Origin of the sequence: Afipia sp. Root123D2, from assembly GCF_001425835.1 — a bacterium.
Taxonomy (GTDB): domain Bacteria; phylum Pseudomonadota; class Alphaproteobacteria; order Rhizobiales; family Xanthobacteraceae; genus Afipia.
In genome coordinates this window covers 1-55,809 of record NZ_LMDP01000002.1, presented here as the reverse complement: position 1 = coordinate 55,809, position 55,809 = coordinate 1, and the positions used below count along the sequence as shown (strand labels likewise).

The 55,809-nt window shown below is 60.5% G+C and carries 58 protein-coding genes (1 of these 58 only partly in view); 39 read left to right on the top strand and 19 right to left on the bottom strand.

Going from position 1 to position 55,809, the window contains the following annotated elements; all coding sequences use genetic code 11:
* Nucleotides 1-584, top strand: the 3' portion of a protein-coding gene (locus ASC80_RS09460) for an acyl-CoA dehydrogenase family protein (protein WP_056296003.1). Its footprint begins 559 nt before the window's first position; 584 of the gene's 1,143 nt are visible here — the last part of the coding sequence; the start codon falls outside the window, past its left edge; its stop codon occupies nt 582-584.
* Between the two features lie 155 nt (nt 585-739).
* On the top strand, nt 740-1,459 hold the full coding sequence (locus tag ASC80_RS09455; protein ID WP_056296001.1) for a GntR family transcriptional regulator: 720 nt from the start codon (nt 740-742) through the stop codon (nt 1,457-1,459).
* A 13-nt stretch (nt 1,460-1,472) separates the two neighbouring features.
* On the opposite strand, the gene ASC80_RS09450 is transcribed toward ASC80_RS09455, so the two are convergent.
* From ASC80_RS09450 to ASC80_RS09430, 5 genes are read right to left on the bottom strand one after another with little or no spacing between them, the layout of a single operon-like run.
* The gene (locus ASC80_RS09450; RefSeq protein WP_056295998.1) at nt 1,473-2,582 is read right to left on the bottom strand and encodes a Zn-dependent alcohol dehydrogenase; all 1,110 of its coding nucleotides are present in this window, start codon (nt 2,580-2,582) and stop codon (nt 1,473-1,475) included.
* 41 nt (nt 2,583-2,623) lie between these two features.
* On the bottom strand, nt 2,624-2,926 hold the full coding sequence (locus ASC80_RS09445; RefSeq protein WP_056295995.1) for a DUF6166 domain-containing protein: 303 nt from the start codon (nt 2,924-2,926) through the stop codon (nt 2,624-2,626).
* Nucleotides 2,927-2,968: 42 nt separating this feature from the next.
* Nucleotides 2,969-3,166 (bottom strand): hypothetical protein, encoded by a 198-nt coding sequence (locus ASC80_RS09440; protein ID WP_056295993.1) that lies wholly within the window; start codon nt 3,164-3,166, stop codon nt 2,969-2,971.
* Nucleotides 3,167-3,208: 42 nt separating this feature from the next.
* Nucleotides 3,209-3,607 carry a hypothetical protein gene (locus ASC80_RS09435; RefSeq protein ID WP_156464336.1) on the bottom strand — a complete coding sequence of 133 codons (399 nt, stop codon included), beginning with the start codon at nt 3,605-3,607 and terminating at the stop codon, nt 3,209-3,211.
* Between the two features lie 60 nt (nt 3,608-3,667).
* The gene (locus tag ASC80_RS09430) at nt 3,668-4,453 is read right to left on the bottom strand and encodes a sterol desaturase family protein (RefSeq protein ID WP_056295988.1); all 786 of its coding nucleotides are present in this window, start codon (nt 4,451-4,453) and stop codon (nt 3,668-3,670) included.
* A 166-nt stretch (nt 4,454-4,619) separates the two neighbouring features.
* On the opposite strand from ASC80_RS09430, the gene ASC80_RS09425 reads away from it, so the two are divergent.
* From ASC80_RS09425 to ASC80_RS09385, 9 genes are all read left to right on the top strand, one after another.
* Complete coding sequence (locus ASC80_RS09425) at nt 4,620-5,585, top strand: 2-hydroxyacid dehydrogenase (protein ID WP_056295985.1); 966 nt, start codon at nt 4,620-4,622, stop codon at nt 5,583-5,585.
* Between the two features lie 115 nt (nt 5,586-5,700).
* A complete protein-coding gene (locus ASC80_RS09420; protein WP_056295983.1) occupies nt 5,701-6,603 on the top strand; it encodes a helix-turn-helix transcriptional regulator in 903 nt (300 codons plus the stop codon).
* Nucleotides 6,604-7,020: 417 nt separating this feature from the next.
* Nucleotides 7,021-9,159, top strand: a complete 2,139-nt coding sequence (locus tag ASC80_RS09415; protein ID WP_244487235.1) for a TonB-dependent siderophore receptor — start codon at nt 7,021-7,023, stop codon at nt 9,157-9,159.
* A 50-nt stretch (nt 9,160-9,209) separates the two neighbouring features.
* Complete coding sequence (locus ASC80_RS09410; RefSeq protein ID WP_056295978.1) at nt 9,210-10,337, top strand: PepSY-associated TM helix domain-containing protein; 1,128 nt, start codon at nt 9,210-9,212, stop codon at nt 10,335-10,337.
* Between the two features lie 23 nt (nt 10,338-10,360).
* Nucleotides 10,361-10,522, top strand: a complete 162-nt coding sequence (locus ASC80_RS09405) for a hypothetical protein (protein WP_244487234.1) — start codon at nt 10,361-10,363, stop codon at nt 10,520-10,522.
* 369 nt (nt 10,523-10,891) lie between these two features.
* Nucleotides 10,892-12,109: a CaiB/BaiF CoA transferase family protein gene (locus ASC80_RS09400; RefSeq protein ID WP_056298620.1), complete on the top strand. Its 1,218-nt coding sequence runs from the start codon at nt 10,892-10,894 to the stop codon at nt 12,107-12,109.
* A 28-nt stretch (nt 12,110-12,137) separates the two neighbouring features.
* Nucleotides 12,138-13,199 carry an acyl-CoA dehydrogenase family protein gene (locus tag ASC80_RS09395; protein ID WP_056295973.1) on the top strand — a complete coding sequence of 354 codons (1,062 nt, stop codon included), beginning with the start codon at nt 12,138-12,140 and terminating at the stop codon, nt 13,197-13,199.
* 20 nt (nt 13,200-13,219) lie between these two features.
* Nucleotides 13,220-14,380, top strand: a complete 1,161-nt coding sequence (locus tag ASC80_RS09390; RefSeq protein WP_056295969.1) for an acyl-CoA dehydrogenase family protein — start codon at nt 13,220-13,222, stop codon at nt 14,378-14,380.
* 23 nt (nt 14,381-14,403) lie between these two features.
* Complete coding sequence (locus ASC80_RS09385) at nt 14,404-15,183, top strand: enoyl-CoA hydratase/isomerase family protein (RefSeq protein WP_056295962.1); 780 nt, start codon at nt 14,404-14,406, stop codon at nt 15,181-15,183.
* Between the two features lie 27 nt (nt 15,184-15,210).
* On the opposite strand, the gene ASC80_RS09380 is transcribed toward ASC80_RS09385, so the two are convergent.
* Complete coding sequence (locus ASC80_RS09380; protein ID WP_056295960.1) at nt 15,211-16,008, bottom strand: enoyl-CoA hydratase-related protein; 798 nt, start codon at nt 16,006-16,008, stop codon at nt 15,211-15,213.
* Nucleotides 16,009-16,108: 100 nt separating this feature from the next.
* Between ASC80_RS09380 and ASC80_RS09375 the strand changes: the two genes are divergently transcribed.
* The 8 genes from ASC80_RS09375 to ASC80_RS09340 all read left to right on the top strand — a co-directional run bounded on the left by ASC80_RS09375 (nt 16,109) and on the right by ASC80_RS09340 (nt 23,201).
* Entirely contained in the window at nt 16,109-16,864 is a 756-nt protein-coding gene (locus tag ASC80_RS09375) for an IclR family transcriptional regulator (protein WP_056295958.1), read from the top strand.
* Between the two features lie 140 nt (nt 16,865-17,004).
* Nucleotides 17,005-17,754 carry a dienelactone hydrolase family protein gene (locus tag ASC80_RS09370; protein ID WP_056295955.1) on the top strand — a complete coding sequence of 250 codons (750 nt, stop codon included), beginning with the start codon at nt 17,005-17,007 and terminating at the stop codon, nt 17,752-17,754.
* A 33-nt stretch (nt 17,755-17,787) separates the two neighbouring features.
* Entirely contained in the window at nt 17,788-18,927 is a 1,140-nt protein-coding gene (locus ASC80_RS09365; protein WP_056295953.1) for an ABC transporter substrate-binding protein, read from the top strand.
* Nucleotides 18,928-18,945: 18 nt separating this feature from the next.
* Nucleotides 18,946-19,821, top strand: a complete 876-nt coding sequence (locus ASC80_RS09360) for a branched-chain amino acid ABC transporter permease (protein ID WP_056295950.1) — start codon at nt 18,946-18,948, stop codon at nt 19,819-19,821.
* 89 nt (nt 19,822-19,910) lie between these two features.
* Entirely contained in the window at nt 19,911-20,852 is a 942-nt protein-coding gene (locus ASC80_RS09355; protein WP_056295949.1) for a branched-chain amino acid ABC transporter permease, read from the top strand.
* Nucleotides 20,842-21,633: an ABC transporter ATP-binding protein gene (locus tag ASC80_RS09350; protein ID WP_056295946.1), complete on the top strand. Its 792-nt coding sequence runs from the start codon at nt 20,842-20,844 to the stop codon at nt 21,631-21,633. Before ASC80_RS09355 ends, ASC80_RS09350 begins: the two co-directional genes overlap by 11 nt.
* Complete coding sequence (locus tag ASC80_RS09345; protein WP_156464335.1) at nt 21,626-22,330, top strand: ABC transporter ATP-binding protein; 705 nt, start codon at nt 21,626-21,628, stop codon at nt 22,328-22,330. The genes ASC80_RS09350 and ASC80_RS09345 overlap by 8 nt, the downstream gene beginning before the upstream one ends.
* A 13-nt stretch (nt 22,331-22,343) precedes the next feature.
* Nucleotides 22,344-23,201: an amidohydrolase family protein gene (locus ASC80_RS09340; RefSeq protein ID WP_056295945.1), complete on the top strand. Its 858-nt coding sequence runs from the start codon at nt 22,344-22,346 to the stop codon at nt 23,199-23,201.
* Between the two features lie 67 nt (nt 23,202-23,268).
* On the opposite strand, the gene ASC80_RS09335 is transcribed toward ASC80_RS09340, so the two are convergent.
* Nucleotides 23,269-24,438, bottom strand: a complete 1,170-nt coding sequence (locus ASC80_RS09335; RefSeq protein WP_056295943.1) for an NADH:flavin oxidoreductase/NADH oxidase — start codon at nt 24,436-24,438, stop codon at nt 23,269-23,271.
* 211 nt (nt 24,439-24,649) lie between these two features.
* On the opposite strand from ASC80_RS09335, the gene ASC80_RS09330 reads away from it, so the two are divergent.
* Nucleotides 24,650-25,432, top strand: a complete 783-nt coding sequence (locus tag ASC80_RS09330) for an SDR family NAD(P)-dependent oxidoreductase (protein WP_056295940.1) — start codon at nt 24,650-24,652, stop codon at nt 25,430-25,432.
* 3 nt (nt 25,433-25,435) lie between these two features.
* Here ASC80_RS09330 and ASC80_RS09325 read toward each other — a convergent pair whose 3' ends face one another.
* Nucleotides 25,436-26,338, bottom strand: a complete 903-nt coding sequence (locus tag ASC80_RS09325; protein WP_056295936.1) for a LysR family transcriptional regulator — start codon at nt 26,336-26,338, stop codon at nt 25,436-25,438.
* A 172-nt stretch (nt 26,339-26,510) separates the two neighbouring features.
* On the opposite strand from ASC80_RS09325, the gene ASC80_RS09320 reads away from it, so the two are divergent.
* From ASC80_RS09320 to cnbZ, 6 genes are read left to right on the top strand one after another with little or no spacing between them, the layout of a single operon-like run.
* A complete protein-coding gene (locus tag ASC80_RS09320; protein WP_056295934.1) occupies nt 26,511-27,725 on the top strand; it encodes an amino acid ABC transporter substrate-binding protein in 1,215 nt (404 codons plus the stop codon).
* A gap of 32 nt (nt 27,726-27,757) precedes the next feature.
* Nucleotides 27,758-28,624: a branched-chain amino acid ABC transporter permease gene (locus ASC80_RS09315; RefSeq protein WP_056295931.1), complete on the top strand. Its 867-nt coding sequence runs from the start codon at nt 27,758-27,760 to the stop codon at nt 28,622-28,624.
* Nucleotides 28,621-29,556, top strand: a complete 936-nt coding sequence (locus ASC80_RS09310) for a branched-chain amino acid ABC transporter permease (protein ID WP_056295927.1) — start codon at nt 28,621-28,623, stop codon at nt 29,554-29,556. The genes ASC80_RS09315 and ASC80_RS09310 overlap by 4 nt, the downstream gene beginning before the upstream one ends.
* On the top strand, nt 29,549-30,298 hold the full coding sequence (locus ASC80_RS09305) for an ABC transporter ATP-binding protein (RefSeq protein WP_056295924.1): 750 nt from the start codon (nt 29,549-29,551) through the stop codon (nt 30,296-30,298). The genes ASC80_RS09310 and ASC80_RS09305 overlap by 8 nt, the downstream gene beginning before the upstream one ends.
* The gene (locus ASC80_RS09300) at nt 30,291-31,037 is read left to right on the top strand and encodes an ABC transporter ATP-binding protein (protein WP_056295920.1); all 747 of its coding nucleotides are present in this window, start codon (nt 30,291-30,293) and stop codon (nt 31,035-31,037) included. The genes ASC80_RS09305 and ASC80_RS09300 overlap by 8 nt, the downstream gene beginning before the upstream one ends.
* Nucleotides 31,038-31,097: 60 nt before the next feature.
* Entirely contained in the window at nt 31,098-31,853 is a 756-nt protein-coding gene (gene cnbZ / locus ASC80_RS09295) for a 2-amino-5-chloromuconate deaminase CnbZ (protein ID WP_056295917.1), read from the top strand.
* Between the two features lie 69 nt (nt 31,854-31,922).
* On the opposite strand, the gene ASC80_RS09290 is transcribed toward cnbZ, so the two are convergent.
* Complete coding sequence (locus tag ASC80_RS09290) at nt 31,923-32,939, bottom strand: aldo/keto reductase (protein ID WP_056295914.1); 1,017 nt, start codon at nt 32,937-32,939, stop codon at nt 31,923-31,925.
* 119 nt (nt 32,940-33,058) lie between these two features.
* On the opposite strand from ASC80_RS09290, the gene ASC80_RS09285 reads away from it, so the two are divergent.
* The gene (locus ASC80_RS09285) at nt 33,059-34,762 is read left to right on the top strand and encodes an IlvD/Edd family dehydratase (protein ID WP_056295911.1); all 1,704 of its coding nucleotides are present in this window, start codon (nt 33,059-33,061) and stop codon (nt 34,760-34,762) included.
* Nucleotides 34,763-34,798: 36 nt separating this feature from the next.
* Here ASC80_RS09285 and ASC80_RS09280 read toward each other — a convergent pair whose 3' ends face one another.
* The 5 genes from ASC80_RS09280 to ASC80_RS09260 form a co-directional block, all read right to left on the bottom strand.
* The gene (locus tag ASC80_RS09280) at nt 34,799-35,518 is read right to left on the bottom strand and encodes an ABC transporter ATP-binding protein (RefSeq protein ID WP_056295908.1); all 720 of its coding nucleotides are present in this window, start codon (nt 35,516-35,518) and stop codon (nt 34,799-34,801) included.
* Nucleotides 35,515-36,261, bottom strand: a complete 747-nt coding sequence (locus ASC80_RS09275; protein WP_082512595.1) for an ABC transporter ATP-binding protein — start codon at nt 36,259-36,261, stop codon at nt 35,515-35,517. Before ASC80_RS09275 ends, ASC80_RS09280 begins: the two co-directional genes overlap by 4 nt.
* On the bottom strand, nt 36,251-37,246 hold the full coding sequence (locus ASC80_RS09270) for a branched-chain amino acid ABC transporter permease (RefSeq protein WP_056295903.1): 996 nt from the start codon (nt 37,244-37,246) through the stop codon (nt 36,251-36,253). Before ASC80_RS09270 ends, ASC80_RS09275 begins: the two co-directional genes overlap by 11 nt.
* Nucleotides 37,246-38,109 (bottom strand): branched-chain amino acid ABC transporter permease, encoded by an 864-nt coding sequence (locus tag ASC80_RS09265; protein WP_056295900.1) that lies wholly within the window; start codon nt 38,107-38,109, stop codon nt 37,246-37,248. Before ASC80_RS09265 ends, ASC80_RS09270 begins: the two co-directional genes overlap by 1 nt.
* A gap of 71 nt (nt 38,110-38,180) precedes the next feature.
* The gene (locus ASC80_RS09260) at nt 38,181-39,437 is read right to left on the bottom strand and encodes an ABC transporter substrate-binding protein (RefSeq protein ID WP_056298615.1); all 1,257 of its coding nucleotides are present in this window, start codon (nt 39,435-39,437) and stop codon (nt 38,181-38,183) included.
* Between the two features lie 310 nt (nt 39,438-39,747).
* Here ASC80_RS09260 and ASC80_RS09255 point away from each other — a divergent pair, with 310 nt between their 5' ends.
* The 3 genes from ASC80_RS09255 (at nt 39,748) to ASC80_RS09245 (ending at nt 42,114) form a co-directional block, all read left to right on the top strand.
* Nucleotides 39,748-40,284: a thiamine pyrophosphate-binding protein gene (locus ASC80_RS09255; RefSeq protein WP_056295897.1), complete on the top strand. Its 537-nt coding sequence runs from the start codon at nt 39,748-39,750 to the stop codon at nt 40,282-40,284.
* A gap of 3 nt (nt 40,285-40,287) precedes the next feature.
* The gene (locus tag ASC80_RS09250; RefSeq protein WP_056295894.1) at nt 40,288-40,878 is read left to right on the top strand and encodes a thiamine pyrophosphate-dependent enzyme; all 591 of its coding nucleotides are present in this window, start codon (nt 40,288-40,290) and stop codon (nt 40,876-40,878) included.
* 315 nt (nt 40,879-41,193) lie between these two features.
* Nucleotides 41,194-42,114 carry an SMP-30/gluconolactonase/LRE family protein gene (locus tag ASC80_RS09245; RefSeq protein WP_056295892.1) on the top strand — a complete coding sequence of 307 codons (921 nt, stop codon included), beginning with the start codon at nt 41,194-41,196 and terminating at the stop codon, nt 42,112-42,114.
* On the opposite strand, the gene ASC80_RS09240 is transcribed toward ASC80_RS09245, so the two are convergent.
* Nucleotides 42,035-42,997, bottom strand: a complete 963-nt coding sequence (locus tag ASC80_RS09240) for a LysR family transcriptional regulator (RefSeq protein WP_082512489.1) — start codon at nt 42,995-42,997, stop codon at nt 42,035-42,037. The two genes, ASC80_RS09245 and ASC80_RS09240, sit on opposite strands and share 80 nt — an antisense overlap.
* A 174-nt stretch (nt 42,998-43,171) precedes the next feature.
* Here ASC80_RS09240 and ASC80_RS09235 point away from each other — a divergent pair, with 174 nt between their 5' ends.
* The 7 genes from ASC80_RS09235 to ASC80_RS09205 all read left to right on the top strand — a co-directional run bounded on the left by ASC80_RS09235 (nt 43,172) and on the right by ASC80_RS09205 (nt 49,206).
* The gene (locus ASC80_RS09235; RefSeq protein WP_056295890.1) at nt 43,172-43,876 is read left to right on the top strand and encodes a ribonuclease activity regulator RraA; all 705 of its coding nucleotides are present in this window, start codon (nt 43,172-43,174) and stop codon (nt 43,874-43,876) included.
* 131 nt (nt 43,877-44,007) lie between these two features.
* Nucleotides 44,008-44,496, top strand: a complete 489-nt coding sequence (locus tag ASC80_RS09230) for a MaoC family dehydratase (RefSeq protein ID WP_056295888.1) — start codon at nt 44,008-44,010, stop codon at nt 44,494-44,496.
* Nucleotides 44,497-44,514: 18 nt separating this feature from the next.
* Entirely contained in the window at nt 44,515-44,964 is a 450-nt protein-coding gene (locus ASC80_RS09225) for a MaoC family dehydratase (RefSeq protein WP_056295885.1), read from the top strand.
* A gap of 119 nt (nt 44,965-45,083) precedes the next feature.
* Entirely contained in the window at nt 45,084-45,479 is a 396-nt protein-coding gene (locus ASC80_RS09220; RefSeq protein WP_056295883.1) for a carboxymuconolactone decarboxylase family protein, read from the top strand.
* Nucleotides 45,472-46,374: an NAD(P)-dependent oxidoreductase gene (locus tag ASC80_RS09215; protein ID WP_283805043.1), complete on the top strand. Its 903-nt coding sequence runs from the start codon at nt 45,472-45,474 to the stop codon at nt 46,372-46,374. Before ASC80_RS09220 ends, ASC80_RS09215 begins: the two co-directional genes overlap by 8 nt.
* A gap of 117 nt (nt 46,375-46,491) precedes the next feature.
* Nucleotides 46,492-47,661, top strand: coding sequence for an acetyl-CoA acetyltransferase (locus tag ASC80_RS09210; protein WP_056295880.1), 1,170 nt, complete (start codon nt 46,492-46,494; stop codon nt 47,659-47,661).
* 3 nt (nt 47,662-47,664) lie between these two features.
* Entirely contained in the window at nt 47,665-49,206 is a 1,542-nt protein-coding gene (locus tag ASC80_RS09205) for a class I adenylate-forming enzyme family protein (protein ID WP_056295879.1), read from the top strand.
* A gap of 8 nt (nt 49,207-49,214) precedes the next feature.
* Here the strand turns inward: ASC80_RS09205 and ASC80_RS09200 are convergent, their stop codons facing one another.
* Genes ASC80_RS09200 through ASC80_RS09185 form a run of 4 tightly spaced genes read right to left on the bottom strand, consistent with a single transcriptional unit; the run spans nt 49,215 to nt 54,152 of the window.
* A complete protein-coding gene (locus tag ASC80_RS09200; RefSeq protein WP_082512488.1) occupies nt 49,215-50,075 on the bottom strand; it encodes an IclR family transcriptional regulator in 861 nt (286 codons plus the stop codon).
* A 10-nt stretch (nt 50,076-50,085) separates the two neighbouring features.
* Nucleotides 50,086-51,219, bottom strand: coding sequence for an NADH:flavin oxidoreductase/NADH oxidase (locus ASC80_RS09195; protein WP_056295876.1), 1,134 nt, complete (start codon nt 51,217-51,219; stop codon nt 50,086-50,088).
* A gap of 24 nt (nt 51,220-51,243) precedes the next feature.
* Entirely contained in the window at nt 51,244-52,464 is a 1,221-nt protein-coding gene (locus ASC80_RS09190) for an ABC transporter substrate-binding protein (RefSeq protein WP_056295873.1), read from the bottom strand.
* Nucleotides 52,464-54,152: an AMP-binding protein gene (locus tag ASC80_RS09185; protein WP_082512487.1), complete on the bottom strand. Its 1,689-nt coding sequence runs from the start codon at nt 54,150-54,152 to the stop codon at nt 52,464-52,466. The genes ASC80_RS09190 and ASC80_RS09185 overlap by 1 nt, the downstream gene beginning before the upstream one ends.
* Before the next feature lie 250 nt (nt 54,153-54,402).
* Between ASC80_RS09185 and ASC80_RS09180 the strand changes: the two genes are divergently transcribed.
* Together ASC80_RS09180 and ASC80_RS09175 are read left to right on the top strand one after the other, a co-directional pair.
* A complete protein-coding gene (locus tag ASC80_RS09180) occupies nt 54,403-55,164 on the top strand; it encodes an N-acyl homoserine lactonase family protein (RefSeq protein ID WP_056295868.1) in 762 nt (253 codons plus the stop codon).
* A 197-nt stretch (nt 55,165-55,361) separates the two neighbouring features.
* The coding region (locus ASC80_RS09175; RefSeq protein ID WP_156464334.1) for an aldehyde dehydrogenase family protein at nt 55,362-55,809 on the top strand (448 nt) is incomplete at its 3' end.

The window sequence follows — 55,809 nt, the reverse complement described above, 5'->3', positions numbered from 1 at the left end:
TACCGGTCGGGACACCGGGATTCACGGTAGGCAAGGCTGGCCGCAAGATCGGTTGGCGTATTGCCGATTCCGTCGAACTGTTCCTCGACAATTGCCGTGTGCCGAAAGCCAACATGGTTGGAAACCGGGGCGAAGGCCTGAAGCAGATTCTGACAACGCTGAGCATCGGCCGTATCCTTGTCGGCGCGACCGGTCTTGGATTGTCGCGCAAGGCGATCGATCTAGCAAAGATTTACGGGGCAAGTCGGAAAGTCGGTGGCATCCCGATCTTCCAGAATCAGGGTCTCACTTTCCCGCTGGCGGATACGTTGACCAATATCCATGCCGCCGAACTGATGATCCGTAACGCCGCGTGCCTGGCCGATGCCGAGCGTCCGTTCCGGCTCGAAACGTCGATGGCGAAACTGTTCGCCACCGAGATGGCGAGCGAGGCAGCGGACATCGCACTGCAGGTGCATGGCGGCTACGGTGCGTTCGAGGAGTTCGAGGTCTCCGGCCTTATTGGCGAGGCGAGGGTGCTGCGCATTCTCGAGGGGACCAGCGAGATCCAGCGGCTGATTATCGGCCGAGAACTGTCGGCGTAACAGCCCCGAAGTTCAGGGAGATACCACGGGGACGCGCACCGGCTCGCTTGCCCGTCCGCACCGCGTGTGGGATACCTTTGATCAGGTTATCTGGTCAGAGAGCTGCGCTCAGGAGTTGGGGCGCCGCGGGAAAGCGGTCATCGATCTTGCGAGCGATGAAGGACAAGGGCCGAGCGACGGGCAGCGCCAGCAAGGCAAAGCCGGCATCTGCACAACCAGGACGCCCGACGCTGGAAGGCGGAGGGGATGCGACGCTGACCGATCTGGCCTATGCCCAGCTCGAGGAAATGATCGTCACGCTGCAATTGCCGCCCGGCGCGGTCTTGTCCGAGCTGGTTCTTTCCAAACGCCTCAATATCGGCCGAACACCCATTCGCGAAGCGCTGCAACGGCTGTCGCGGGATGGCCTCGTCAATATCCTGCCGCGCCGGGGCATCCTCGTTTCCGAGATCAATCTGCGGGTGCAGCTTCGCTTGCTCGAAGTGCGGCGCGAGCTTGAGCGCCTGATGGCGCGTGGCGCCGCCGAGCGGGTAACAGAAGATGAGCGGCAGAAGTTCTTCAGCATCGCCGAGGGAATGCGGGAAGCGGCCGAGCAGGCTGACGACCTTGCCTTCATGCGGTTCGATCAGCAGCTCAATACCTTGATTTCGTCCGCGGCACGGAACGAATTCGCGAGCCGCTCGATGGGCCTGATGCACGGCCTGTCGCGGCGTTTCTGGTACCAGCACTATCGGGAAACGGCGGATCTGCCGCTGGCTGCTCGCCTGCATGCCGAAGTCGCGGAGGCGATTGCGCGTCGCGATCCGGAGAAGGCAGCCGCGGCGTCCGATCGTCTGATCGAGTACATCGAAAGCTTCGCGCGCTCGACGTTGTGATGGCGTCGTCGTTTTAGAACTCGATCACGGTGCGGATCGTTTTACCCTGGCGCAGCAGGTCGAAGCCGTCATTGATGTCGTCCAGCTTGATGCGGTTCGTGATCAATTCATCGAGCTTGAGGCGGCCATCCAGATAGGCCTGCGCGAGCAGTGGGAAATCACGGCGCGGTCGCGCACCGCCGTAGCTCGACCGGCGAAGGTGCTTTTCTCCCATCAGCGATCCCCAGCGAAAGCTGACGTCCTTGGTGACGTCGATCTTGCCGAGCCAAATGACCTGACCACCGGGGCGTACAGCTTCGGTTGTCTGCCGGAAAGCGACCGGATGACCGGCGGATTCGAGAACGACGTCGGCGCCGCGCCCCTTGGTCGCTTGTTTGGCGGCGTCCACCGGATCCTGTGTGCCCGCGTTCACCCCCTGGGTTGCTCCAAGCCGTGCAGCGAGAGCCAGCTTTTTATCATCGAGATCGACCGCGATGATGTTGGCGGCACCGGACATCGCCGCGCCTTGAATTGCCGCTAGCCCGACGGCACCGCAGCCGATCACCATGACAGTGTCGCCGTGGCGGATATCGGCAATGTTGAGTGCGGCACCGACGCCCGTCATCACGCCACACCCGATCAGGCATGAGCGATCGAAGGGAATGTCCTTCGGTACGACGATCGCCTGTTGTGCCGGCAGCACGCAGTATTCGGCGAAGGCGCCGAGAAACATCAGATGGGTCAGCGGCTGGCCGGGCGAAAGAGCCGCCTTCGACTGTCCATCGAAATGGACGCCTTTCGGCCCTTCGCCGAGATAGGTTTCGCACAGGATCGGTTGATCGCGATCGCAGTGAAAGCAGTGGCCGCAATGTGGATTCCACGACAGCACGACATGATCGCCGACGCGGACATCGGTGACGGCGCTTCCGATCTCCTCGACGATCCCCGAGGCCTCGTGGCCGAGGATCATCGGCAGTGGATAGCGCAATGATCCATCGATGACTTCGAGGTCGGTGTGGCAAAGGCTCGCTGCGCGCATCCGCACGACCACGTCGCCTGGCGAGGGCGCAGGCGATGAAACTTGCTCGATAGAGAGGGGCGTGCCGCTTTTGTGGAGGACGGCCGCGCGATACGGCAACGCCATGAGGTCAGGTGCTTTCCGAAGCCGCGAACTGATCGGCCAATTTACGATGGCTTGCTGAGCGCCTGGATCGCATCATCGATATCGCCCGATGTCAGCTCCCACTCGTTGCCGAAGTTGGCGACGACGCGTTCCATGAAAGCCTTGTGCAGGGCTTTGGCCCTGGCTGCATCCTGCAGGCGATCGTAAAGCAGGGCGAACGCCAATTGTGCCGGCTCGCGACCTTCATAACTCCATTCGAAACCGTGTTCGGTGAGCCGAAGCTGGTCGTAGTATGGCGAGAGTGGTTTGTCATCGGCCTGAACGGAAATTCCGTCGATGGTCCGATCACCGATGTAGTGCGTCATGTTGGTCTCCGAGGGCGTTCGGTCGGAAAGGTATGTAAAAGATCAGGAGTGTTGCTTGCTGGTCTTGATGTCTTTCTTCATGACCTCCGGGAATACCCACATGGCCACCGTCGCGAACACGCCGAGAAAGGCGACGGCATAGCTCGGCCCGGTCTGTCCCAGATGTACCATGAAAAAGTAGCCGGCCGCGGCGGTCGCGAGGCAGCCCAGCGAAAGCATGAACTTGATGTGGTGTGGCATTGCAGTCTCCGAGGGATTCGGTGCGGTCAAGGAAACGTCTGATTACGAAAGCATGGATTTGAGTGGCGCCGAGGCAACCGACGCCAGAAGCCCGAGCGCTGCTGCGAGCATCAGCCCGGTCGCTGCCAGTCCGGTTCCGCCATTTCGCCATCGCAACGGGATGGCCTGGAAAAGTTCCGGCAGAAACAGAAACAGGATTCCGGCGACGATCACGAAACTGGTCCAGCGCAATTCGGCGGCAGCGAACAGACATGTTCCCACAAGCAGGATCAGCCACAACACCGTGCTGCCGAGAACGAACGTCGATGATGCGGCAGGAGCGTCGTCGGACCGGTTGCCTAGCGGGTACATGCCTGCAAGCTGAAGGAAGCTGAGGCAGCAAATGCTCCAAAGCACGGCGAACCAGCAGAGGGCTATGGCGTTGGGCTCGATCTGGCTCATGAGGCGGCTCCGTGGAAAAAAGGTCCGGCTGCCGGGGAGGCGACAACCGGACCGTGACGGTTATTCGGCAGGGACGGATGAGGGCGTGACCCGCGGCGTGCGCGAGGTGCGGCGCATGTCCGTTTTCACAAACCGGGTGCTGTAGCCATTGAAGACGTGGCCTAACAGTCCGCGATTAAGATCCGATGTTCCGAAAACATAGTCCATGACCGGGAACGTCAGGTTCATGTTGCGCTCCATCATGATCGACTGGTCGTGGTGCGCGGTGTGATGTCTGCGGATCGTGTTGACGAACGGCATGTTGCGGACAAACCAGTTTTCGTCGACGTGGCAGCAGAAGTGCATGAACTCATAGATCAGGTACATCGAGGTCGTGGTGGTGATGAGAAGCCATCCCACATTGGCGGAGATCAGGTAGCCCGCCACGATCGCCGCCGGGATCGACATGAATGTAAAGACGACGAGGGCGTAGGGCGGAAAGAACGTCACGCGCCAATCGTGATGATCGGCGAACCGCATTTCTTCTTCGGTGAAGAATTGGTGGTGCATCAGCGTATGCCGGCTATAGACGGCGCGAAGCAGCGGTACGTTGGACGGGCGATGCATCACATAGCGATGGACAGCCCACTCGAAGAAATTGGCGACCATGAAAATCGCGGGAATGGTCAGCCACTCCCTCCAGCGCACGTCATGAACGTTCGCGGTGTAAACATACAGCGCCGTGAATCCGATCGTGTAGATCAGCGCGACATGAAGCCAGCCGTTGTACCAGCCGGCCACGCGCTCACGGTAGTTCGCCCGATATTTACGCTGTCGTTCGGTCATTGGCGTCTGGGACAATTCCATGGTGCCCTCCTGTCTCATGCGTTGCGTCAATCTAACATATTAGTGACATATTAATAGACGGAGCGCTCGAACGCAAGCCTTGGAAGCGGGCGTAAACGGATATAATGGCTGCGATGGTTCCGTTCGCGCGGGCCGGGAACGAACGGGGCGAGCGGGGCGGACTGGAATGATAAAGGGCGCGTTGGCTCTGCTGGTGCAGGGGGGCGGCGAGAACTGGCTGCCGCATTTGTGGAAGGAGCGTTTCCTAGACGTTTGCGCCGGCAGGCCGATCGTATTGTTGCCTGACGAAGCAGTCGATCCGGGCGAGGTTCACTATGCTGCGGTATGGAAGCCGCCGGCCGGCGCCCTCGCGGCATTCCCGCATCTGCGCGCGATTTTCAATCTGGGCGCGGGGGTGGATGCGCTACTTGCCGACCGCACGTTGCCAAAGGTGCCTGTCGTCCGGGTGTCGGTCGATGATCTGACCAAGCGGATGACTGAATATGTCGTCCTTCACGTGCTGATGCATCATCGGCAGCAGCTCTATTTGTGGAACTGCCAGCGTCAGGGCTTATGGGAACCGCGCGCTCAGTGGGCGGCGGGCGCAATCCGGGTCGGAATTCTCGGGCTTGGCACGCTCGGCCTCGATGCGGCATCAGCGTTGCGCCGGCTTGGGTTTCAGGTCGCGGGCTGGAGCAAGAGCCCGAAAGACATCCACGGCGTCGAGAGTTTTCATGGGCCGGATGGTCTGGAGCCATTCCTCAAGCGAACGAACATTCTGGTGTGTCTGCTTCCTCTCACACCGGACACGCGGCATGTCCTGAACCGGCGCGTGTTCGCGTTGCTCGATCATAGCAGCCCGCTCGGCGCGCCGGTGTTGATCAATGCCGGGCGCGGCGGCCTTCAGGTCGAAGCCGATATTCTCGCGTGCCTGAACGACGGGACGCTCGGCACCGTCACGCTCGATGTATTTGAAACCGAACCGCTGCCTGCGGACAGCCCGCTGTGGCACCATCCCGGAGTGATCATAACGCCCCACAATGCGGCGGATACCGATCCGGAGGAAATATCCAGATATGTCGCGCGCCAGATCGCGCGGTTCGAGGCTGGAGAGGCGCTGGATAACGTCATCGATCTTGCGCGCGGCTATTGATGCGCGCGGAAATCTAGATTCGTTCCAGTCTCGAACGTCTCTAGATTGCATCGCATGATCTTGTGAGAACGAAGGTTGATCGCCTAGCTTTGCGGCGAACAGCAACCAGAGTGCGATGCCTCATATCTACGAGCGAATCTTCGAGAACTACCAGATTGTCGACAGCCAGGATCGCCCGATCGAGGACACGCTGTCTCGTTGTGCGCAGTGGCTCGAAACGCCGGGTTGCGTCTTCCAGCGCAATGACTTCCACATGCCAAGCGATCTCAGGAGTACCGGCGTCATGAAGCCGGGCCTTTTCCTGTCGGTTGTGCTCGCGGGAGGAGGCGAGGGCGGACCGTGCGACGGATCGGTCAAGCTCCGCTATTCCGAGAACCAGATGGTGATCATGGCGATCCGCGAGCCGACACCGTGCGGCGGAGATGCCAAACGCGGAACGTACATACGGGCGGCTGGCCTTGCCTTTCCTCGCGCGTCGATCGACCGGCTGGGGTTGGGCACGGCCTTCAATGATCTGTTCGACGTTTCCGGTCGCTCGACGATCTTCGCTGCGCTACGGGCACCGCCACGCATTCAGGCAATTGCAGGCGAGATGTTGTCGCCATCCATCGAGGGCCGGGAAGGTCACCTGCTACTTTGCGCGCAGGCGACGGAAATTCTCGCGCGATCGATCTTCGCGTTGCAGCGTCATGTTAGCATCGATACTCCGGTCGATCAAAGGCGGGCGCTTTTGCAGACCGTGAAGGATGTGATCGACTCCGATCTGCGGTATCCCTGGAGCATTGCCGAACTGGCGCGGCGAGCGGGATCAAGCCGCAGATCGTTCAATATGCGATTCCGCGCCGCCTATGGTATGACCGCGATCGACTATCTTCGGGCAAGCCGGCTCGACTTGGCCCGTGAGGCGCTGGTTCATCAGCAAATGTCGGTGGCGGAAGCGGCGTATCATGTCGGCTATTCCAGCCCGGCCAATTTTGCGACCGCGTTCCGTAAGCGTTTTGGCATCGCGCCGAGCTGATGTCGCGGTTAGGCCACCGCAAAATTTAGAGTCGATCCAGATTTAAAGCCGATGGCGAGCGAGCAGCCGCAGGCTTGCGTCAACTCGCCACAACTAAGGCGTTTCTAGCTCCAGCTTCGAAGCCCTCAACGCAAGATCAAAGATATTTTGCGCAATCGCAAAGGCGGCTCCGACTCAAATCTGCTTTCTCCGCAAACACATGAGTGTGACGACGGGGATTCTATAATGACGAGGCGGGGGCTTTCGAGTTGGACTTTGCGCGGTGCGATGAACGCGGCACTTGGCGCGGCAGCTTTCGTTGGCTGTTCTCAGGCGGCGCCATCCGCCGCCCAAACAATACCATCGGTAGAGCAGGCAGCTCCGCTTCCCGAAGTCCGGGTGACGGCGCGTCGCCGTCCGGCCGCGCGGCCCGCCCGTGTGAGCCTGGCCCCACAGGTTGCGCCGAATCCCGCGTCGCAGGAAACCGAAAGTGCGCTTGGCCCGGTTCGCGGCTACACGGCGAGCCGGAGTGCGACCGCCAGCAAGGCCGACACCCCGATTCTCGAAACGCCCCAGTCAATCTCGGTCGTGACCCAGGACCAGATCGCAGCCCAGGGCGCGCAGAGCGTTCAGGAGGCACTGCAATACACACCTGGCGTGTCGCTGCAGAGCTATGGTGCCAATGCGTTCTTTGATGGGTTCAAGATCCGCGGCTTCAACGCTGTGAGCTATCTTGACGGTCTGCGTCTGCCGGCCGACAGCACGACGTTCGCGATACCGAAGATCGAGACTTATGGTCTTGAGCGGCTCGAGGTTCTGAGGGGGCCTTCCTCCGGTCTTTATGGTCAGACCGAGCCTGGCGGTTTGATCAACATGGTCAGCAAACGTCCGACGGCAACGCCTCACTACGATGTCGAGGGCGTGTTCGGTTCGTTCAATCGTATCCAGGGTGCATTCGACATCGGCGGTCCGATCGACAAGAACGGCGAGTACCTCTATCGCATTGTCGGCCTTGGGCGGCAGAGTGACACGCAAACCGACTTCATGCAGGACAACAAGCTTTTCATCGCGCCGAGTTTCACTTGGCGGCCGACCAACGACACCAGCTTCACGATCCTGTCTCAGTACCAGAAGATCGACAACAAGGGCTATCAGCAGTATGTGCCCGGAAACGTGTCGTTCCTCCCCAATCCGAACGGACGTGTTCCGTACAGTCGCTACATCGGCGAGCCAAATCTGGACGGATACAAGCTGGAGCAGGCCTCGATCGGCTATGCATTCGAGCATCGTTTCGACAACAATCTCCAGTTCCGGCAGAACGTCCGCTACATGGAGGTGACTAACGATCTTCAGAGCGTCCGCTCCGAAGGCATGTTTTCTACGACCTTTCCTCCGACCCCTGCCTCGACCAGCAACTCTCTGGTGGCGCGTACGTATAACTACGTGAAGGCAGAATCGCAGAACCTCGCCATCGATAATCAGCTTCAGGCCGATTTTCGAACCGGTCCGCTGACCCACAAGGTTCTTGTCGGCCTTGATTACCTCGATCAGACCGGACACGTGGACTACCGAAGCGCAGGCATTCTGCCGATCAATGCTTTCAATCCGGTTTATGGCGCTCCGGTCCCGTCCTTTGATTCTTTGTCGTCGTTCATTCTGAATGACTCGAACATCAATCAGGTCGGCCTCTATGTGCAGGACCAGATCAAGCTCGACCGCTGGACACTGTCGCTGACGGGCAGGCAGGATTTCGTTAATACCCGGCTCGTTAGTAAATCCCCAGCGTGGTACCCTCTTCCGGGGACATATCAGCGCAGCGATTCCGCGCAGACCGGACGCGTAGGCCTGAACTATCTGTTTGACAGCGGCCTATCGCCTTATGCGAACTACTCGACCTCGTTCGTGCCGAATACCGGCGCTGGCGTTGACCAGAAACCTTTCAAGCCTACGACGGGTGAAGGCAAGGAGGTCGGCATCAAGTACATGCCGGTTGGCACCAACCTGATGTTCACGGCCGCGCTGTTTGAAATCACTCAGAACGACGTTGTCGTTGCCGATCCGAGCATTCCGCTCCCGTTCACGGGTCTGATCATGACACAGACCGATCAGGCGCGCGTGCGCGGCTTCGAATTCGAGGCCAAGGGCAACGTCGCGCGTGAGCTGGAGATTGCTGCTGGTTACACGCACATGGATCCAAAAGTTACCAAGAGCGTCGCGGGTTATGCCGGCAACAACCTGCAGGCCGTTCCAGAAGATCAAGCCTCGTTGTGGGCGAAGTACACCTGGTACGATGGGCCACTCGCAGGCTTGGGTCTCGGTGCCGCAGTCCGCTACGTCGGTGAGAGTTACGGCGATGCGTTCAACACCTTCGTCATCCCGGCTTACACACTGGTCGATGCGAGCGTCAGCTATGATCTTGCCTATGCGCGCGCCGATCTGAAGGGCTGGAAGGCGCAGGTCAACGTCACCAATCTGACGGATCGCTATTATGTGGCCTCTTGTTTGACGGGGCTGGCCTATTGCGGCCTGGGTACGGGGCGCACGGTGTTGGGAACCTTGAAGTATAGCTGGAAGTAAGGAGAGGCGGTTTGGCGTCGGGAACTGCATCACTGCGGCGATGGGGATGGGTGCATAAATGGTCCAGCATCATTTGCACCGTCTTCATGCTGATGCTTTGCATCACCGGTCTGCCGCTGATCTTTCATCACGAGATCGACCATCTTCTTCATGAGGAGGTCGAGGCCGCGGTCGTTCCTCCGGGAACGCCGCCCGCCAGCCTGGATGACGTGGTTGCGAGTACGCTGAAGCATGAGTCCGGTCAGGTCGCTCATTTTCTGATCTGGGACGACGATGATCCGAACTCGCTGATGGTGAGCATCGGCAAGACCATCAACGCCGATCCGTCCACCAACCGGATCGTGCGGATCGATGCGCACACGGCTGCCTATCTCGACGCACCGGATGTCACCAAGCGCTTCACCTACATCATGCTCAAGCTGCATACCGATATGTTTGCGGGATTGCCGGGCAAGCTGTTTCTCGGATTCATGGGCATTCTGTTCTGCGTTGCGATCATTTCGGGAATCTTCATTTATGCGCCGTCGATGCGGAAGCTGAAATTCGGCACGTACCGTCGCGAGCGGCGCCGTGTGGTGCGCTGGCTCGATATCCATAACTTGACCGGCATTTTGCTGGTGATCTGGATGCTGGTGGTCGGCTTCACCGGCGTGATCAATACGTGGGCGGATCTTGTCATCAAGGTCTGGCAATTTGGCCAGCTCGCCGAGATGACCGCGCAGTATAAGGACAAGCCGCTGTCGGCGAACCCGACATCCATCGAAGCCGCGGTGCGCACCGCCCGGCAGGCCGAGCCGGATATGAAGCCCGCTTTCGTCGCATTTCCCGGAACTATCTTCAGTAGCAAGACTCATTACGCAGTCTTCATGCGCGGCAACATGCCACTGACGGCCAAGCTGCTCAAGCCGGCTTTGATTGATGCGGAAACCGGGAAGCTGACCGATAGCCGGCCTTTGCCATGGTACGTCGCCACGCTTCTGGTGTCGCAGCCGCTGCATTTCGGCGACTATGGCGGAATGCCACTCAAGATTATCTGGGCAGTTCTCGATATCATCACCATCGTGATACTTATCACTGGTCTTTATCTGTGGCTACGACGCCGCAAGTCCGGTGTCAGCATTGAGCGGGCAGTCGCGGGGTCAGCCGGCCCTGCGGAGCAACCGGTGTTCACATCATGACGGCACGTTCTCGGCGCCAGACGATGAGACAGATTTTTGCCGCTCCGGCGGTCATCGGTGGTCTTAGCGTTGTTGGATTGATCTCGGCCCTCGTCGGCGACGGTGTATGGGATGGTCTGTCGTGGCTGACGCTGGGTGTGCCTGTCGCGCTGTGCGCCTTTTTCACCTTGCGCCCCAGGCGCTGACAGATCGCAACGACACGTTAAGCGACTGCGCGCTCTGCTGCGTACTGACGGCGGTGTGCTGATCTGCTCACCTCCAGTCCGCAAGTCTGGTCTCGTTTCAATTTTCGTTGTTGCCGAAATCAAGCGAGCGTCTCAAGTGGGCGTGCGCAATCGAGCACGTGTTCCTGTCCGCAACGTCGGCGGTGGGATTTTCACGGATATGCAAATGCATCCATCCACGTGGTAACTCTGGATTTTTGATGACTGCTCTTTCATGGTCCAATGACAAGGGCATGCGTCAGGTTCGCCTGTGCGATTGAGCATCCGGGCGGTTTCGGCCGCCGGCTTGCATGCCGAATCGACATTCTGATCAAAACAGGAAGCTGGCGCGTGACCGAAAGACGAAACCTTCCGCTGGACGGCGTAACGGTCATCGATCTGGGGCAAGTCTATCAGGGCCCGTACGCTACATTCCTGATGGCGAAAGCTGGCGCCAACGTTATCAAGGTCGAGCCGCTTGGCGGCGAGCCGATCCGGCAGCGTGTTCATGTCAGCAAGGGTGCGGCAGTTCCGTTCGCCATGCTGAATGCGAACAAACGCGCTATCACCCTCAATCTCAAAAGCGACCGCGGTCGTGAAATCCTCAAGCAACTGACCGCTAACGCGGACGTTCTGCTGGAGAATTATGCGCCCGGAGTGATGGACAAGCTTGGCGTCGGCTGGCCTGTTCTGAACGAACTCAATCCTCGTCTGATCTACGCATCGGGCTCCGGCTACGGCTTGTCCGGTCCGGACCGCGATAATCTCGCGATGGATATCACGGTTCAGGCCGCGTCCGGCATGATGAGCGTGACGGGATTTCCGGACGGTCCGCCGGTCAAGGCCGGTCCTGCCGTGGTCGATTTTCTCAGCGGCGTTCATCTCTATGCCGGCATCATGACGGCGCTTTATGAGCGGACTTTCACCGGTAAGGGCCGGCTGGTCGAAGTCGCGATGCAGGAAGCGGTCTATCCCGCGCTGGCATCGAACCTCGCCTTTGTTTACGACAAGGGAATCGCGCCGCCGCGCACCGGAAACCGCCACGGCGGTCTCGCCGCTGCTCCATATAATGTCTACCCGGCATCGGACGGCTACATCGCGATTATCGGCATCAATGAAGGCCATTGGAACAATCTTCTTGGGGCGATCGGACGCAAGGATCTGATCGGTGACGAGCGTTTTTCGAGCCGGCCGGCGCGCGTCAAGAATATCGAAGAGACCGATGAACTGATCTCCGAATGGACGCGGCGCCACACCAAGACGCAAGCATTCGATACGTTTCGCAAGCACAAGGTGCCGTCAGCGCCGGTGCGCGATCTGATCGAAGTGACCAACGACAAGCACATGCATGAGCGCGGGATGCTCGAATGGATCGACCATCCGCAGTTCGGCAGAATCGTTGTGCCGAATAGCCCGCTGCGGCTGCACGGGGCCGATCCGGTGGAGAGAATGCCCTCACCACGCCTGGGTCAGCATAATCATGAAATTCTCGGACAGATGTTGAACGTCGATCAGGCGGAGATCGATCGGCTCGAGGCAGAGGGCGTGATCGGAAAGCCGGAGGTATAAACCGGTAAGTCGCAAAAAAGGAAAAACCGTGGAAAGCGAGAATATCGTTATCGAGACGGCTGAGCGCATCTTCGCCGATCTCGCAGACTCCCAGACCATCATCAACGCGAAGAACGATGACTGGAAGGTTCCGGCCTGGCAGGCAGTTGAAGGTGCGGGACTGACGCTGACGTGGGTTCCCGAGGCGCAAGGCGGCGCGGGCGCGGGAGTGGATGACGGGTTTAGTGTGTTGCGCGCGGCTGGTCGCGCCGCACTTTCCGTGCCGCTGGCCGAGACAATGCTGGCCGGATGGTTGCTGGCACGGAGTGGAATTTCGTCGCCTTCCGGAACGATGAGTGTAGCGCCTGCGCATCCGCATGATCGCATTACGATCGACAAATCGGGCCTCCTTAACGGCGTTGCGCGAAAGGTGCCGTTTGCGCGCGACGGGGCGCATCTGGCGGTCATCGCTGAAGGCTCCGATGGGGCGAAGATCGCGCTCGTCGATACAAAATCGTGCCAGATATTGCATGGCGAGAACCTCGCAGGAGAGGCAACCGACACGGTGAAGTTTGCCGGCGTCAAACCGCTGTCGGTCAAGAATGCACCGGCCGGGTTCGCTGCGAATTCTCTGCTTTTGATGGGAGCGGCGGTGCGCGCCCAGCAGATCGCCGGTGCACTGGAAACCATGCTGGCCATTTCGGTGCGTTATTCGACCGAGCGGATTGCGTTCGAAAAGCAGATATCCAAATTTCAGGCGGTCCAGCACAATCTGGCGCGGTTGGGTGGTGAGACGGCGGCGGCCGTCGCCGCGGCATGTTCCGCGGCCGACACTGTGGCTGCTGGAAGCCTGAGCGATGACGTCGGTATGCTGGAAATCGCAGCGGCAAAAATCCGCTGCAGCGAAGCCGCGGAAAGCGGAGCGGGGATTGCCCATCAGGTTCATGGCGCGATCGGCTTCACCGATGAACATATCCTGCATCGGCTGACCTTGCGTGCGCTGGCCTGGCGCGATGACTTCGGCAACGAGAGCTACTGGAGCGTCAAGCTTGGGGAGTTCGTGGCATCACGCGGCGCTGATGAATTGTGGCCGCTGGTCGCATCCCGTTAATCAGAAATCAGGAGCAGGCCATGACCGTCGCCCTTCGTTTCGATCCGATCCGCTTGCCGCCGCACTGTCAGGAATTGCGCACCGAGGTTCGGGCATTTCTCGCCGATGAAGTGGCGAAAGGCACTTTCAATCCGCAAAATCCAAAAGCCGATCCCGCAAGCGCCGATGCTTTCAGCCGGCGCGTCGGCGAGCGCGGCTGGATCGGTATGACATGGCCGAAGAAGTACGGCGGTCAGGAACGAAGCTTTCTCGAGCGTTATGTTGTCACGGAAGAGATGCGCGTCGCCAATGCGCCGACACGCCGCTTCTTCGTCGCAGACCGCCAGAGCGGGCCGACGCTCATTCGCTATGCCAACGAAAGCATCAAGCAGAACCTCCTTCCGCGTATGGTTCGCGGCGAAGTAGGATTTTGCATCGGAATGAGTGAGCCGGGCTCGGGATCGGATCTGTTCGCGGCGAAAACGAAGGCGACCAAGATCGATGGCGGCTGGCTGATCAACGGCACCAAGATCTGGACCAGCAACGCGCATCAGTCGGACTACATGATCGGCCTGTTCCGCACGTCGGCGCCGACCAAGGAAAACCGCCGTCACGGGCTGACATCGTTTCTCGTCGACATGAAGACGCCGGGCATCAAGTGCAATCTGATCGGGCAGATGAGTGGCCAGAAGGAATTCAACGAGGTCGTCTTCGACAACGTGCTGATCCCTGATGACCATGTCATCGGTGAGATCGACGGCGCCTGGAAGCAGGCCACCAGCGAGCTTGCGTATGAGCGCAGCGGCCCTGAACGATTTCTTGAAACTTACGGTGCGTTGAGCGAACTGGTGCGCGCCATCGGCTCGAATCCGGATACTCGGGCAGCGGAAGGCATCGGCCGGCTGGTTGCGCAACTTCATACGTTGCGGCGCATGTCGGTGTCTGTTGCCGGAATGCTCGAGGCCGGCAAGGAGCCGGTGGTCGAGGCTGCGATCGTCAAGGATCTCGGCACGATCTGGGAACAGGCGCTGCCGCATCGCTCTCGTGAACTCGCTGCGTTCCTGTCGCCGGACTCGACCAATCACGAAACGCTTGAAAACAGGCTGGCGTTCTATCTCAAGATTGCGCCGAAACTGACGATCCAGGGCGGTACGACCGAGGTTTTGCGCGGCATCATCGCCCGCGGTCTCGGCCTGCGCTGATACTCTCTTACCGGAACATAAAAATGACCAGTACCGATCTTCACGTCTCGACCGCGGGCCACGTCGCCACCATCGAAATCCGGCGGCCGCCGCTGAATTTTTTCGATCTCGATCTTATCCGCCGCATTGCGGATGAGCTGGATCGTATCGACGCCGACGACAATTGCCGCGCCGTCGTTCTTTGCGCGGATGGCAAGGCATTCTGCGCGGGAGCAAATTTCAATACGTCCGCACAGGAAGCAACAAAGGATTCAAAGCGCAGGAATTCCGGCGAACTCTACGTCGAAGCAGTCCGGATTTTCCGGAACAAGAAGCCGATCGTCGCCGCTGTCCATGGCGCCGCGATCGGCGGTGGCTTCGGCCTTGCCATGTCGGCGGATTTTCGCGTCACATGCCCGGAAGCGCGTTTTGCCGCGAACTTCACGCGGCTTGGCTTTCATCCGGGGTTCGGCCTGACGGTGACATTGCCGGAGGTTGTTGGCCAGACCAACGCGGCACTGATGTTCTACACCAGCCGTCGCGTAACCGGAGAAGATGCCTTCAAGATGGGTCTTGCCAGCGTTCTCGTTTCGCAGGATCAGGTGAGAGCGGCTGCTCTCAAGCTGGCTTCCGAGATAGCGGAGAATGCGCCGCTGGCACTGGTGTCAACGCGGGCGACCATGCGGGCCGGGCTGGCGGATCGGGTCAAGGCCGCAACCGACCATGAACTCGATGAGCAAAGCTGGCTGCGCGAAACCGCCGACTTCAAGGAAGGCGTGAAGGCAACTGCAGAGCGGCGGGTGCCGAATTTCGCTGGGCGTTGAGAGCCTGGCCCGCGCCGGCCGCTCGTGTCAGCGGCCGGTGAAGTTGGGTTTTCGCTTTTCCACGTAGTGGGCGACGCCTTCCTTGTAGTCTTCAGTGCCGCGGCATTTGGCGATTTCGTCCTCGGACAGCCGCGTTGCCTCGGCGAGATTCTGAAACGGCGCCAGTGTCAGTTGCTGCTTGATGACGCCCATGGCACGGGGCGACGACAGGTTGGCAAGATCGGATGCGATGGCCTGGACAGCGGCAAGGAATCCGTCCGCCGGAAGAACGCGGACAAGACCCATGCGATCCGCCTCCTCAGCCGGCACTGTTCGGGCCGAGAGCAGCAGGTCGGCGGCATTCATCGGTCCGATCAGGCGCGGCAGCATCCAGGCGCTGCCATGTTCGGCAATAAGGCCACGCCGGGCAAAAGCGGTCGAGAGTTTGCTGCCCGCCGCCATGTAGCGCAGGTCGCAATACAGCGAAATGCACAAGCCGACACCGGCAACCGCGCCGTTGATTGCTGCCACGATCGGTTTGGGCACAGCGAGCAGGTAGCTGTAGCGCTGGTCGAGATTGCCGGTCGCCGGTTCGCGTGTGGACGATGTGACCTTGCCGCTGGAACCAGCTGCCAGGTTTCCCATCTCCGCGCCGACGCAGAAGCCGCGCCCTGCGCCGGTGACAACAATGGCGCGAATATTGTCGTCTTTTGCGGCGCTCTCGATCGTCTGACGGAACAAGGCTTCCATGGACGGTGTCCAGGCGTTCATCCGGTCCGGCCGGTTGAGGGTAATTGTGGCAACGCGGTTGGATGTCTCGATCAGGATTTCTTGCAGCTCAGCCATGCGGTACTCCATTGATGATCGACCTAGCAAACACTGGCTTTTGCTGAAATAAATTCCAGTAGTGAGAAGTTGCTTTCACATCCATGAAAGGGGTGGTGAAGTGTCGGCGCAAGACAGCGTCATCAAAACAGCGCGGCGCATCTTCGAAGTGCTCGAGTATTTCGACGAGGTTCAGCAGCCAATCAGCTTGAAGGATATGTCGATCCACTTCGGCTATCCGGTATCGAGTGCGTCGGCTCTTCTGAAGAGTATGGTCGTGATGGGGTATCTCGACTACGACAGTTACTCGCGGACCTACATGCCGACGATGCGGATCGCCACACTCGGAAACTGGGTGCAGGGCGCGTTATTCGGTGAGGGCCGGATTCTCGCGCTCATGAAGCACATGAGCGAAATCACCAAGGAAACGATCAGCGTCGGCACGCAGAGCGATCTGTTCGCCCAGTACATCCATATTGTCCCATCACAATATGCCATCCGCTTTCATCTGAAGCCGGGAACCGTTCGTCCGCTTGCGCGCTCCGGTCTCGGCTGGCTTCTGTTGAGTGCGCGCACCGACGAAATGATCGATCGACTACTGCGGCGTATCAATATCGAAGAAGAGCCGGCCGACCGGATCGCGCTGCCGGACCTGATGGCGCGGGTGCGCGAAGTCCGCGAGCAAGGATATGTATTTTCCCGCCACACGGTCACTGCGGGCGCAGGCGTGATCGGCATGCTGTTGCCGATACGGCGTCATGGCCGGATTCTTGCGATCGGTGTCGGTGGTCCAGTCGATCGGCTCGAAGAAAAGCAAGACCAGATACTGACGGAACTGCGCGCCGGTATCGCGAAGTTCGTTGATCGCGGCGAATAGCCCCAGGACGATTTTCACAAGTATGGAAGTGTCATCACTCATCTGAAAATTCTAGATCAACCGTCTGCTGCCCCTCATAATGCTGTGATCGAAACGGCCCAAGAGCCGTCATCAAGACAAGAACAGGGCAGGAGACCGCGATGCAGGAATCCGTCGTCGATATCCAGACAAAGGACGGATTGATGAACACCTTCATCTTCCGTCCGGATGGGGAGGGACCTTTTCCCGTCGTTGTCTTCTATATGGATTCCGTCGGAGTTCGCGAAGAGCTCTGCGATATGTGCCGCCGCATCGCGACCGTCGGCTACTACGTCATCATGCCGAACCTGTATTATCGCCTTGCGCGATCGGTCGATCTCGATGCCAATCGCCTTCACGATCCGGCCTATGCCGAAAATCTCGCCTGGATGTGGAAACTCAACCGGCATCTGTCCAATACGATGGTCGAGCAGGACACTCAGGCCGTGTTCGACTTCCTTGATACCGATTCAACCGCACGTAAAGGCAAGGTCGGCATCGTCGGTTACTGCATGAGCGGCCGCTACGTTTTCCGCGTTGCCGGCGCTTTTCCCGATCGCGTGGCGTCGTCCGCCTCGGTCTATGGCGCGCGATTGATTACGGATCAGCCTGATTCCGCGCATCTCCTGGCTTCGAAGATCAAGGGCGAAATGTATTTCGCCTGCGCCGAGCATGATATCTACGCGCCACCTGAAACGCTGAAAGAATTGCAGCAGATTCTGGACAAAGCGAAGATCAACGCGCGCATTGAAATTTATCCGGAAGCCGAGCACGGCTTCGCGTTTCCGGCACGGCGTTTATTTCACAAGGCCAGTACCGAGCGGCATTGGGAACGTCTGTTCGATATGTTCCGCCGCACGCTCGCTGCCTGAAGACATCAGATCAAACACCAGGAGGCTCAACCAATGTCGCGCCGTTCGATTCCGATTGCTCTCACGATTGCTGCCGGGTTGCTGGCTGGAAGTTCCGCATTCGCGGCCGACCCTGTTCGCATCGGGATCGCTGCGCCACTGTCGGGCGCAGCCGCGACTTATGGTCAGGATGTCAAGCGCGGCGCCGAGCTTGCTGCCGAAGAGATCAACGCAAAGGGCGGAATTCTGAACGGCCGTAAAATCGAGCTGGTTTATGAAGACGACAAGGGTTCCCCACAGGGCGGTGTCGCAGCGGTCCAGAAGCTGATGTCGATCGACCGCGCCAATGCAGTGACCGGCGGAACTAACAGTTCGGTGGTGCTGGCTGAATCGTCGGTGACGCGCAATCGTATCCTTCACGTGAACGCTGCCGCGCAGGCCGATGCTATCACCGATCAGGGCAGCCCGTGGCTGTTTCAGGTCAACAATACGGTTTCGGGCAACTCAAAGGCGTTCAACAGCTACATCGTCAACACGATGAAGCCCAAGACCGTCGCCTACATGGGCGAGAACACCGAGTTCAACAAAACCGTACTCGATCTTCTGAAAGAGTCGCTGAAGGCCGCCGGCATCGAACTTGTCAACGTCTCGACCTACGATGCTGACACCACCGATTTCACTTCGATCATCACCAAGATCAAGTCGCTGAACCCCGACCTTCTTTATGTGTCGGATGCCTATCCGGCGCGCGCAGCTCAGCTCTGGAAGCAGATCCGGCAGCTCGGCGGCTTTCCCAAGGAAGCCATGTCGCCTGGCGTCGTGTCGCCCGGCATGCTTGTCCCTGCCGAGGGCGCGATGGACGGCGTGATTACTGGCGAGATTTTCATGGTCCCGGCGCCGACGGAAAAAACCAAGGCGTTCATCGACGCTTACGTCAAGAAGTATAACGTCGATCCCGGCAAGGGAAATCTCGTGATCTACGAGTCGGTGCATCTAATTGCAGCAGCGATGGATAAGGCTGGCACCGCGACCGATTATGCCAAGATCTCGAAAACCATTCGCGACAACGTCTGGCCGTCGCCCCGCGGCGAACTGAAATTCGACGCAAAGGGCCGCGCCAGTGCGCCGTACTTCTTCATCCAGCAGGTCAAGGGCGGCAAGTTGACCCAGCTGGAAGCCGTCAAAACGCAGTAACGCAAGGCGGCGAGTACGATGGATCTTTTTCTGCAGACGCTGGTGAACGGGCTGGTTCTCGGGGCAAGCTATGCCGTTATTGCGGTGGGGTTGACGCTTGTCTTCGGGATCCTGCACATCGCCAACTTCGCGCACGGCGCTTTTTTTGCGATCGGTGCGTATGGAGTTCTTCTCCTGAATATGTGGGGTGTGCCTTATCTGGCCACGCTGCCGCTTGCAGTTCTGATTGTCGCGCTCGTCGCCTTCATCACGGAGTACGTCATCATCCGGCATGCCGTGTATGGTGATAGTCATCACGGTTCGATCATCGTCACGTTTGCAACCGGCCAGGCGCTGATTGCGGCGCTGATCCTGATCTTCGGTCCTGACCCGCATCCGATCAGTTCGCCGTTCGCGCACAGCACATGGTCCGGGCTTGGCATTCTGATCGCGGGCCAGCGCATTTTCATCGTGATCGCTTCCGCCCTGGTCTTGGCGGGATTTGGAGCGTGGCTGCGTTACACGATCAAGGGGCAACAGCTTCTGGCAGTGGCGCAGAACCCGCGTGGCGCGCTCTATTCCGGCATCAACGTTCCAATGATCCGCAGCCTGTCCTTTATCGTCGGCGTCGCCGCGGCGGGTTTCGCCGGCGCGTTGATGGCTCCGATCGTCACCGCTTATCCGACGATGGGCCACACGACGCTGATTACCGGTTTCACGGTCGTCATTCTCGGCGGCATGGGCAGCATCTCCGGCGCGTTGCTCGGAGCGTTGCTCATCGGCGTCGGTAACGCGATGTTTGAAACCTACGTCTCGGTCTCATGGACACCGGCTCTTGGCTGGATTCTGGTGATCGCCGTTCTGCTTCTGTGGCCTCAGGGTCTCATGGGGCGTCCGCAGCTCCATAGGCATTGATCGTCATGTCGCAAATATCCTCTGTTGTGGCCTCGCCGGCACCAGCGTCTCTGCCTCCGAAGACAGAACGTTCACGGTCGCCGCTTTGGATGATCGCTGCGGCCGTGGTGGCGGCAGTTCTGTTCGGATCGCTGGTCGAAAACGCCTTTATCGTCACGCTGGCGGGTTATACCTGCGCTTTCGCCCTGTTTGCCCTCAGCATCAACATCATGCTGGGCGGATTAGGAGAGGTGCCGCTCGGGCAGTGTATTTTCTTCGGTATCGGCGCCTATGGCGCAGGCATCGGAACGATCAAGCTCGGCCTGCCGTTCGAGGCGGCAGTCGTGTTGGCGATGCTGGTGTCGATCGTCGCCGCCGCGATGATCGGTTGGCTGACATTACGTCTGACCGGTGCTTATTTTGCTATCGTGTCGTGGGGAATGTCCGGCGTCGCGATGGTCGCAGCCTTGAATCTCTCGGATATCACCGGCGGGCCGCTTGGCATGTTCGGCTTCCCGCCGATCAAGATCGGCCCGTTTTTGCTCGCCGAGCCGCGAAATTATTTCTTCGCGACCGCTGCAATTCTACTGTTGGTCGTACTCGTGTTGTCGGCAGTGCGAACCTCCAAGTTCGGCAGTGCCATCGAAAGCATCCGGCAAAACCAGCATCTGGCGCAATCCGTCGGCGTCAATGTGTTCCGCGAACGCCTGAAGGCTTTTATCCTCAGCGCTCCGATCGCCGCGCTCGGTGGCGCGCTCTGTGTGCCCTATACCCAGATCGTGACGCCGGAAGTTTTTTCGGTCGCTAATACAGTTGATGCGCTATTGATGGTTCTGATCGGTGGTACCGGCCTGCTGGTCGGCCCGATCATCGGTGCCGTGATCTTCAGTATTATTCCTTATTATCTCAGCCTCGATCCGAACGTTCGCATCCTGATTTTTTCCGCGGCGATCATCGTTATCATGGTGTTTGCCCCCGGAGGGCTGCACCAGATTGCAACACGGCTGTTCGATCGTATGAGAGGAGGCCGCGGTGCAACCGATGCGACCTGATTCATCTCAAGGACGTCCGCCTGTCGCGGTTCGTGCAACCGACATCCGCAAGCGTTACGGTGGCGTCGTCGCGCTCGATGGCGTGGACCTGACTGTCGAAGAAGGCGAAGTGTTCGGAATCATCGGTCCGAATGGGGCCGGAAAATCGACGCTGTTCGATATCCTGTGCGGCATTACCAAGCCGACCAGCGGTCAGATCGAGGTCCTTGGCCAGGATGTCGGCCAGATGAGTCCGCATCTCGTCGCGCGCAATGGTGTCGGCCGCACATTCCAGCGCACTGCGGTATTCGGCGAAGCGACCGTGTACGACAATCTGCTTTACGGCCGTCATATCGGCTTTCGCCACTCCGTGATGGGACGGATGTTCGGCAGTGCGACTTACCGCGCTGAGCGCGATGCGTTCAAGGCCAAGGCCGAGCAGGTGCTGTCGCTGTCAGGCCTGTCGAACGAGCGTGACCGGCTGGCCAGCGTGCTCGCCTATGGCGTGCAGCGGCGGCTCGCGGTGGCGGTGGCGCTGATGTCCGATCCGAAAATCCTGTTTCTCGACGAGCCAGCCGCAGGCATGAACGGGCGCGAGACCGCCGATTTCGTCGCGCTCATTGAGACCATCGCGCCAGGCCGCACTGTCGTCATCGTCGAACATGACATGACGGTGATCAAGGCGCTGTGCCAGCGGGCTCTGGTGGTGGTTGATGGCCGCCCTGTCACTGTCGATGCGCCGGACCAGGTGTTTAAACATCCCGAGGTCATCTCGGCCTACCTTGGAGCCGAAGATGACTGAGTTGTTGCGGGTCGATGCGATTTCGGCTGCCTACGGCAAGGTGACTGCGCTTCGCGAAGTGTCGATTTCGATCCAGCCGGGTGAGATCGTCGCCATCCTCGGTGCCAACGGTGCAGGGAAGACAACGCTGCTGAACGCAATTTCGGGCGTGCTCCCGATCACGGGTGGCGAGATTTCGTTCGACGGCAAGCGCGTCGACGGGAAGAAGCCGTGGCAGACGAGCAGACTCGGCATCAGCCACGTGCCGGAAGGCCGCGAGATCTTCCCGGACATGACCGTCGAGACAAATCTCCGCATCGTTGAGTCCAATGGCGGCGGCCCGAAGTTCGATGTCGCGGATATCATGACGATGTTTCCGCGTCTGAAGGAGCGTATTTCGCAACTCGCCGGCGGGCTGAGCGGTGGTGAGCAACAGATGCTGGCGATCGGGCGCGGCCTGATGGCGCGGCCTCGGTTGATCCTGTTTGACGAGCCGTCGCTGGGATTGTCGCCGGTGTTGACCAAATTCGTCCTCAGCTCGATTGCCGAACTCAGGACGAGAGGCATCGCCACGCTGCTGGTCGAGCAGAACATGCGCGCGGCGCTGAAGATCGCGGACCGTGCTTACGTCTTGCGCGTGGGACGGATCGTGCGGGCCGGATCGGCGGCCGAGATCGCCAACGCCCCCGATATTCAGGAAGCATATCTCGGCGTTTAAAAAGGTGCGTGTGATGGCGGCTGCAACAGAGTTCAATTTCCCCGAGGGCAGCAGTGACTGTCACGTTCACATCTACGGACCGTATGATCGCTTTCCCGTGCAAGGCGAGGGACGATTCTCACCGACGCAGGAAAATCCCGTCGAGTCGCTGTTCGCCATGTGGGATTCGATTGGGATTGCGCGCGGCGTCATTGTTCACGCGCTCGCAGCCGGTGATGACAATGAAGTCACGCTCGACGCCTTGCGCCGCTATCCCGAGCGCTTACGCGCTGTCGCCATCCTGAAGCGTGACGTTACCGACCGTCGCCTCGACGAGATGACGGACGCGGGTTTCAAGGGCTGCCGGATCAATCTGCTGCGCCAGGACGGCAAGCCGGTGTCGTCCGGTGGCATGAATCTCGATGATCTTATGGCGCTTGCGCCGCGGCTGGCCGAGCGCGGCTGGCACGCTCAGCTCTGGATCGAAACCGGCGATCTCGATGCTATGGCGCCTGAACTTGAAAAGCTGCCGCTGAATTTCGTGATCGACCATATGGGCCGGACCATGACCGACAAGGGTGTCGACTATCCCGGTTTCCGGAAGTTCTGCGATCGGCTGAAGACCGGCCGTTACTGGTGCAAGATTTCGGGCGCCGACCGCAACACCCGGCAAGGCAGGCCTTATGCCGACACCGAGGCTTTCATGCAGGCATTGGTCAAAGCAAATCCGGATCGTCTGGTCTGGGGTTCAGACTGGCCGCATGTCGGCCACACCCCGGAATCGTTCCCGAAGGAAGCCGATCTGATCCGCCTGCTGTTCAAATGCGTGCCGGACGAGGCAGTTCGTCGCAAGATTCTCGTGGACAATCCGGCGAAGCTCTACGGTTTCTGACAGCGTTAGAAAACGCCGGTGCTTTCTTGCGAAGGCACCGGCGTTTTCGTTTGTGTTTTTCGGTTTCTTATTTGTCGGCGGCGATGCCGTTTTGCCAGGTGGATGGGTTGCCACCGAATCCGCGCCGGGCGCGTTTGGCAAGCCAAAAGCCGAATTGCTGGGGCGCCTGGCTGAACGTCGGATCGACGCCGAGCTTCTGCGCCGCGTCCATTGCCCAATTCGGATTGTTCAGAAATTCGCGACCGACCGCGACGAGGTCAGCCTGCTTGCTCTGCAGGATGGTCTCGGCCTGGTCGCCATGGATAATGAGCCCGACCGCCATTGTCATGATGTCGGCTTCGCGCTTGATCCGGTCGGCGAACTGCACCTGATAGCCGTATTCGTTGAGCCGGAAGAAATTCGGGATCTTGCTGTTCAGGCCGCCGGTGCTGCAATCGATGACGTCGACGCCCTTCGTCTTGAGAATTTTCGCCAGCCGCACATTTTCGGCGGGACCCCAACCAGCCTCATCCTCGATCGACAGCCGCATGAACAGCGGCTTGGATTGCGGCCAATGGGCACGGATCGATTCGACGACCTCGATCGCGAAACGCATTCGGTTTTGTTCCGACCCGCCGTAATCGTCGGTTCGCTGGTTTGCTTCCGGCGACAGGAATTCGTGGATCAGGTAGCCGTGGGCGCCGTGAATTTCGAGCGTGTCGAAGCCGGCGCGGTCGGCGCGTGCGGCCGCCTTGCCCCATGCATCGATGGCACCGGGTATTTCGCTGCGCTCGAGCGCGCGTGGCTGGGTCCAGCCTTCGCCGAAGGGAAGGGCGCTTGGCGCGATGATGTCCCAATCCTTCAGGTCTTCCACCTCGGCGAGAGCTTCGGCGGAGAGAGGGCCGTCGCCTTCCCATGGCCGCCTGCTTTTGCCCTTGCGGCCGGTGTGGCCGAGCTGAATGCCTGCGGCAGCGCCGTTGGCCTTGATGAAACGCGCGATGTTGGCGAGCGGCTCAATGAATTTGTCGTCCCATATGCCGAGGTCGCCGAGCGTTCCGCAGCCGCGACGCTCGACCTTGGTGGATTCGACAATCACCAGCCCCGCGCCACCGGCGGCGAATTTGCCGGCATTGACCAGATGCCAGTTGGTTGGGAAGCCCTTTTCGGCGGAGTACTGATGCATCGGTGCAACCACGATGCGGTTCTTCAGTTCGAGATCCCGAAGCTGCATCGGTGAAAACAGCAGTGTGTTTTTCATTTTCGTTTCTCCTTGGTCACGTGAGACTATTCGATGCACATGCTGGTAGCTAACATTCAGGATCATGGGTGAGTGTTTTCAGGAGTGTGAAACAAGGCCGATTGACCGCAGACACGTCGCCGGAGGCAAGGCTATGATGTCGTCCGTTGTCGCCTGATCTGCGGGATGGATTCGTCGATCCGGCTATTGAAAACCTGTGTGGGAGACACCGATGACGTCCATGTTTGATTTGAGTAACCGCGTAGCAGTGATTACCGGCGGTAACGGCGGCATCGGCCTGGGAATGGCGCAGGCGTTGGCCCGGCATGGCTGTGCCGTGTCGATCTGGGGCCGCAATGCTGACAAGAATGCTGCGGCAGAGGCGTCAATCAAGGATGCGGGCGGGCGAGTTCAGACGCTGGTTTGCGATGTTTCGGATCGTATCCAGGCTGATCGCGCGACGCAGGCGACGCTCGATCAGTTTGGCCGGATCGACGGATGTTTTGCCAATGCGGGAATCGGCGGCGGCGGGCGCCATGCTTTTATCGACAGGACCCCGGAAGACTGGCGGCGCATGTTCTCGGTGAATCTGGACGGTGTATTTCATGCGCTTCAGCCGATCGCACGTCATATGATCGAACGTGCATCGCACGGTGACAAGTTCGGACGCCTGGTCGCGACGTCGAGCATGGCCACGCTCTTTGGTACGGCGCGCAACGAACATTACGCCGCGTCCAAGGCTGCGGTGAATTCCGTCATGCAAGCGCTTGCGGTCGAACACGCCCGGTTTGGCATCACGGCGAATGCGATTTTGCCGGGCTGGGTCGATACCGAAATGACGGAGGGTCTTCAGTCAAACGACAAGTTCATGGCCAACGCGGTGCCGCGTATTCCGCTGCGCCGGTTTGCCAGGCCGGAAGACTTCGGCGGTATCGCCGTCTATCTCATGAGCGGTGCGTCCGCTTATCACACTGCGGATTGTATCGTCATCGACGGCGGTTATAGCGTGTTCTAGCTTTCAATCGCTGCGGTCCTTCATGCACGCGATGAGCCGTTGAGCGATCCGGGCGCTGGACGACGAAGTGTTCCTCGATGCGAGTTGAACCAGCGTGACTTGCGTTGCTTCTAGTCGCTTGTCCTGAAGCGGGATGGCGATCAGCGTTCCGGCGATTAGTTCGGGCATTGCCGCCTCGCGTGGCAGGAAGGTGCCAAGGCCGGTCTGGGCGACGATCGAACGCGCGAATGCGAGCGAATTGGTCTCGTTGCATAATTCGAGCCGGACATTTGCTTGCGCGCAAACACGGTCGATTTCCTGACGGATGCCGAAGGACGGGTCAGGGAGAACCACACTCAATCCCGCGAGATCCTTGACCGTACAATAGTTCTTGCCTGCAAGATTGTGATGCGGCGACACCATCAGGCACAGCGACTGGCGCATCCGGGCTAGCTCGATCAGGTCGCGACGCGGCGCCCGGCCGAACACCAGACCGAGGTCAGCCTCGTGCCGGCTGATCATGTCCGCGACATCGCGGGACCCAACCGCTGTGACGGATGTTGAAATGCCGGGATGCTCCCGGGCGAGATCGACGATGAAATCCAGCAGGAAGCTCGCTAGCAATCCTTCGACGGTCGCGATTCTCACATGGCCGCGCTGAAGCGAACCGAATTCCTCGACCTGCGTGCGGATTCGATCGAGCTGAGTTTGGTTTTCCTGTGCATAACGGTAGAGCAGGTGGCCGGCATCGGTCAGCCTCATGCCGCGCGCGCCGCGCTCGAACAGTTTCGTCGACAGCTCATCCTCGAGTCCTTGAATCTGCCGGCTGATGGCGCTGGGGGCAATCCGCAGCGATTCTGCCGCTTGTTTAATCGAACCGCGCGCGGTCACCTCGCGGAAATATCTGATGGCGGTCGATTCAATCATTTCTTTCAGCTCCTTGGGGGCTTCGCAGGTAAGATGAAAAAGTGATCGCTGCGTTGCACAACGTTCTAATATTGAGATCGCTCGCTTCGAATTTCAACGCTTTTAATCGATTTTCGAATTTGACATGCTTTTGCCGCAAGCAATGCGCCGACCTGGATGGAGGATCCCGAAGATGGCCCGTTTTCTGACCCGTTACGCGCGTATGTCGAACTCGCTTCTTGTCGCGGCGGGCTTGGCGTTATCTGCGTCCGGCGCTCTCGCGCAGGACGTCATCAAGTTTGGTGCGCCGCTCCCGTTGACGGGTCCGCTGGCGCCCGAAGCCATCAAGCAGCAGCAGGGCTATGATCTGTGGGCCGAGCAGGTCAACAAGGCCGGCGGCATCGCGGTCGGTGGCAAGAAGTACAAGGTCGAGATCGTTTATTCGGATTATCAGTCGAATACGCCGCGCGCTGTTCAGACCACCGAGCAGATGATCACCCAGAACGGGGTCAACTTCCTGTTCAGTCCGTTCGGCTCAGGTGCGGCCAAGGCCGCGAGCAGCGTGTCCGAGCGTTACAAGATGCCGACCATCGCCTCGACAGCATCGTCGGCCCAGGTTTACGACCAGGGTTACAAATATTTGTTCGGGACCTTTACGCCCAACGATACCCTGACCACGCCGCTGACCAAAATGGTCAAGGCGAAGGCGCCGAACGTGAAGAAGATAGCGATCCTCGCGCGCAACGACCTGTTCCCGCTCGCGATCGCGCAGGAGATGGAGAAGTCGGCGAAGACCAATGGATTCGATGTTGTCTACTTCGAGAAGTATGCCATCGGCACGCTGGATCACTCCGCGACGCTGTCGCAGATCAAATCGTTGTCGCCACAGTGGATTTTCGTCACCGGCTACATCAATGATCTTCTGCTCGTCCGCAAGCAGATGTCTGATCAGCAGATCAAGGCTGATGTCGTTTCGATGATCGCGGGGCCAGCCTATCAGGAATTCATCGATGCGGCTGGTCCGTCAGGCGAAAACATCACCAGTGCTGCGTGGTGGCATCCTGCTGCACAGTATCAGGGCAAGGATATCTTCGGCACCACCGCGAACTACGTGAAACTGTTCCGCGAGAAGTTCAAATCGGAACCTGATTACGCGCAGGCTTCGGCATCGGTCTCGGGTGCGCTGTTCCAGATGGCGATCGAAAAGGCCGGCTCGCTCGATAAGGACAAGGTGCGTGACGCGCTGGCGGCCACGGACGTCATGACGTTCTGGGGTCCGGTCAAATTCGGCACGACCGGCCAGATCAATTCGCTCGAACCACCGGTGTTCCAGCTTCAGGGCGGCAAGGCTGTCGTTCTGTCGCCGGACATCATCAAGCAGGGCGAATTCAAGCTCGGCGTGCAGTGACGTAACCCGCAGACAGAAGGCGAGAACCCGACATGCTTGCGGCCCAGATACTGATCAACGCGTTGGTGCTGGGCTGTCTTTATGCTTGCATCGCGATCGGGTTCTCGCTGGTTTGGGGCGTTCTTAACGTCATCAACCTGATCCACGGCTCGTTCATCGTCCTCGGCGCCTATGTGGCGTGGGGATTGTATCAGTCCTTCGGCATTTCGCCGTGGTACGCGCTGGCGATCGCGGCGCCGCTGTTCTTCGTCTTCGGCTACGTGATGCAGCGCCTCATTCTCAACAGGGTGATCGCGGCGCCGGTGCTGGTCACGCTGACACTGACGTTCGGGCTCGATTTGATCCTGAACAATGCGATGATCTACTTTTTCAAGGCCGACTACCGGAAGCTGACGCTGACGCCGCCGATGGGTTCGATCTCGATTTTCGATGTCGTCGTTCCGGTCGACCGTCTGATCGCTACTGTCGCAGCGCTGGCGCTCACGGGTGTTCTGTATCTGATCCTGCGCCGCCTTCGCGTCGGCCGCGCGATCGTTGCGGTCCGGCTCGATCGGGATGCCGCGGTGCTGATGGGCGTCGATGTCAATTCGATCTATGCGATCGCGTTCGGACTGGGCGCGGCGCTCGCGGGATGCGCCGGCGTGCTGATGGCGCTGATTTTCCCGATCTCGCCGCTGACCTCCACGGCTTATCTCGGCAAGGCCTTCGTGGTCTGCGTCCTCGGCGGTTTGGGGAGCGTATCGGGTGCGCTGGCTGGAGGAATTTTGCTGGCGCTGATTGAAGGCATCGGCTCGGCGATGATCGGGCCTGCGCATGCGACGACGCTATCATTCGTGCTGCTGATTGTGTTCCTGATCCTGAGACCTCAGGGACTGCTCGGCCGAAAGGGTTTCGAATGACCCGCTCGAATCTCATCCTGCTGGCGCTGATCGCCTGCGTCGCGGCATTGCCCCTGTTTGGCGGGCCTTATGCGCTCAGGCTCGGCACCATCGCCTGCATGTACGCGATCATGGCGCTGTCGTGGAACGTGGTAGGGGGGCTTGCCGGCTATCCGTCGTTCGCGACGGCGGCGTTCTTCGGTCTTGGTGCCTACACCGCCGGCGTGCTGCTGGCGCGCGGCGTGCCGCTCGCGATTGCGATCCCGGTCGCGGGTATCGGGTCGTTCGTGCTCGCGACGCTGCTCGGCGCCGCGCTTCTTCGCTTGCGCGGACATTATTTCGCGATCGCCAGCCTGTCGCTGATCGAAGTGTTCCGTGAGCTGGTCAACAATGCCACTGACCTGACCGGCGGCGGCATGGGCCTGAATATTCCACTGACGGCAAGCGCCGGCGTGATGGCGGATGCAACGTTCTTCTTCTACGTCATGTGGGGGTTATTGCTTACGACCGCGGTAATGGTGATCCTGGTGTCGATCTCAAAGCTCGGCTTCGGTTTCTCCTGCATTCGGCAGAACGAAACCGCGGCCAATATGGTCGGCCTCAACACCACGCTCTACAAGAGTATTTCGTTCGGCCTTTCTGCCTGTTTCGTCAGCGCGGCGGGCGGCGTATATGCTGCCTGGGTCCACTATATCGACCCGTCGGATGTGTTCGATATTCTTTATTCCGTGAAGCCGATCGTGATGGCGCTGATCGGCGGGCTCGGTTCTCCGCTCGGCGTCTTCGTCGGTGCGTTCGTCTATCTCGGCCTCGAAGAAGTTGTCTGGCGGAACTACATCCAGATCCACAGCGGTGTTCTTGGCGTTCTCATCGTCGTCCTGCTCCTGTTCCTGCCGCATGGCCTGATGTCGCTGCGCGACAGGCTTATTCCGCGGAGGGCGAAGAATGTCTGAGATTCTTCGGCTTCAGTCGGTGTCGCGCCGCTTCAGCGGTCTGCAGGCGTTGCGTGATGTATCGCTCAACGTCAACAAGGGTGAGGTGCTCGGCCTGATCGGGCCGAACGGGGCGGGCAAGACCACGCTGGTCAACGTCGTCACCGGCGTGACCCCGGCTAGCTCCGGCACCGTGACATTCGACGGACAGGATATCACGCGGGTCAAAACCTATCAGTCGGCGCGGCTTGGATTGTCGCGCACCTTTCAGATCGTTCAGCCGTTCGCCGAGTTCAGCGCGCTCGATAATGTGGCCGCAGCGGCGTTGTTCTCGCAACGTGGCGAGAGCCTGAAATCGGCGCGCGAAGAAGCTCGCCAGCATCTGGCATTCGTCGGACTCGAGGCTCAATCGGAACAGCCTGCGGCAACGCTGACGCTGGCGATGCGCAAGCGCCTCGAATTGGCGAAGGCGTTGGCGATGCGGCCGAAGCTGCTGTTCCTGGATGAGGTCAATGCCGGGTTGAACAGCGCCGAGGTGGAGCGCGCGACGAAACTGATCCATCAGCTCGCGGCGAACGGCATTACCATCGTCATGATCGAGCATCTGATGAAGGTGGTGTTGAACGTTTGCTCGCGGATCGTCGTCCTGCACAACGGGCAGTTGATTGCGGACGGGCAGCCGCGTGATGTCATGACAAACCCGCTGGTCGTGGAGGCCTATCTGGGGCAGCAATACGCGCAGAGGACCGGCGCCCATGGCTGATACCAAACTGGCTGATACTCCGATTCTCGAATTGCAGGGTGTGCGCGCCGGTTACGGCGAAGTTCAGGTGCTGTGGGGCATTGATCTTGTGGTCCGTAACGGCGAGATCACCGCTCTGATCGGCTCGAACGGCGCCGGCAAAACGACATTGATGCGCGCGCTGTCCGGCCTGATCCCGATTCAGTCCGGCTCCTATCGGTCCGATGGCCGTGATCTTTCCAAGGCGACGGCGGCGGAAATTCTTTCGCATGGGATCGTCCATGTGCCGGAAGGTCGGCGGCTGTTCGGCGCGATGAGCATTGAGGACAATCTGTTGATGGGCGCTTATTCCCGACAGGTGTCGTCGTCGGAGCTCAAGCGCGATCTCGATCGTGTCTACGCGACATTCCCGAAGCTGTTCGAGCGGCGCAACCAGGCCTCGGCCACGCTCTCCGGCGGCGAGCAGCAGATGTGTGCGATCGGGCGCGGCCTGATGAGCGCGCCGAAGCTGCTGATGATCGACGAGCTGTCGCTTGGATTGTCGCCGCTGCTTGTCGAGCAGCTTGTGGCTGCGCTGCGCGCGCTGAACGCGGAAGGGATGTCGATTCTGCTGGTCGAGCAGGATGTCATCACCGCGCTGGATCTGTGTCATTCGGCCTTTGTCATGGATATGGGCCGGATCGTCAGGTCCGGTTCAGGACAGGACCTTCTCGCCGACCCGATCATCGGCGAGGCCTATCTGGGCGTTCTCAAGGGCTAGGCTTTCCTTGAGACCCGGAACCACCAATCTCCGTAAGATCAAAAGAGGTAAAGAACCATCATGTCCAAAACGGTTGAAGCCCCCAACGGCGGCTACAGGTTTATCCCGGGCGTCGCTCAGTATTCCGCGGGCGTCGGAGCACTGCCGGGATTCAGCATCGAGCGGGTGCGATTCGCCAATCCTGTGCCGTTGCGACAGGGCTTTGAGCGCGCCGCGGAGATTATCAAGGGCGCGGGCCGTCCGCTGACGGCATTCGCGGCCTGCGAGCTCCGTTCGCCGGCGCCGTTCACCGAAAGCGGCTTCAAGAGTTTCAATGCGGAGTACACCGGCGTTCTCGATCAATGGGGCCTGTTGAAGGGCGGTGCGAATCCCGTCGCGCGCAGCAACGTCTGTCCCAAGGTCGGCCCGCCATCGGAGGCGAGCTTCCACGCGTTCTGCTATACGATCGTTGCCCCGAACGCTCCGGACTCGTTTGTCGTCGCGGGCAGCGGCGAAGCACCGGAAGGCAAAGGTGACTATCGCGATCACGCCATTCGTCTCGGCGATACAAGCCCTGCGGCCATGCTGGAAAAGGCAAAGTGGGTTCTGGGCGAAATGGAGCGCCGCATGGGCGCGTTTGACGGAACCTGGAGCAAGCTCACCGGAGTGCAGCTTTACACGGTTCACGATATCTTCCCGTTCCTTGAGAACGAACTGGCCAAGCGCGGCGTATTTCACCAGGGCCTGACCTGGCATTTCAACCGGCCGCCAGTGGTCGATCTGGAATATGAAATGGATTGCCGCCGCGTGTTCAGCGAGCGCGTGGTTGAGGCCTGATCTCCACAAATAATCTCGAAAAGAGGCGGGCATGCGGATCATCGCATGTCCGCCTTTTTGCTGCTGGCGTTACGCAGACGCTGTGCTTGCGGGCCGGCCTTCGATCGGATAAGCTGGATCGTTGAATCCCGGTGTCGACGGATGGCCGGTGGTGACCAGGCTGTCGATCAGGGCTTCGTCCTCGGCGGTGAAGCGATAGTCGAGCGCCTTGGCGTAATCGTCCCACTGTTCTTCTGTGCGCGGGCCGGCGATGACGGCACTGACCAAACTGTTGTTCAACACCCATGCGACCGCGAACTGGCCGGCGGTGATGCCGCGCTCCTCGGCGTGTTTGCGGATCGTTTGTGCGAGTTGCAGGGATTCCGGCCGCCATTCGGTCTGCATCATGCGCGTGTCGCTGCGCCCGGCGCGGGTGCCTTGCTCGGGCCGTCCATCCGGTGCGTATTTCCCGGTCAATACGCCGCGCGCGAGAGGGCTGTAAGGCACCACGCCGAGGCCGTAAAAATTGCAGGCCGGAAGCTGCTCGACTTCCGGCATCCGGTTCATGGCATTGTAGTAAGGCTGACTGACTACCGGGCGATCGATCCCGAGCCGGTCGCAGATGTTGCAGATCTCCGCGATCCGCCAGGCGCGATGATTGGAAACACCGAAATAGCGAATCTTGCCGTCGCGGATGAGTTGCTCCATCGCCCGCACGGTTTCTTCCAGCGGCGTCGTGTGGTCTTCCTTGTGCAGGTAGTAGATGTCGAGATAGTCGGTCCCGAGCCGGGTCAGACTTTCTTCGGCCGCCTGCATCAGCCATTTGCGCGATAGCCCGCGCTGGTTGATGCCGTCGCCCATCGGGTTTGCGGCCTTGGTGGCGAGGATCCAGTCGTGCCGCGCCTTCTCGATCGCGCGCCCGACGATCGATTCCGATTTGCCTTTTGAGTAGGCGTCCGCGGTATCGATGAAGTTGATCCCGGCGTCCTTCGCCTTGGCGACAATGGTCCCTGACGTCACTTCATCGGTGGCGTCGCCGAACATCATGGTGCCGAGGCAGAGAGGTGAGATTTTCAGGCCGCTGCGGCCGAGGCTGCGGTAGTCCATTTGTCTGTCCTGCTTTCATATCGAGCTGGTTGAGCCGGCCGGGATCATTATTGACAATGCCGTCCGGCGCAATAGCTTGCGGGTGCCCCGGCACTCGCGACAACAAGGATCAAGAGCCAATGACAAAAGGCCTGCGAAAGGGTCTCACCAGCTACGGAGATGCCGGTTTCTCGCTGTTTCTGCGCAAAGCCTTCATCAAGGCGATGGGATTCTCTGACGACGCGCTCGACCGCCCGATCGTCGGCATCACCAACACCTATAGCGACTACAATCCGTGTCACGGCAATGTGCCGGTGCTGATCGAAGCGGTGAAGCGCGGCGTGATGCTGGCAGGCGCGATGCCGATGGTCTTCCCGACTATCTCTATTGGCGAGAGCTTCGCGCACCCGACCTCGATGTATCTGCGTAACCTGATGGCGATGGACACCGAGGAGATGATCCGCGCCCAGCCGATGGACGCGGTTGTCGTGATCGGCGGCTGCGACAAGACGCTGCCGGCTCAGATCATGGCGGCGGTGAGCACCAATCTCCCAACCGTTGTGGTGCCAGTCGGCCCCATGGTGGTCGGCCATCATAAAGGCGAGGTGCTTGGCGCCTGCACTGATTGTCGCCGCCTGTGGAGCGCGCATCGCGCCGGCGAGATCGGCGAAGAGGAAATTTCGGCCGTCAACGGCCGTCTGGCGCCGTCAGTCGGCACCTGCATGGTGATGGGCACCGCCAGCACGATGGCCTGCATCACCGAAACACTCGGTCTGTCGTTGCCGATGAGCGCGACGATCCCGGCGCCTCATGCCGAGCGCGTGCGCAGCGCCGAGGCCAGCGGCCGTCGCGCTGCGGAAATGGCCGTGGCTGGCGGCCCGACGCCGAACGAGTTGCTGACGCCGGCCGCATTCCGTAACGCGCAGGTCGTATTGCAGGCGATCGGCGGATCGACCAACGGGCTGGTCCATCTGACTGCGATTGCGAACCGGACCAAACATCGCATCGATCTCGATACTTTCGACCAGATCGGGCGCGAGGTGCCGGTGCTGGTCGATCTGAAGCCGTCGGGTCTCCACTACATGGAGCATTTCCATCATGCCGGCGGTGTGCCGAAGCTGATGAAGCAACTCGGCGATCTGATCGATCTCGACGCCAAAACCATTGCCGGCGGTACGTTGCGCGATGTGGTGAAGAATGCCGAGGATGTCCCGGGGCAGGACGCCATTCGTTCGCGCGACAATCCGATCAAGGCCGAAGGCGGCATGGCGGTGCTGCGCGGCAATCTCGCGCCGCGCGGTGCGGTCATCAAGCAATCGGCGGCAAGCCCGAAGCTGATGCAGCATACCGGCCGGGCCGTGGTGTTCGAGTCGGTCGAGGATCTGACCAACCGGATCGATGATCCGAAGCTCGATGTCACTGCGGATGACGTTCTGGTGCTGCGCAACGCCGGGCCGAAGGGCGCGCCGGGCATGCCGGAGGCTGGCTACCTCCCGATTCCGAAAAAGATCGGCAGCCAGGGCGTCAAGGATATGGTGCGTATCTCGGACGCGCGCATGAGCGGCACTGCATTCGGCACCATCGTGCTGCACATCACGCCGGAGTCGGCGGCGGGCGGCCCGCTGGCGCTGGTCAAGACCGGAGACATGATCCGGCTCGACGTGCCTGCGCGTCGCATCGAACTCTTGGTGGACGACGCCGGGTTGCAGAAGCGGCAGGCGGCGCAAGCCAAACTCCCGCAGGCGAAGACACCGAAACGCGGTTATGCCAAGCTGTTTGCAGAAACCATCCTTCAAGCCGACGAAGGTTGCGATTTCGATTTTCTGACCGGAACAGAGGACTAGCAAGGCAGATTTCCGCCTGCGCGGAAATTCCCGATTCTACTCGATCCCGAGATAGATCTTCTGGACCTGAGGATCCCTGGCGAGAGCGTCAGCGGTGCCTGAGAGCACGCTTTTGCCGACCTGGAGCACGGTCGCGAAATCCGACATTTCGAGTGCGAGTTCGATGGATTGTTCGGCGAGCAGGATCGTCAGCCCTTCCTTGTGCAGGAGGCTGAGTGTTTCATACATCGTTTCCACGACCGCAGGGGCGAGGCCAAGCGAAGGCTCATCAAGCATTAGCAGTTTCGGATCGCTCATCAACGCCCGTCCGACCGCCAGCATCTGGCGCTCGCCGCCCGACATGGTGCCGGCGCGCTGACGCCGCCGCTCTGCGAGTTTCGGAAAAATCGTGTAGACCCGGTCGAGTAGCGTCGCGATACGAGCCTTGTCGCGAAGCGGCGTCGCGCCGAGCAGCAGGTTGTTCTCGACCGTTTGCTGGACGAACAGTCGCCAGCCTTCCGGCGACAGAGCGAGGCCCTTGCGCACGATGGACGAGGCATTCACGTTGCCGATCGGCTCACCGCGAAAGGTAATCGACCCCGAGTGAACCGGAATGAGGCCGGCGATTGCATTCAGCGTTGTGGTTTTTCCGCCTCCGTTGGAGCCGAGCAGCGCGACGACGCTGCCCTCGGGGACTTCAAGCGAAACGTCCGACACGCCGATCAGATCGCCGTAGTGCACTTCGAGATTCTCGATCTTGAGCAGTGGTGCCGTCATGGATGCCGTCCATGCGCTTCGGCGGCCCGCGCGGCCCGCTTGCCGAGATAGGCTTCGATGACGTCGGGATTGCCGGTCACCTCGCGCGGACTGCCGCGCGCGATCTCCCGACCCTGATGGAACACGACCACCCGCGTCGCCAGCGACATGATCACTTCCATGATGTGTTCGACGATGACGAGCGTGACGCCTGACTTGTGGATATTGCGCATCAATTCGACGGCGAGTTGCACTTCGCGCTGGTTGAGCCCGGCCATGGCTTCGTCGAGCAGCAGAACTTTCGGATCGGTGGCGAGCGCGCGGGCGATCTCGAGCCGTTTGCGTCCCGGTGTGCCGAGCGACTTTGCTGGAGCATTGGCAAACGGAGTCAGGCTGACACGGTCGAGGACGGCGCGTGCTTTGGCCTCGGCTTCCGAACGATGGGGGGTGCGCAGGAATGCGCCGATCATGACGTTCTCGAGAACCGACATACTCTCGAAGGTCTGCGGCACCTGAAAAGTCCGCGCCAGCCCGAGCTGGGCACGGGCTTCGGGGGTGATGCGGGTAATGTCAGCGCCCTCAAGCAGCACGGTGCCGGAGGTCGATTTCAGATCGCCGGTCAGGCAATTGAAGAATGTTGATTTTCCGGCGCCGTTAGGGCCGATAAGCCCCAGAATGTCACCCTGTTCGAGCGCCACCGAGGCGTTGTCGACCGCCTTGAAGTTACCGAATGTTTTGGTGACGTTGCGCGCTTCAAGGAGCAAGGTTGCCTCCATCCGCGATCTTGGTCGTCTGGCTACGGCGCGACAGCCGCGACCACAATTGCTTGAGGACCGGCAGGATGCCCGCCGGCTGGAAGCGGGAGATCAGCACGATGATCGCGCCATAGACGATAAATGTCAGTCCGGCGCCTTTGCTGCCGAGCAGATTGTTCGAGATCTCCTCTAGAGGCACGAGGATCAGGGCTCCGACCAGCGGTCCGAACAGGATGCCCGCGCCGCCGAGTGCGGCCATGATGAGAATCTTTACCGAGATCAGGATGCCCAGGCCGGATTCCGGGTCGACGAAGCCGAACATCATTGCATACAGCGCGCCGGCCACGCTGGTGAACGCGGCGCTGAGGATGAACGCATAAAGCTTGATCCGGGCGGCGGGCGCGCCGAGCGAGCGTGCGGCGCGTTCGGAATCGCGGATCGCGCGCAGATAGAAGCCCATCCGGCTACGGGTCATCCACCATGTGGAGCCGAGCGTGAGCGCGAGGATCGCGAGGAACAGGTAGTAGTAGGGCAGGGCTGAGGTGAAGGAGACATCGAATACATTGCGCGGAACGGTGGGGCCGCTGAGGCCGACCGCAGCGCCAAGATATTCGGTGTTGGTGACAATCAGCCGAACCAGCTCCGCGACGGCGATGGTCGCCATGCTGAAATAGTGGCCGGACAGCCGCAGTGTCGGCACGCCGATGATGGCGGCGATCGCTGCGCTGACGATGACGCCGACCGGAATCCCGATCAGGGGAGAAAGCGCGAAGTGCGTGTAGGCGCCCATCGCCGCGTAAGCACCGCAGCCGAAAAACACCACATGACCTACAGACACCTGCCCGGCATATCCTCCGACGATATTCCACGCGGACGCGGCGATAGCGTAAAGCAGGATCAAAGCGCCCAGTCGCTGCTGGAACGGAGTAGTGAACAGCAGGGGGTAGGCAATGATCAGTGCGATCGCGATCGCTGGCCAGACATAACGCTTCATCACGAGCGCCCCATCAGGCCCTGCGGCCGGAACCAGAGGAACGCGAGAAACAGCGAATAGACCACGATGTCCTTGTAGACCGCGCCGAACAGATAGGCCGAAAGTGATTCGATGACGCCGATCAGAAGTCCCGCGACCAGGGCGCCGGGTACGCTGCCAAAGCCGCCGAGCGCGACGGTGACGAACGCGACAATCGCGAGCGTTTCGCCGACGGTGGGCGAGATATAAAAGAACGTGGCGATCAACGCGCCGGCGATGCCGGTCGCGCCGGCCGCAAGCGCCCAGGCCACCGCCTGCATATGATCGGGCCGAATCCCCATCAACTCGGCGGCGGTCGAATCCTCGGCCACGGCGAGCATCTTCGAGCCGATCGAGGTGCGCGTCAGCAGTGCGTGAAGTCCGAGTGTGACGACCAGGGCGACGACACCTGCGAGCAGGCGCGAAGCCTGGATACGAATGCCGAATACGTCGAACGTTCCGCCGACGATGTTCTCCGGCAACGTCAGGAAGTTGGCGCCGAAAGCCCAGAATACAGAATAGCGCAGCAGCAATGCCAGTCCGAAGGTACCGAGAATCTGGGCCAGCATCGGCCCCTTCATGATGTCGCGGATCATTGCGAAGTAGATGATGATGCCGAGCGTTGCCAGCACGAGAGCGGCAATCGGCACACCGAGCAACGGGCCCGCGCCGAGCAGGGTCCAGACCATGAATGCGACATACATGCCCAGCATGACAAAATCGCCGTGGGCAAAGTTCACGATGTTCATCATGCCCCAGATCAGCGTGAGGCCGGATGAGAACAAGGCGTAGACTGCGCCAAGCAGCAGTCCGCCCACGATGACCTGAATGAGAATGGTTGACATGCGCCCGATGTCTCGCTGGCTGATATCAAAAGCGACAATGGGCGGGACATTGTCCCGCCCATGAGTTGCTCTTATTGCCAGCCCTGGTAAGGCGTCACCGGCTCGGCCTTGGCCTGATCCTTCGGCCATACCGCGACATAGTTCGCGCCATCCTGCAGCTGGATGATGAGGCCGGATGCCAGGGTGTTCTGTCCCTTGTCGTTGAACTTCACACCCTTGTAGCCAATCATGAGCTGATCGGGCTTGAGGTCGGTCGCCTTCAAGGCCGCCTGGATCTTGGCAGGTTCGGTGGACTTGGCGCGATCGATGGCATCCATCAGCACCAGGAACCCCTGCATCTGGCGAGCGGACGTGTCGTCCATGTCGTCGCCGCTCTTCTTCTTGTACATATCGTTGATCTTGTGGGTGACGCTGCCGGGCGCGCCGACATCCCATGACGAACGATTGAAGACGCCCTTTGAAATCTTGCCGACAGTCTTGATGAACGACGGGTCGGAGAACCCGGAATCGTCCGCGATGATCATCGGCGGCTTGTAGTCGAGCGCCTGCATGGTCTTCGCATAGAGGATCGCATCGGACGCGTAGCTCACCATGATGACGACGTCCGGCTTCTTTTCCTTCAACTGAAGAACCTGGCTCTGCACATCGGTGGTGTTGGCGGAATAGGCGACATCGAGGGCGATATTGATGCCTTTTTCCTTGAAGACACTGGAAATCACGCCGGCCACCGATGTGCCGTACTCGGTATTCTCGTGCACGATGGCGATGGTGTCGGTCTTGACGCCCTTTGCTTTCATGTCGTGCAGGAAGTTGAGATAGACATTCGCAAAGTCTGACGCGACGGGCGTCGTGCGGAAGAACCATTTGAAGCCGCGCTCGGTCAGGTTTGCCGCAACCGATTCCCCGTTCACATAGGGGATTCCGTATTTTTCTGCGATCGCGCTGGTGGTGAGGGTAACGCCTGACTGATAGGAGCCGTTGAGCGCGACGACTTTCTCTTCTGTAATCAGACGAAGCGCCTGATTCTGACCAACGGCCGGACTGCCCTGATTATCCGCGAACACGACTTCAACCTTGGCACCGCCAAGGCCGGCGAGTCCGGCGTTTTTCGCAAGCGGCAGATTGCCGAGTTCGGGATGTGCGTTGTTGATGATATCGACTGCGACTTCCAGGGCGGCCTTCGCGTGAATGCCGGCGCTCGCCGCGTTGCCGCTGAGAGGATAGACGGCGCCGATCTTGACGGTCTTGTCTTGCGATAAGGCTGGAGTCGCCAGCAGGCTGAGAGCCAGTAACGGGGCAAGCGACCGCGCAATATGCCGATGTGTCATGTTGAAATCCTTGTAAGCGTTCCCACCCAAGTGCCATTTTTGCTCGCCAGTATATGCGCCGGCGGCTTTTGTGATTGTTGGCGCGCTCAGCATTGCATGCCCGAACCGTCTGCACAAGTTACGCGCGCGTTCACGCAAATTGCATCATGACAATATTGCAGCGCGAGAGGCGGTCCACGATAGCCTCGTGCCATGCGAACGTGGCGCGCATCCGGCAAACTGAAATGGCTGCATCCCGCTGGTGTCACTTTCATTCGTGCGCGATCTCCCGGTAAGTTGCGCCGGGCTGGATTTGCGAGGTTGAAATGGAATGAGGTCACAGGGAACGGACGCCATCGACTGGCCGGCGGCGATCTACGACGTTTTAAAGACATTCCAGGTCACGCAAGTTTCATTTGTTCCGGACGGCGGCCATGCATCGCTGATCCAGCGCGTTCAGGCCGACAACGGAATGCGCGCTGTTTCACTGACCACAGAAGAGGAGGGCGTGGCGCTGGGCGCAGGCGCCTGGCTCGGCGGTCATCGGAGCGCGCTGCTGATGCAGTCCAGCGGCGTCGGTAACTGCATCAACATGCTGTCGCTCATCAAGGTTTGTAAATTCCCTTTCCTGGCGTTGATCACCATGCGCGGCGAATGGGGTGAATTCAATCCGTGGCAGGTGCCGATGGGTTCGGCAACGCAGGCCTCGCTCGAACTGATGGGCGTCCAGGTGCTTCGTGCCAGCGAGCCCGGCGAAGTCGGTGATGTCGTTCAGGCCGCGGCATCGATGGCGTTCGGCGGCGGAGTGCCGATGGCGGTGCTGCTGTCGCAACGTCTGGTCGGCGCCAAGAATTTCGCGGAGAAGTGAGCCATGGCGGATGAGAACGGCTTGGATCGGCGCGAGGTGGTGGCCCGGCTTTTGGCCCCGCGCGACAGGGCTTTGGTGATTACGGGCCTTGGTAGCGCCACCTACGACGTTGCTGCGGCGGGCGATCACGATCGCAATTTCTATCTCTGGGGCGCGATGGGCGGTGCAGCCGTGATGGGGTTGGGCCTCGCGCTGGCGCAACCGGATGTGCCGGTGATCGTCGTGACCGGCGACGGCGAGATGCTGATGGGATTGAGCAGCTTTGCGACGATCGCGCAGCAGCTGCCCGGCAACCTGACTGTCGTTGTGCTTGATAACGGCCTGTATGGCGAAACCGGCCGGCAAAAAACGCACGTCGCAAGCGGGACCGACCTCGCGTCAGTTGCGAAGGCCTGCGGGATCGCGGATGCAATGACGGTGCGTACCATGGCCGATGTCGACCGGCTGGCGGCTCGTGCCCATTCGATTGCCGATTCACCTCACGTTGCGGTGGTGAAGATTTCAACGCAGGAATATCAGCGCGTCATTCCGGTTCGCGACGGCGCTTATGCACGGGCGCGGACGCGGCTTGCGCTCGGTCTGACGGCGGATTGAGATGCGGAGCTGACTGCCGTCGAAATAAAAATCAATGTTGGAAGATAGAAATAGTGATATTTTCTTTCTTCCGCAAAAGCATCAATCTGACGAGACAGAAGCCAGAATGGCCGTTGATAAAAAAGCTTGGCGCTCATCGAATGAACAAGAGCGGCATTACAGCCGCCGCCTTTTTTTGCGCGTATCCTGCCAGCCATGCCAACGCCATCCGGCGTTGAAGATCATTCCATCACACGTCAGGCTCACCGTCCGCCGATGCGCGTTGCTATGCGCATGACGCGATGCGGCGAAATTCAGAGATCCGGAGTGTAAGCGATGTTTGCCGTTCCGCCCGATATCAAGACCGAGGTTTTCGCGCGTTTGCCGGATCGTTATCGGGTGAGCAGCGGTCGTTCACGATGGGTGGACATTCAGCGCAACGGTGCGCCGACAGGGTCGTTTCTCGAAGGACCGTCATTCGACAAGGCTGGAAATCTCTATGTTGTGGACGTGCCGTGGGGCCGGATCTTCCGGGTGTCTCCGGCCGGTGAGTTCGATCTGGTTGCTGAATATGAAGGCGAGCCGAACGGGCTGAAGATTCATCGCGACGGCCGCATCTTCGTGGCGGATTATCGCCACGGAATCATGAATCTCGATCCGGCGTCCGGAAAGGTCACGCCGTTCCTCGATCGCGCTGAACTCGATCGCTTCAAGGGCGTCAACGATCTGGTGTTTGCCGACAACGGCGATCTTTACTTCACCGATCAAGGCTTGACCGGTCTGCATGATCCGACCGGACGGCTGTATCGCTTGTCTGCGAAAGACGGACGCCTCGAAGCCGTGCTTCAGGGTATTCCCAGTCCGAATGGGCTTGTGCTGAACCTCGACGACAGCGCGGTGTTCGTCAATGTGACGCGCGACAACGCCGTCTGGCGCGTGCCGATGATGGCCAATGGCAAGGCCTTCAAGGTCGGCGCTTTCATTCGGCTGTCCGGCGGCGGCGGGCCGGATGGGCTGGCGATCGACGAGGCTGGCAATCTTGCCGTCGCACATCTCGGGCTCGGTTCGGTCTGGCTGTTCAACCCGATGGGTGAGCCGATTGCGCGCATCCGCTCCTGTGCCGGTCCGCTGACGACGAATGTTGCCTATGGCGGCGCGGATCGGCGGACGCTCTATATCACCGAGTCCGAGACCGGGCAGATTCTGGCTGCGAAGCTCGACGTCCCCGGCCGCCGGATGTTTTCCCACTCGGCTTGACGGTGCGCCCGTCGATGTTTTCGGTTTTCTTTAGTTCTTCCAGAAATGCCTGAACCAGTTTGACGCGCACGGAGCTGCGTGGCCAGAGCAGGCCGATGTGCCGGGCGATCTTGCTGTCCGGGATATCGATCCTGGCCAGCGAGAGTCCTTCCGGCCATGGCGGTGCCCAGTCCGGAATCAGCGAAACGCCGAGGCCGCGACTCACCAGCACGGTAATTCCGCTCAGTGAATCGAGCTCGAAACGCTCCAGCGGACGGATGCCGAGTTGCTGAAGACAGGTATCCGCCAGACGGCCACCCCAGTGATTGCGATCGTAGCGAATGAACGGTTCATTCCTGAGCAGATCGAGCGGATCGCGTTTCGCCATCGCCACCGGCGCGATCAGGATCATCCGTTCATGGCGTAGCGTCTGCCATTCCAGCGCTTTCGGAATGGTCATTGGTGGTTCGACCATCAGGGCGGCGTCGATATCAGCGTCGAGCACGCTCTGGTAGAGTTCGACCGAGGTGCCAGGTTTTACGTAGATTTCAAGCCGGGGATAGCGATCGACCATTCGCGACAGGACGTCGGGCAGCATGCTGGTGGTGGCTGTCGTGATGACACCGAGGCGCAATTCGCCGGCGACCTCCTTGTCGGTCGCAAGCGCGCAGAGATCGCGGACATTCCGGATCATGTCCTGCGCCCGGCTCAGGATGGCTTGGCCGGCGATTGTCGGCCGGACTGTTTGTCCGACACGCGTCAACAGCGCGGTGCCGATCTCGCTCTCCAGCGCCTTGATGCGTTGGGCAACGGCTGCAGGGGTCAGGCCAAGCCGGCGCGCGGCTTCGGCCAGCGACCCGTGCTCGACGACGACCAGAAACGTCTTCAGGAAGTTGGTATCCATCGATACAAAATATAACTTTGGAAAATATAATAATCCATATTTTGTTTTGTCCTCCGTCCGTCCATTTTCGGTTTTGACGGGGCGGTTTTCCGGCTTACAGACATCGGTGTTGATGTTTCGCTCATTGCGACGGCATAACCATCCTTCGCGCCTCGACCCAGGAAAGACTCCGAGATGGCCCAGACCGACAAAGACATTTTCGCGCTCCTCAAGACAATCACGACGGCAACGATCACGACCGTGCTCCTGAAAAAGGGACTGCGAAACGTATGGCTGCGCGGCACCAAGCCCCTGAAGCCCGGCCAGCCGCGGATCGTCGGCCGCGCCTTCACCCTGCGCTTCGTGCCCGCGCGAGAGGATCTCGCAACCCCTGCCTCGTGGGCGTCGCCGATCTCGACCCGGGCCGCAATCGAGGCGATGCCCGAAGGATGTATCGCGGTGGTCGATGCGATGGGCGTGACCGATGCGGGAATTTTCGGTGACATCCTCTGTGCGCGGATGCAGAAGCGCGGCGTCGCAGCTCTCGTCACCGATGGCGTGATGCGTGACCTCGCAGGCGTTCTCGATACCGGTCTGCCGGTCTGGTGCGACGGCGCTGCCGCGCCGCCGTCGGTCGCTGGTCTGACCTTCGTCAACTGGGGCGAGCCGATCGGATGCGGCGGCGTTGCGGTGTTCCCCGACGACCTGATCGTGGTCGATGCCGATGGTGCGGTTGTCATTCCGAAAGCTTTTGTCGAGGAGGTTGCCGGTCTGTGCGCAGAGCAGGAAAAGCTCGAGGCCTGGATCATGAGCGAGGTCGAGCGCGGCGTTCCGCTGCCGGGCCTTTATCCACCGAACGATGAAGCCAAGGCGCGCTACCAGGCCTGGTCAAAGAAATAACGTCGGTACCGTCAGGGCACTCCCAATGCCCTGACGTTGCATTCGCGGCATGCGAAGGTTCGCATTCGCATTGCCAAGAGGGATCAATCGAAACTAACATTCTCGCCGGACAGCTAGTCGGGAGTAGATGAATGGCGGAACGTTCCAGTTCGCAAACCAGCTTCGAAACCGATTTCTGGAAAGATGCGGAACTGAGGAAGGTCTGGGACGACATTGTTCCCGGCGAGCCGCGCAAGACAATTCCGTACGTTCTGACCAGGGAAGCGATCCAGCTTTACTGCCGGTCCGTTGGCGAGAACCATCCGCTTTATTTCGACGAGACTTATGCGAGAACCACGCCTTATGGCGGGCTGATCGCGCCGCCGTCGATCCATATCCTGCTGATGTTCGCATGTACGCCGGCCGATGACTGGATGCGCACGCCGGGAACGGTGAACGCCGGTCAGTCGTGGAGCTACAATATCCCAGCGCGCCCCGGCGATACCATCACGCTGCAGGCGCGTGCGCTTGACAAATTCATCAAGCGCGAACGGCTGTTCGTGGTTCATGACAACGTGTTTTTCAACCAGCATGGCGAAGTTATCTGTTCCGGCCGCGGCCAGACCATCCGGCCGATGTAACGCGCGGGGAGCGATCATATGGCGGCGACGTTTGAAAAGCTGGTTGCGGGTGACACGATCGAGGGTCCGCAGTTACAGGTCACGCGAGAATCGATCCGGCTGTTTTGCGACGGCTCGCTCGATTACAACCCGCTGCATCTCGACGACGACTACATGAAGGGGAATTTTGGCAAGACGAATTTCGGCGGCATCATCATGCACGGCATGAATAATTTCGGCCTGATCACCCGCATGATCACCGATTGGGCCTATCCAGCCGGAGCTATCCATCGCCGTCTCGAAACGCGCTGGGTTAAGCCGGTCAGGCCCGGCGATACCATCCAGCCGGTCGGCATCATCAAGGCCACGCAAATCACGGCCCATTCGCGGTGGGTGCTGATCGACGTGCTGGTGCGCAATCAGAATGACGAGAAGGTTGCGACCGGCGAGGCCATGGTTGAATTTCCGCCTGTTGCAAAGCTGGCATAGCAGGGGGCCATGCGGCATAAAGGTGAAGCATCAGAACCGTTCGCCGCGATGCGCGGTGATGTGGCGTGTGCAATCAAGTCTGTCCGACCCGGGCAGCAAACAAAAAATGGAGTCGTCGCATGTCCGCAAATCGCCCGCGCTCGGAAAAATTTGAACGCGGTCTAAAAACCCGCACCGCGGTCCTCGGCAAGGAGTATGTCGAGAAATCGCTGGCAAGCGCCGACGATTTCAACTGGGCGATGCAGCAGCTCAGCACAGAATATTGCTGGGATGAGATCTGGAACCGGCCGGGCCTCGATCGCCGCAGCCGCAGCATTCTCAACCTCGGCATGATCGCCGCGCTCAATCGTCCGAACGAACTGAAGCTGCATATCCGAGGTGCGATCCAGAACGGCCTGACCAAGGACGAGATCAAGGAAATCTTGCTGCAGATCGCGTGCTATTGCGGCATCCCGGCAGGCATCGACAGCTTCCGCCTCGCGCGCGAAGTCTTCAAGGACATGGGCATTGACTAAGCCTGTCACGCTGCCGTCGGCGATTGCCTTTGTCGGCCTCGGCATGATGGGTGTGCCGATGGCGAAGCGTTGCCTGCAAGCCGGTTACGACGTGCGCGGCGCCGATCCGTCCGCGGCGGCGCGGGAGGTTTTCGCGGCCGCTGGCGGCAAGGCTTTCGCGACCGCCCGGGAAGCTGCGACGGGCGTATCGGTGGCGATCACGATGCTGCCGAACAGTCAGGTGGTGCGCGAGGCCATTCTCGGCAGTGAAGGCATCGCCGATGTGCTGGGTAAGGACGCACTGATTATCGACATGAGTTCGTCGGTGCCGTTCGACACGCAGGAGCTTGGCACGGCGCTGGTGGCGAAAGGCATCGCGCTGGTCGACGCGCCGGTCTCCGGCGGCGTCAAGCGGGCCATCGACGGAACGCTGTCGATCATGGCGGGCGGCGAGGAGGCCAATGTCGAACGTGCGCGCCCGTTGCTGATGGCGATGGCAAAATCGGTATTCGCCACCGGGCCGCTCGGATCGGGTCACGCAATGAAGGCACTGAACAACTATGTCTCGGCCGCCGGATTGGTGGCGGCGTGCGAGGCGTTGCTGGTCGGTCGCCGCTTCGGACTGCAACCAGACACGATCATCGATGTGCTCAACGCTTCGACCGGCAAGAACAATTCGACCGACGTCAAGATGAAGCAGTTCGTGATCTCGGAGAGTTTCGCGTCCGGTTTCTCGCTGGCGCTGATGGCGAAGGATCTGCGGATAGCCGCCGACCTGTCGAAGCGCGTGGGGCTCGACGATTCCAATGTCGAAACTATTGCGTCATTGTGGGAAGAAGCGCGCGAACAGCTCGACAAGGACGCCGACCACACCGCGATCTATCGCTTTCTGGCATCGGCGATTGAGGCCAAATAGCAGGCCGCTGCCGGGTGTGCGGCCGATGGACAAGCCCCATCGGTGGCGATTAAACTGATGCGAAATTCTGGCCGCGCCACCCCGCGCGCGGCCTCATCAATCAGGCAGGAGATTATCATGGCAGCATCCATCGTCGGCTGGGCTCATACCCCGTTCGGAAAAATGGACGCGCAGACTGTCGAAGATATGGTCGTCTGCGTCGCGACGGATGCGCTGGCCGATGCCGGCATTGCACCAGGCGATGTCGATGAAATCATCCTTGGCCATTTCAACGCCGGTTTCTCGCCGCAGGATTTTACCGCCTCTCTTGTTCTACAGGCTGATCCGGCGTTGCGCTTCAAGCCGGCGACGCGCGTCGAGAACGCCTGCGCTACCGGTTCTGCCGCGGTCCAGCAGGGGCTTAGGGCCATCCGGGCGGGCGACGCTCGCGTCGTGCTGGTGGTCGGCGTCGAGCAGATGACGAGGACGCCGGGGCCGGAGATCGGCCGCAATCTGCTGCGGGCGTCCTACCTGCCGGAAGACGGTGAGACCAAGGGTGGTTTCGCCGGCGTCTTCGGCAAGATCGCCGAGCAGTATTTCCAGCGTTACGGCGACCAGTCCGACGCGCTGGCGATGATTGCCGCCAAGAACCACAAGAATGGCGTCGCCAATCCTTACGCGCAGATGCGCAAGGATCTCGGTTACGACTATTGCCGCGCTGAAGGCGAGAAGAATCCGTTCGTCGCGGGTCCGCTCAAGCGCACCGATTGCTCGCTCGTGTCCGATGGCGCTGCCGCGCTGGTTCTGGCGGATGCGGAAACCGCAAAGACCATGCGCAAGGCAGTCTCGTTCCGCGCCACCGCGCACGCGCAGGATTTTCTGCCGATGTCGAAGCGCAAGATCATCGATTTCGAGGGTTGCTCGGTGGCGTGGGCGCGCGCGCTGCAAGCGGCCGACCTGAAGCTCTCCGATCTGTCTTTCGTTGAAACCCATGACTGCTTCACCATCGCCGAACTCATCGAGTACGAAGCGATGGGGCTGACGCCGAAGGGGCAGGGTGCGCGGGCGATCAAGGAAGGCTGGACCCAGATCGGCGGCAAGCTGCCGGTCAATCCGTCCGGCGGCCTCAAGGCCAAGGGCCATCCGATTGGCGCCACCGGCGTGTCGATGCATGTGATGAGCGCGATGCAGCTCACCGGGCAGGCGCCCGAGGGGATGCAACTGGCGAATCCGAAGCTCGCCGGCATCTTCAACATGGGTGGCGCGGCCGTCGCCAACTACGTTTCCATTCTTGAGCCGACCCGCTGATCCATGAATATTGCCGAATGGCTGGCGACAGCCGCGCGACTGCATCCGGCTGCCCCCGCACTGCTCGAAGGAACCGAGGTCCGCGCTGACTATGCGACCTTCGCGCGGCGCGCTGCGGCGATTGCTGCCAATCTGCGTACGACATACGACGTTCAGCCCGGCGACCGGGTCGCGCTGTTTCTCGGCAACAGCACGCAGTATCTCGAAGCATTTTACGGCATCTGGTGGGCCGGCGCGGTTGCGGTGCCGATCAATGCCAAGCTCCACGGCATGGAAGCGGCGTGGATCTGCGCCAACTCCGGCGCGAAGCTTGCCTTCGTCGATTCCGATACGCTGGTGACACTCGGCGAGGCGCGGGCAAACGACGCTGATCCGATCGTACTGTTGGACACGGACAGCGCCGCGTTTTCCGCGCTTTACGATGCGACCGCGACCGGCTCACCGGTCGTACGCGAAATCGACGATCTGGCGTGGCTGTTCTACACATCGGGAACAACCGGGCGGCCGAAGGGCGTCATGCTCAGCAACGGCAATCTGGTTTCGATGTCGCTGTGCTATCTCGCCGATGTTGACAGCGTCGAGCAGCGCGATGCCGCGGTCTATGCGGCACCGCTGTCGCACGGCGCCGGCCTCTATAACTTTATCCATGTCCGCCACGCAGCGCGTCACGTTATTCCGGCATCCGGTGGCTTCGATGCTGACGAAGTGCTCGACCTTGGCCGCGCGCTCGGTTCGGTGTCGATGTTCTGTGCGCCGACCATGGTGAACCGGCTGGTGGCCGCTGCGAAAGCGCGGGGCGAAAACGGCGAAGGCCTGAAGACCATCGTTTATGGCGGTGCGCCGATGTATCTCGACGACATCAAGGCGGCGATGACCGTGTTGGGACCGCGCTTCATCCAGATCTACGGACAGGGCGAGTCGCCGATGACGATCACGTCGCTGCCGCGCGCATTGCATGTGGACCGGGACAATCCGCGCTATATCGAGCGCCTGTCGTCGGTCGGCATCGCGCAAAGCGCTGTCTCCGTGCGGATCACCGATGACGAGGGGCGTCCGCTTCCGCCGGGCGAAGTCGGCGAGGTCGAGGCCAAGGGTCCGCCGGTGATGCTGGGTTACTGGAACAACCCGGAAGCGACCCGCGAGACCATCGTCGATGGCTGGCTGCGCACTGGTGACGTCGGCAAGCTCGACGAAGACGGTTTCCTGACACTGTCAGACCGCTCGAAGGACGTGATCATTTCCGGTGGGACCAACATCTATCCGCGCGAGGTCGAGGAAGCGCTGCTGACTCATCCGGCGATCCGCGAAGTCTCGGTGATCGGCGTGCCGGACCCGGAGTGGGGCGAGAATGTCGTCGCCTATGTGGTGGTCGAGAGCGGCGCGCAGTTCGATGAGAAAATCTTCGATGCGCATTGTCTCGCGCGGATCGCGCGGTTCAAGCGGCCGAAGCGCTACGTGCAGCTCGACGAACTTCCCAAGAGCAACTACGGAAAGATTCTCAAGACCGCCTTGCGTGAAATGTCCGCCCGCGCGGAGCAGCGCTGAAACCGGCTTCAGTCGGACAGATGAAAGTCGATCGCGCGCCGCATAAGGTCGGCGATGTCCTGTTCTTGCCTGATCAGCGCATCGGTCAGTCCGGCGACGCAGACCACCAGCGGCTGCTGGGATTCAGCGATCTTCGGCAGGTTCATCGCGACGACTCCGGCGCCCGGCGTGACAAGGTTCAGGGAAAAAGCGTGGCCCTTGCGGCGGACGTTGGCCAATTCGGCCAGCGACTCCTTGATGTTGATGTGGCGCGCAGGGTCGGGCTCGTGGGCGTTGAGCAGTTTGACGATGCGCCGGACCTCCTGGTCCTTGTGGTTCGATAACAGCGCGTAGCCCAGGCCTGATCGTCCCAGCGGCCGCAACGTTCCCGCTCTGACGTAAAGACGCATCGGGAGCTTGGCCTGGATGACATAGATATACTGTGCGGTCAGCCCGTTCTGCAGGCCGACCATGATTGTTTCGTTGGTCTTGTTCGACAGGTCTTCCATCAGATTGATCAGGCGTCCACGCTCGAACAAAGCGGGGCTGAGCCAGTGCCCGAGCGTCGACACGCGTGCGGTCGGGATGTAGTTGCGGCGGCTGGAGTCGTAGCGCAGATAGCCGAGCGAGGTCATGGTCCGCATCAGCACCGATGTGCTTGATTGCGGAAACTTCAGCGCGTTCGCGACCTCGATGGTGGACGCCGCGCGCTGATGTTCCTCGAAGAACTCCAGCACTTCGAATACGCGCTTGGCCGATTTGACCGAACTGTCCGCTTTCTGCCGGACGACGGAATTGGCGCCGCGCGCAGTTGGCGGCGCGGATGTCGCTGCGCGAACGCCGCGATCGGCAGGCGTGATTTCGCCGGTTGAGTTTCGTTTCACCACCATCGATCTTCCGTTATCGCCCTTGCTGCGCAGTCCGGCGCTTGAGCCACCAGCCGTATTGCTCCGGCCATCCCGACCATTCCGGATCGCATCCGAGTTGCAGCGCGGTCTGTGCCGGCCAGTTCGGATTCCACAACAACTCGCGGCCGAGCGCAATCAGGGTCGCCTTGCCGTTTTTCAGAATGTCTTCCGCGTAATCCGCCTCACGGATGAGGCCGACCGCAACCGTCGGCATATCGGCTTCACGCTTGATTCGCTCGGCAAAAGGCACCTGGAAACCGGGTTCGCGAGACACCAGCGAGTTGCCGCGCGGCAGTTTCATGCCGCCCGATGAGCAGTCGATCACATCGACGCCGACGCGTTTCAACTCATGGGCGAATGCGACCGAATCCTCGATCGACCAGCCGATGTCGACGCCGTCGACCGACGAGATGCGCACGAACACCGGCATGTCGTCCGGCCATTCCTCACGCATGATGGCGGCGACACGTAGCGGCAGGCGCATCCGGTTATCGCGCGAACCGCCGAAGTCGTCGTTGCGGTTGTTGGCAAGCGGCGACAGGAACGAGTGCATCAGATACCCGTGGGCGCAGTGCAGTTCGGCGATATCGAAGCCGGCCTTGCGGGCACGGCGGAACGCCATGCGGAAGTCCTCAACCACGCCGTCAATGTCGGCGTGGCTCATCATGTGCGGCGCCGGCCATCCGTTGTCGAACGGCACGGTGCTTGAGGCGGCAATCGGCCACGGCCCTTCATCGCGCGCGGCGACGTCGGCGTCGCCCAGCGGCCCGCCGCCCTCCCACGGGCGTTGCGACGATCCCTTTCGTCCGCTGTGGGCGATCTGGATCGCCGCCTTGGCGCCGAACTGGTGGATGATTTCCGCCAGCTTGGTCAGGCCTTCCAGATGAGCGTCATCCCAAATCCCGAGACAGCCATGGGTGATCCGGCCCTGGGTGTTGACGGAGCTTTGTTCTACGAACACCAGGCCGGCACCGCCCGCCGCCAGCTTGCCGATATGCTGGACATGCCAGTCGGTGGCGTGGCCATCACGCGCCGAATAGGTTGCCATCGGCGAGACGACGACGCGATTTTTGAGTTCGAGATCGCGCAGCCGCAGCGGCGTGAACAGAAGCGGGGTTTCACTCATCGGATTGCCCTTCGGTGCTTCGGGTTACTTCTTGAGAAGCGAGCAGGCGCTGTCCTCGGGCGACACGAACGCATCCTTGCCGGGGATCACCTGGACCAGCTTTTCGTAATCCCACGCACCTTTCGACTCGGACGGGGATTTGACCTGCACGAGATACATGTCGTGGATCAACTGTCCGTCCTCGCGCAGAAATGCATTGCGGGCGAAGAAATCGTCGATCGGCATCTTCTTCATTTCAGCGATATCCTTCGGACCATCATCGGTGCCGGCCCGCTCGATCGCCTTGAGATAGTTCATGACGGCGGAATACAGGCCAGCCTGCACCATGGTCGGCCGCCGCTTGGTCTTGGCGAAGAACTTGTCGGCGAAGGCGCGGGTCTTGTCGTCGAGATCCCAATAGAATGCCGTGGTCAGCATCAGTCCCTGAGCGGATTTGAGGCCGATCGCATGAATATCACTGGTCTGCATCAGGAACGCCGCGACCTTCTGCTTGCCTTGAGTCAGACCGAACTCCTGAGCGTGGCGGATCGAGTTGGCCAGGTCACCGCCCGTGTTCGCGAAAGCGATAACGTCAGCCTTGGAGTTTTGCGCCTGAAGCAGGAACGACGAGAAGTCCATGTTGTTGAACGGATGGCGTACGTCGCCGATCACGGTACCACCGAGCTTCTCGACGGTTTTCGCGGCGTCATTGCGCAGTGCATGTCCGAACGCATAGTCGACCGTGACGAAATACCAGCTTTTGGAGCCTTCTTTTACCAACGCCCGTGCCGTGCTGTTGGCGAGCGCGTAGGTGTTATAGGTCCACTGCACCGAGTTCAGCGAGCAGTGCTTGCCGGTGAGGTCCGAGGAGCCCGCCGACGAAATCAGCATCGCCTTGTTCTTTTGCTTGGTCAGCTCAAGGACCGCGAGTGCGACCGCCGAATTGGCGAAATCGACAATGACGTCGACATTCTCGTTCTCGTACCAGCGCCGTGCGATCGCCGCGCCGACGTCGGCCTTGTTCTGGTGATCGGCATCGACCATCTCGATCGGTTTGCCGGCGACCTTACCGCCGAAATCCGCAATCGCCATGCGCACCGCTTCCACTGATCCCGGACCGGTGGCGTCGGCGTACGAACCGGACTGGTCGGTCAACACACCGATCTTGACGACGTTGTCGGAGATCTGGGCGTGCGCGGCCGGCGTGGCAAGCGGCGATAGAATTGCGGCGGTTGCCATGGCGGCGGCGTGCATTGCGAGTTTCATTATTGTCTCCCGTTATCTTTGTTTGAACTGCTGGTCTTGATCGCGTTGGTCTTGTGCCGCCGCAGATCGATGGTTTTCGCGTCCGGCAAAGGCGTCTTGTCCGGACCCAAAAGCGTGTGTTTCTGGATCTTGTTGGTGGCGGTGAGCGGGAGCGCGTCGACGAATGCCACCCAGGCCGGCAGCTTGAAGGACGCAAGGCGCTCGGCGCAGTGATTGAAAATACGTTCTGCGGCTTCGTCGGACGGCTGCACGCCGTCATTGGCGACGATGAACGCGACCACTTCTTCCTCGCGAACCGGATCGCGCGCGGCGACCACCGCCGCCTGTCTGACGAGAGACGATGCCGCGAGAACGCTCTCGACCTCGGCAGCGGAAATGTTCTCGCCGGCCCGGCGGATCATGTGCTTGAGCCGGTCGACAAACACGAAGGCACCGTCCTCATGTCGCCAGACGCTGTCGCCCGTGTGAAACCAGCCGTGCCGCCAGGCTTCTTCCGTCGCGGCCGGGTCTTTCAGATAACCCGAGAAAAACCCCTTGCGCGGAGTCTCTGCCGAATGGCGGACGCACAGTTCGCCGAGTGTCCCGGCGGGCACCTCCCGACCGTCGGGGCTCAGCGCGATCATCTCGAAGCCCGGCTCGCTGCGGCCGATGGTGTTGCTCTCAAGATGATACGGCTCGACCGTGTTGAAGCAGCTGCGGCCGGTTTCCGTCATGCCCCAGCCTTCGACGAATGGAATCCCGAACCGCTTGTGAGCTTTCCGACGCAGTTCCGGATTGGCGCCGACACCCATCGAGAAGCGCAGGGTGTGCATCGCCTCCTGCGGAGAGGGGGGCTGCTCCAGCAGGGCGGCGACGATGACGCCGAGATAATGAAGCACGCTGGCGCGGCAGGTCACGATATCCTGCCAGGCAAATCTGGCGTTGAACCGTTCCGGTAGAATGAGACATCCGCCGGTCAGCATCATCGCCATGGTGGTGAGCGTAAGCCCTGCCATGTGAAACAGCGGGAGAGGACTGTAGAGCCGCTCGGTGCCGGCATGATAGGTCGCTTCGCCGCCGCGGCTTGCATACCAGCGGCCGGTCGAAACCACATATTCGTTGGACAGGATGCAGCCCTTGGGCTGCGCAGTGGTGCCCGATGTGTAGAGCAGCGCGGCTTCACTCCGGCTGTGCGGGATGCCGTCGGCGGGTGGACGCGTGCGGGATGGCGGAATGTCCTGAACGCTGTCGCCGAGGTCGTCGCCGGTGACTTGAAGCAGCAGCGGGGAAGGGCTGGATTCTGCAATGGCCTTTTTCAATTCGGACTGGCCATGCAGTGCGACGATCAGGTCCGGCTCGGCATGCGAAATGAGATAGGCAATCTCGGCAGCGCGATAGGCGGGATTGATCGGAATGATCGACGCGCCGATGGCATTGAGCGCAAGCCAGTGGACAAGGAAGTCCGGCCTGTTTTCGAGCAGCAGGCAAACGCGATGGCCATGACCGTAACCCGCATCGTGGTAGCGCTCACGCAGGCTGCCGATCTTTTCGGCGATGTCTCCGTAGTTGAACTCGGCGCCGGCGGGGATGTAGGCGCGGTCAGGGCGCGGCGGAATACAGAGAAACGGCCTGCCTGGCATCGCGTCGGCGGTTGCCGCGAACGTGCTGAAAACCGTGTACATGACCGCGCGCAACTCCGCCTGTCCCATCACATTCCGTTTTTCCGGCCGATCCGTTTCCGGATCGAGGCCGCGTCGCTTACCCCGTCATCGGGCTGAACCGGCTGTGATGTCCTGGAGGCCGCACGGAAAGAAGCGATGACGGCCACGTTAGCGTGCGCTAAAGAACCGTGTCAAATTGACTATGAGTTTTTTACATACTCATATGTATTTTGAGGTGGTTTGGGTGATTTTCTTTACACCGCTGCCGCGCTATCGAATGAGCTGAAAGGAATACGCGATGAAGATGCATGTGCTGTCTGGCGGCCGCCTGAAAATGCGAAAGGCCACGTATTATCCCGATGCAGAACGCGGCGAGATGTTCGAGCTGCCGGTGTCGTGCATGCTGATGCGGCACGCACAGGGCAACGTGCTGTTCGACACCGGCTGCCATCCGTCGATCGTGGAAAATCCCGAAGCGCGCCTCGGCGTCATCGCCAAGTACATGATCCCGATCATGTCGCCCGGCGATCACGTGGTGAATGGTCTGAAGGCTGTCGGTCTCGGCCCCGATGACATCGACGTCGTAGTCTGCTCGCATCTCCACACCGATCATTGCGGCTGCAACGAATTCTTCAAGAAGGCGACGATCATCGTCCATGCCCGCGAACTGGAGGCCGCGAGTGCGCCTGACGCACTCAATCGCGGCTATATTTCTGCTGACTGGGATCATCCGATCCCGATGAAGGTGATCGACGGCGAGCACGATGTGTTCGGCGACGGCCGGATCACGCTGCTGCCGTTGCCCGGCCATTCCCCCGGACTGGTCGGCGCGCTGGTGAGGCTCGACAAGAGCGGCGAATTCCTGCTGCCGTCGGATGCGTTGAGCGTTCGCGCCAATCTCGACCAGAACACCGTGCCGAAGAACACCTGGAACGTGGACCTGTTCCTCAAGTCGATGGAGAAAATCCGGCGGATCGAGGCCGGCGGCGCTACGGTGATCGCGAGCCATGACGATGCGGAATGGAAAGCCTTGCGCAAGGGCGCTGACGCCTACGACTGAGGCGCCTCGAGGTGGGCGAATTTCGATGAACCAGCCCGTCGTGCAGGCTGGAACGAAGAAAAATCGAGATCATTGTCTCGGCGCGTGGCTCCCGCTGGCAGGTTCCATTCCCATGCGGTTTCGGTGATGATGTTCGCGCCACGCTTCGACCGGATAGCCGGTCCCGGTGCACCCGCCCAGACAAGAAGGCACTCCAGATGACAGCTTCGTTAAAACTCGTGACCTCATCCCTGAAACTGAAAGATCCGTCCTTGTTGCGCGATGCGTGTTATGTGGGTGGGGAGTGGGTTGCGGCGGACGGCGGCGGCACCATCAAGGTGGACAATCCGTCGACCGGTGAACTTGTCGGTACCGTTCCCAACATGGGGGCGTCCGAGACGCGGCGCGCGATCGAGCAGGCCAATGCGGCGCTGCCGGCATGGCGCGCCAGGATCGCCAAGGAGCGTTCGGCGATCCTGCGCAAATGGTTCGAACTGATCATGGCGAACCAGGAGGACCTTGCCGCGCTGATGACGGCGGAGCAGGGCAAGCCGCTGACCGAGAGCCGTGGCGAGATCGCCTATGCGGCGAGTTTCATCGAGTGGTTTGCCGAAGAGGGCAAGCGCATCTACGGCGACACCATACCGCCGTTCAGCGCCGACCGGC

Coding starts and splice junctions, on each gene's coding strand:
- ASC80_RS09455 (WP_056296001.1), top strand. CDS start 740: ATGAAGGACAAGGGCCGAGCGACGGGCAGCGCCAGCAAGGCAAAGCCG.
- ASC80_RS09185 (WP_082512487.1), bottom strand. CDS start 54,152: ATGGGACAGGCGGAGTTGCGCGCGGTCATGTACACGGTTTTCAGCACG.
- ASC80_RS09200 (WP_082512488.1), bottom strand. CDS start 50,075: ATGGTGGTGAAACGAAACTCAACCGGCGAAATCACGCCTGCCGATCGC.
- ASC80_RS09220 (WP_056295883.1), top strand. CDS start 45,084: ATGTCCGCAAATCGCCCGCGCTCGGAAAAATTTGAACGCGGTCTAAAA.
- ASC80_RS09180 (WP_056295868.1), top strand. CDS start 54,403: ATGAAGATGCATGTGCTGTCTGGCGGCCGCCTGAAAATGCGAAAGGCC.
- ASC80_RS09290 (WP_056295914.1), bottom strand. CDS start 32,939: ATGGACTACCGCAGCCTCGGCCGCAGCGGCCTGAAAATCTCACCTCTC.
- ASC80_RS09190 (WP_056295873.1), bottom strand. CDS start 52,464: ATGAAACTCGCAATGCACGCCGCCGCCATGGCAACCGCCGCAATTCTA.
- ASC80_RS09255 (WP_056295897.1), top strand. CDS start 39,748: ATGAGGTCACAGGGAACGGACGCCATCGACTGGCCGGCGGCGATCTAC.
- ASC80_RS09340 (WP_056295945.1), top strand. CDS start 22,344: ATGGCGGCTGCAACAGAGTTCAATTTCCCCGAGGGCAGCAGTGACTGT.
- ASC80_RS09265 (WP_056295900.1), bottom strand. CDS start 38,109: ATGTCAACCATTCTCATTCAGGTCATCGTGGGCGGACTGCTGCTTGGC.
- ASC80_RS09305 (WP_056295924.1), top strand. CDS start 29,549: ATGTCTGAGATTCTTCGGCTTCAGTCGGTGTCGCGCCGCTTCAGCGGT.
- ASC80_RS09195 (WP_056295876.1), bottom strand. CDS start 51,219: ATGAGTGAAACCCCGCTTCTGTTCACGCCGCTGCGGCTGCGCGATCTC.
- ASC80_RS09240 (WP_082512489.1), bottom strand. CDS start 42,997: ATGGATACCAACTTCCTGAAGACGTTTCTGGTCGTCGTCGAGCACGGG.
- ASC80_RS09325 (WP_056295936.1), bottom strand. CDS start 26,338: ATGATTGAATCGACCGCCATCAGATATTTCCGCGAGGTGACCGCGCGC.
- ASC80_RS09450 (WP_056295998.1), bottom strand. CDS start 2,582: ATGGCGTTGCCGTATCGCGCGGCCGTCCTCCACAAAAGCGGCACGCCC.
- ASC80_RS09315 (WP_056295931.1), top strand. CDS start 27,758: ATGCTTGCGGCCCAGATACTGATCAACGCGTTGGTGCTGGGCTGTCTT.
- ASC80_RS09245 (WP_056295892.1), top strand. CDS start 41,194: ATGTTTGCCGTTCCGCCCGATATCAAGACCGAGGTTTTCGCGCGTTTG.
- ASC80_RS09425 (WP_056295985.1), top strand. CDS start 4,620: ATGATAAAGGGCGCGTTGGCTCTGCTGGTGCAGGGGGGCGGCGAGAAC.
- ASC80_RS09250 (WP_056295894.1), top strand. CDS start 40,288: ATGGCGGATGAGAACGGCTTGGATCGGCGCGAGGTGGTGGCCCGGCTT.
- ASC80_RS09235 (WP_056295890.1), top strand. CDS start 43,172: ATGGCCCAGACCGACAAAGACATTTTCGCGCTCCTCAAGACAATCACG.
- ASC80_RS09380 (WP_056295960.1), bottom strand. CDS start 16,008: ATGGCTGAGCTGCAAGAAATCCTGATCGAGACATCCAACCGCGTTGCC.
- ASC80_RS09330 (WP_056295940.1), top strand. CDS start 24,650: ATGACGTCCATGTTTGATTTGAGTAACCGCGTAGCAGTGATTACCGGC.
- ASC80_RS09285 (WP_056295911.1), top strand. CDS start 33,059: ATGACAAAAGGCCTGCGAAAGGGTCTCACCAGCTACGGAGATGCCGGT.
- ASC80_RS09370 (WP_056295955.1), top strand. CDS start 17,005: ATGCAGGAATCCGTCGTCGATATCCAGACAAAGGACGGATTGATGAAC.
- ASC80_RS09350 (WP_056295946.1), top strand. CDS start 20,842: ATGCGACCTGATTCATCTCAAGGACGTCCGCCTGTCGCGGTTCGTGCA.
- ASC80_RS09310 (WP_056295927.1), top strand. CDS start 28,621: ATGACCCGCTCGAATCTCATCCTGCTGGCGCTGATCGCCTGCGTCGCG.
- ASC80_RS09435 (WP_156464336.1), bottom strand. CDS start 3,607: ATGAGCCAGATCGAGCCCAACGCCATAGCCCTCTGCTGGTTCGCCGTG.
- ASC80_RS09430 (WP_056295988.1), bottom strand. CDS start 4,453: ATGGAATTGTCCCAGACGCCAATGACCGAACGACAGCGTAAATATCGG.
- ASC80_RS09260 (WP_056298615.1), bottom strand. CDS start 39,437: ATGACACATCGGCATATTGCGCGGTCGCTTGCCCCGTTACTGGCTCTC.
- ASC80_RS09355 (WP_056295949.1), top strand. CDS start 19,911: ATGATCGCTGCGGCCGTGGTGGCGGCAGTTCTGTTCGGATCGCTGGTC.
- ASC80_RS09405 (WP_244487234.1), top strand. CDS start 10,361: ATGAGACAGATTTTTGCCGCTCCGGCGGTCATCGGTGGTCTTAGCGTT.
- ASC80_RS09385 (WP_056295962.1), top strand. CDS start 14,404: ATGACCAGTACCGATCTTCACGTCTCGACCGCGGGCCACGTCGCCACC.
- ASC80_RS09390 (WP_056295969.1), top strand. CDS start 13,220: ATGACCGTCGCCCTTCGTTTCGATCCGATCCGCTTGCCGCCGCACTGT.
- ASC80_RS09420 (WP_056295983.1), top strand. CDS start 5,701: ATGCCTCATATCTACGAGCGAATCTTCGAGAACTACCAGATTGTCGAC.
- ASC80_RS09320 (WP_056295934.1), top strand. CDS start 26,511: ATGGCCCGTTTTCTGACCCGTTACGCGCGTATGTCGAACTCGCTTCTT.
- ASC80_RS09205 (WP_056295879.1), top strand. CDS start 47,665: ATGAATATTGCCGAATGGCTGGCGACAGCCGCGCGACTGCATCCGGCT.
- ASC80_RS09280 (WP_056295908.1), bottom strand. CDS start 35,518: ATGACGGCACCACTGCTCAAGATCGAGAATCTCGAAGTGCACTACGGC.
- ASC80_RS09445 (WP_056295995.1), bottom strand. CDS start 2,926: ATGACGCACTACATCGGTGATCGGACCATCGACGGAATTTCCGTTCAG.
- cnbZ (WP_056295917.1), top strand. CDS start 31,098: ATGTCCAAAACGGTTGAAGCCCCCAACGGCGGCTACAGGTTTATCCCG.
- ASC80_RS09335 (WP_056295943.1), bottom strand. CDS start 24,438: ATGAAAAACACACTGCTGTTTTCACCGATGCAGCTTCGGGATCTCGAA.
- ASC80_RS09210 (WP_056295880.1), top strand. CDS start 46,492: ATGGCAGCATCCATCGTCGGCTGGGCTCATACCCCGTTCGGAAAAATG.
- ASC80_RS09230 (WP_056295888.1), top strand. CDS start 44,008: ATGGCGGAACGTTCCAGTTCGCAAACCAGCTTCGAAACCGATTTCTGG.
- ASC80_RS09365 (WP_056295953.1), top strand. CDS start 17,788: ATGTCGCGCCGTTCGATTCCGATTGCTCTCACGATTGCTGCCGGGTTG.
- ASC80_RS09345 (WP_156464335.1), top strand. CDS start 21,626: ATGACTGAGTTGTTGCGGGTCGATGCGATTTCGGCTGCCTACGGCAAG.
- ASC80_RS09360 (WP_056295950.1), top strand. CDS start 18,946: ATGGATCTTTTTCTGCAGACGCTGGTGAACGGGCTGGTTCTCGGGGCA.
- ASC80_RS09300 (WP_056295920.1), top strand. CDS start 30,291: ATGGCTGATACCAAACTGGCTGATACTCCGATTCTCGAATTGCAGGGT.
- ASC80_RS09440 (WP_056295993.1), bottom strand. CDS start 3,166: ATGCCACACCACATCAAGTTCATGCTTTCGCTGGGCTGCCTCGCGACC.
- ASC80_RS09270 (WP_056295903.1), bottom strand. CDS start 37,246: ATGAAGCGTTATGTCTGGCCAGCGATCGCGATCGCACTGATCATTGCC.
- ASC80_RS09225 (WP_056295885.1), top strand. CDS start 44,515: ATGGCGGCGACGTTTGAAAAGCTGGTTGCGGGTGACACGATCGAGGGT.